52 protein-coding genes (1 of these 52 running past the window's edge) are annotated in these 57671 nt (G+C 39.8%); 32 read left to right on the plus strand and 20 right to left on the minus strand.

Going from position 1 to position 57671, the window contains the following annotated elements; all coding sequences use genetic code 11:
• Positions 1-94: 94 nt before the first annotated feature.
• From QRD02_RS12515 to QRD02_RS12530, 4 genes are all read left to right on the plus strand, one after another.
• Entirely contained in the window at positions 95-1096 is a 1002-nt protein-coding gene (locus QRD02_RS12515) for a PorP/SprF family type IX secretion system membrane protein (RefSeq protein WP_290255296.1), read from the plus strand.
• A gap of 407 nt (positions 1097-1503) precedes the next feature.
• Positions 1504-3699 (plus strand): tetratricopeptide repeat-containing sensor histidine kinase, encoded by a 2196-nt coding sequence (locus tag QRD02_RS12520; protein ID WP_290255297.1) that lies wholly within the window; start codon positions 1504-1506, stop codon positions 3697-3699.
• Between the two features lie 49 nt (positions 3700-3748).
• Positions 3749-4480, plus strand: a complete 732-nt coding sequence (locus tag QRD02_RS12525) for a LytR/AlgR family response regulator transcription factor (protein ID WP_290255298.1) — start codon at positions 3749-3751, stop codon at positions 4478-4480.
• 92 nt (positions 4481-4572) lie between these two features.
• On the plus strand, positions 4573-5085 hold the full coding sequence (locus tag QRD02_RS12530) for a gamma carbonic anhydrase family protein (protein ID WP_290255299.1): 513 nt from the start codon (positions 4573-4575) through the stop codon (positions 5083-5085).
• Position 5086: 1 nt separating this feature from the next.
• Here the strand turns inward: QRD02_RS12530 and murI are convergent, their stop codons facing one another.
• From murI to QRD02_RS12570, 8 genes are all read right to left on the minus strand, one after another.
• Positions 5087-5878: a glutamate racemase gene (murI, locus tag QRD02_RS12535; protein ID WP_290255349.1), complete on the minus strand. Its 792-nt coding sequence runs from the start codon at positions 5876-5878 to the stop codon at positions 5087-5089.
• An 88-nt stretch (positions 5879-5966) separates the two neighbouring features.
• Positions 5967-6476: an OmpH/Skp family outer membrane protein gene (locus QRD02_RS12540; protein ID WP_290255300.1), complete on the minus strand. Its 510-nt coding sequence runs from the start codon at positions 6474-6476 to the stop codon at positions 5967-5969.
• A gap of 66 nt (positions 6477-6542) precedes the next feature.
• Entirely contained in the window at positions 6543-7427 is an 885-nt protein-coding gene (locus tag QRD02_RS12545) for an OmpH/Skp family outer membrane protein (protein WP_290255301.1), read from the minus strand.
• Between the two features lie 42 nt (positions 7428-7469).
• The gene (gene bamA / locus QRD02_RS12550) at positions 7470-10070 is read right to left on the minus strand and encodes an outer membrane protein assembly factor BamA (RefSeq protein ID WP_290255302.1); all 2601 of its coding nucleotides are present in this window, start codon (positions 10068-10070) and stop codon (positions 7470-7472) included.
• Positions 10051-10785 carry an undecaprenyl pyrophosphate synthase gene (gene uppS / locus QRD02_RS12555; protein ID WP_435373041.1) on the minus strand — a complete coding sequence of 245 codons (735 nt, stop codon included), beginning with the start codon at positions 10783-10785 and terminating at the stop codon, positions 10051-10053. Before uppS ends, bamA begins: the two co-directional genes overlap by 20 nt.
• Positions 10786-10792: 7 nt before the next feature.
• Positions 10793-11485: a type IX secretion system protein PorG gene (gene porG / locus QRD02_RS12560; RefSeq protein WP_290255304.1), complete on the minus strand. Its 693-nt coding sequence runs from the start codon at positions 11483-11485 to the stop codon at positions 10793-10795.
• 99 nt (positions 11486-11584) lie between these two features.
• Positions 11585-12469, minus strand: coding sequence for an NAD kinase (locus QRD02_RS12565; protein WP_290255305.1), 885 nt, complete (start codon positions 12467-12469; stop codon positions 11585-11587).
• A 126-nt stretch (positions 12470-12595) separates the two neighbouring features.
• Positions 12596-13252: a CBS domain-containing protein gene (locus QRD02_RS12570; RefSeq protein ID WP_290255306.1), complete on the minus strand. Its 657-nt coding sequence runs from the start codon at positions 13250-13252 to the stop codon at positions 12596-12598.
• Between the two features lie 89 nt (positions 13253-13341).
• Between QRD02_RS12570 and QRD02_RS12575 the strand changes: the two genes are divergently transcribed.
• The 8 genes from QRD02_RS12575 (at position 13342) to clpX (ending at position 21674) form a co-directional block, all read left to right on the plus strand.
• Positions 13342-14058 (plus strand): pyridoxine 5'-phosphate synthase, encoded by a 717-nt coding sequence (locus QRD02_RS12575; protein ID WP_290255307.1) that lies wholly within the window; start codon positions 13342-13344, stop codon positions 14056-14058.
• Positions 14055-14828: an alpha/beta fold hydrolase gene (locus tag QRD02_RS12580; protein WP_290255308.1), complete on the plus strand. Its 774-nt coding sequence runs from the start codon at positions 14055-14057 to the stop codon at positions 14826-14828. Before QRD02_RS12575 ends, QRD02_RS12580 begins: the two co-directional genes overlap by 4 nt.
• Positions 14829-14999: 171 nt before the next feature.
• Positions 15000-16250, plus strand: a complete 1251-nt coding sequence (locus tag QRD02_RS12585; RefSeq protein WP_290255309.1) for an OmpP1/FadL family transporter — start codon at positions 15000-15002, stop codon at positions 16248-16250.
• A gap of 16 nt (positions 16251-16266) precedes the next feature.
• Positions 16267-17799: an SGNH/GDSL hydrolase family protein gene (locus QRD02_RS12590; RefSeq protein ID WP_290255310.1), complete on the plus strand. Its 1533-nt coding sequence runs from the start codon at positions 16267-16269 to the stop codon at positions 17797-17799.
• A gap of 84 nt (positions 17800-17883) precedes the next feature.
• On the plus strand, positions 17884-18228 hold the full coding sequence (locus QRD02_RS12595; RefSeq protein ID WP_290255311.1) for a phage holin family protein: 345 nt from the start codon (positions 17884-17886) through the stop codon (positions 18226-18228).
• A gap of 82 nt (positions 18229-18310) precedes the next feature.
• Positions 18311-19630: a trigger factor gene (tig, locus tag QRD02_RS12600; protein WP_290255312.1), complete on the plus strand. Its 1320-nt coding sequence runs from the start codon at positions 18311-18313 to the stop codon at positions 19628-19630.
• 112 nt (positions 19631-19742) lie between these two features.
• On the plus strand, positions 19743-20420 hold the full coding sequence (gene clpP, locus QRD02_RS12605) for an ATP-dependent Clp endopeptidase proteolytic subunit ClpP (RefSeq protein ID WP_290255313.1): 678 nt from the start codon (positions 19743-19745) through the stop codon (positions 20418-20420).
• Positions 20421-20441: 21 nt separating this feature from the next.
• Positions 20442-21674 carry an ATP-dependent Clp protease ATP-binding subunit ClpX gene (gene clpX / locus QRD02_RS12610; RefSeq protein WP_290255314.1) on the plus strand — a complete coding sequence of 411 codons (1233 nt, stop codon included), beginning with the start codon at positions 20442-20444 and terminating at the stop codon, positions 21672-21674.
• Between the two features lie 432 nt (positions 21675-22106).
• On the opposite strand, the gene QRD02_RS12615 is transcribed toward clpX, so the two are convergent.
• Positions 22107-23627, minus strand: coding sequence for a GH3 auxin-responsive promoter family protein (locus QRD02_RS12615; RefSeq protein WP_290255315.1), 1521 nt, complete (start codon positions 23625-23627; stop codon positions 22107-22109).
• 122 nt (positions 23628-23749) lie between these two features.
• Between QRD02_RS12615 and QRD02_RS12620 the strand changes: the two genes are divergently transcribed.
• The 9 genes from QRD02_RS12620 to QRD02_RS12660 all read left to right on the plus strand — a co-directional run bounded on the left by QRD02_RS12620 (position 23750) and on the right by QRD02_RS12660 (position 32874).
• Entirely contained in the window at positions 23750-24544 is a 795-nt protein-coding gene (locus tag QRD02_RS12620; protein WP_290255316.1) for a DUF2797 domain-containing protein, read from the plus strand.
• 14 nt (positions 24545-24558) lie between these two features.
• Positions 24559-25686, plus strand: a complete 1128-nt coding sequence (gene folK, locus QRD02_RS12625; RefSeq protein ID WP_290255350.1) for a 2-amino-4-hydroxy-6-hydroxymethyldihydropteridine diphosphokinase — start codon at positions 24559-24561, stop codon at positions 25684-25686.
• Positions 25687-25771: 85 nt separating this feature from the next.
• A complete protein-coding gene (locus tag QRD02_RS12630) occupies positions 25772-26701 on the plus strand; it encodes a pseudouridine synthase (RefSeq protein WP_290255317.1) in 930 nt (309 codons plus the stop codon).
• A 305-nt stretch (positions 26702-27006) separates the two neighbouring features.
• Positions 27007-28404: an arginine decarboxylase gene (locus QRD02_RS12635; RefSeq protein WP_290255318.1), complete on the plus strand. Its 1398-nt coding sequence runs from the start codon at positions 27007-27009 to the stop codon at positions 28402-28404.
• A complete protein-coding gene (gene speB / locus QRD02_RS12640; protein ID WP_290255319.1) occupies positions 28394-29347 on the plus strand; it encodes an agmatinase in 954 nt (317 codons plus the stop codon). Before QRD02_RS12635 ends, speB begins: the two co-directional genes overlap by 11 nt.
• Complete coding sequence (locus QRD02_RS12645) at positions 29337-30314, plus strand: deoxyhypusine synthase family protein (protein WP_290255320.1); 978 nt, start codon at positions 29337-29339, stop codon at positions 30312-30314. The genes speB and QRD02_RS12645 overlap by 11 nt, the downstream gene beginning before the upstream one ends.
• Positions 30315-30358: 44 nt before the next feature.
• Complete coding sequence (locus QRD02_RS12650; protein WP_290255321.1) at positions 30359-30871, plus strand: Xre family toxin-antitoxin system antitoxin; 513 nt, start codon at positions 30359-30361, stop codon at positions 30869-30871.
• Positions 30871-31329, plus strand: a complete 459-nt coding sequence (locus tag QRD02_RS12655; protein ID WP_290255322.1) for an RES family NAD+ phosphorylase — start codon at positions 30871-30873, stop codon at positions 31327-31329. Before QRD02_RS12650 ends, QRD02_RS12655 begins: the two co-directional genes overlap by 1 nt.
• A gap of 6 nt (positions 31330-31335) precedes the next feature.
• Positions 31336-32874, plus strand: a complete 1539-nt coding sequence (locus QRD02_RS12660) for a bifunctional GNAT family N-acetyltransferase/carbon-nitrogen hydrolase family protein (RefSeq protein WP_290255323.1) — start codon at positions 31336-31338, stop codon at positions 32872-32874.
• A gap of 24 nt (positions 32875-32898) precedes the next feature.
• Here the strand turns inward: QRD02_RS12660 and QRD02_RS12665 are convergent, their stop codons facing one another.
• Both QRD02_RS12665 and QRD02_RS12670 read right to left on the minus strand, forming a co-directional pair.
• Complete coding sequence (locus tag QRD02_RS12665) at positions 32899-34284, minus strand: MptA/MptB family glycosyltransferase (RefSeq protein ID WP_290255324.1); 1386 nt, start codon at positions 34282-34284, stop codon at positions 32899-32901.
• A 60-nt stretch (positions 34285-34344) separates the two neighbouring features.
• On the minus strand, positions 34345-35478 hold the full coding sequence (locus QRD02_RS12670; RefSeq protein ID WP_290255325.1) for a TolB family protein: 1134 nt from the start codon (positions 35476-35478) through the stop codon (positions 34345-34347).
• A gap of 31 nt (positions 35479-35509) precedes the next feature.
• Here QRD02_RS12670 and QRD02_RS12675 point away from each other — a divergent pair, with 31 nt between their 5' ends.
• Complete coding sequence (locus tag QRD02_RS12675; RefSeq protein WP_290255326.1) at positions 35510-36739, plus strand: M20/M25/M40 family metallo-hydrolase; 1230 nt, start codon at positions 35510-35512, stop codon at positions 36737-36739.
• A 344-nt stretch (positions 36740-37083) separates the two neighbouring features.
• Here QRD02_RS12675 and groL read toward each other — a convergent pair whose 3' ends face one another.
• From groL to miaB, 7 genes are all read right to left on the minus strand, one after another.
• Complete coding sequence (gene groL, locus QRD02_RS12680) at positions 37084-38721, minus strand: chaperonin GroEL (RefSeq protein WP_290255327.1); 1638 nt, start codon at positions 38719-38721, stop codon at positions 37084-37086.
• A 79-nt stretch (positions 38722-38800) separates the two neighbouring features.
• Positions 38801-39076, minus strand: a complete 276-nt coding sequence (locus QRD02_RS12685) for a co-chaperone GroES (protein WP_290255328.1) — start codon at positions 39074-39076, stop codon at positions 38801-38803.
• A 147-nt stretch (positions 39077-39223) separates the two neighbouring features.
• Positions 39224-39556, minus strand: a complete 333-nt coding sequence (secG, locus tag QRD02_RS12690; RefSeq protein ID WP_290255329.1) for a preprotein translocase subunit SecG — start codon at positions 39554-39556, stop codon at positions 39224-39226.
• On the minus strand, positions 39553-40455 hold the full coding sequence (locus QRD02_RS12695; protein ID WP_290255330.1) for a DUF8458 domain-containing protein: 903 nt from the start codon (positions 40453-40455) through the stop codon (positions 39553-39555). The genes secG and QRD02_RS12695 overlap by 4 nt, the downstream gene beginning before the upstream one ends.
• A 4-nt stretch (positions 40456-40459) precedes the next feature.
• Positions 40460-40972, minus strand: coding sequence for an LptE family protein (locus tag QRD02_RS12700; RefSeq protein ID WP_290255331.1), 513 nt, complete (start codon positions 40970-40972; stop codon positions 40460-40462).
• Between the two features lie 72 nt (positions 40973-41044).
• Positions 41045-42322: a sigma-54 interaction domain-containing protein gene (locus QRD02_RS12705; RefSeq protein ID WP_290255332.1), complete on the minus strand. Its 1278-nt coding sequence runs from the start codon at positions 42320-42322 to the stop codon at positions 41045-41047.
• Positions 42323-42440: 118 nt separating this feature from the next.
• Positions 42441-43880 (minus strand): tRNA (N6-isopentenyl adenosine(37)-C2)-methylthiotransferase MiaB, encoded by a 1440-nt coding sequence (miaB, locus tag QRD02_RS12710; RefSeq protein WP_290255333.1) that lies wholly within the window; start codon positions 43878-43880, stop codon positions 42441-42443.
• Between the two features lie 263 nt (positions 43881-44143).
• On the opposite strand from miaB, the gene topA reads away from it, so the two are divergent.
• The 7 genes from topA (at position 44144) to QRD02_RS12745 (ending at position 53681) form a co-directional block, all read left to right on the plus strand.
• Positions 44144-46660 carry a type I DNA topoisomerase gene (gene topA, locus QRD02_RS12715; protein ID WP_290255334.1) on the plus strand — a complete coding sequence of 839 codons (2517 nt, stop codon included), beginning with the start codon at positions 44144-44146 and terminating at the stop codon, positions 46658-46660.
• The gene (locus QRD02_RS12720) at positions 46660-47823 is read left to right on the plus strand and encodes a formimidoylglutamase (RefSeq protein ID WP_290255335.1); all 1164 of its coding nucleotides are present in this window, start codon (positions 46660-46662) and stop codon (positions 47821-47823) included. Before topA ends, QRD02_RS12720 begins: the two co-directional genes overlap by 1 nt.
• 113 nt (positions 47824-47936) lie before the next feature.
• Positions 47937-49310, plus strand: coding sequence for a T9SS ring complex lipoprotein PorK/GldK (porK, locus tag QRD02_RS12725; RefSeq protein ID WP_290255336.1), 1374 nt, complete (start codon positions 47937-47939; stop codon positions 49308-49310).
• Positions 49311-49381: 71 nt separating this feature from the next.
• Positions 49382-50032, plus strand: coding sequence for a type IX secretion system motor protein PorL/GldL (gene porL, locus QRD02_RS12730; RefSeq protein WP_290255337.1), 651 nt, complete (start codon positions 49382-49384; stop codon positions 50030-50032).
• Positions 50033-50076: 44 nt separating this feature from the next.
• The gene (porM, locus tag QRD02_RS12735; protein ID WP_290255338.1) at positions 50077-51630 is read left to right on the plus strand and encodes a type IX secretion system motor protein PorM/GldM; all 1554 of its coding nucleotides are present in this window, start codon (positions 50077-50079) and stop codon (positions 51628-51630) included.
• Between the two features lie 26 nt (positions 51631-51656).
• Positions 51657-52556 (plus strand): type IX secretion system ring subunit PorN/GldN, encoded by a 900-nt coding sequence (porN, locus tag QRD02_RS12740; RefSeq protein ID WP_290255339.1) that lies wholly within the window; start codon positions 51657-51659, stop codon positions 52554-52556.
• A 78-nt stretch (positions 52557-52634) separates the two neighbouring features.
• Positions 52635-53681, plus strand: a complete 1047-nt coding sequence (locus tag QRD02_RS12745) for an NAD(P)/FAD-dependent oxidoreductase (RefSeq protein ID WP_290255340.1) — start codon at positions 52635-52637, stop codon at positions 53679-53681.
• A gap of 14 nt (positions 53682-53695) precedes the next feature.
• Here the strand turns inward: QRD02_RS12745 and QRD02_RS12750 are convergent, their stop codons facing one another.
• The gene (locus tag QRD02_RS12750) at positions 53696-54079 is read right to left on the minus strand and encodes a DUF983 domain-containing protein (RefSeq protein WP_290255341.1); all 384 of its coding nucleotides are present in this window, start codon (positions 54077-54079) and stop codon (positions 53696-53698) included.
• 105 nt (positions 54080-54184) lie between these two features.
• On the opposite strand from QRD02_RS12750, the gene QRD02_RS12755 reads away from it, so the two are divergent.
• From QRD02_RS12755 to QRD02_RS12765, 3 genes are read left to right on the plus strand one after another with little or no spacing between them, the layout of a single operon-like run.
• Positions 54185-56095, plus strand: coding sequence for an ABC-F family ATP-binding cassette domain-containing protein (locus QRD02_RS12755; RefSeq protein WP_290255342.1), 1911 nt, complete (start codon positions 54185-54187; stop codon positions 56093-56095).
• Between the two features lie 30 nt (positions 56096-56125).
• A complete protein-coding gene (locus QRD02_RS12760) occupies positions 56126-56305 on the plus strand; it encodes a CPXCG motif-containing cysteine-rich protein (RefSeq protein WP_290255343.1) in 180 nt (59 codons plus the stop codon).
• Between the two features lie 50 nt (positions 56306-56355).
• Positions 56356-56709 (plus strand): SpoIIAA family protein, encoded by a 354-nt coding sequence (locus tag QRD02_RS12765; RefSeq protein WP_290255344.1) that lies wholly within the window; start codon positions 56356-56358, stop codon positions 56707-56709.
• A gap of 13 nt (positions 56710-56722) precedes the next feature.
• On the opposite strand, the gene QRD02_RS12770 is transcribed toward QRD02_RS12765, so the two are convergent.
• A protein-coding gene (locus QRD02_RS12770) for an AsmA family protein (protein WP_290255345.1) crosses the window boundary here: on the minus strand, positions 56723-57671 show its 3' portion. It continues 599 nt past the right edge of the window; the window shows 949 of its 1548 coding nt (coding positions 600-1548); the start codon falls outside the window, past its right edge — the gene reads right to left on this strand; it ends in the stop codon at positions 56723-56725.

Below are 57671 nucleotides of genomic sequence, written 5' to 3' on the forward strand. Positions count from 1 at the left end.
ATCCAGCGACTACTGGTTCCGCGTGGAGTATACCGAGGACGGGAACCCAAAGGAATTCAAAGGACATTTTACCCTAAAACGATAAACAAGTATTATGAACATAAAAAAAATCCCCCTTATCTTATTTTTCATCTCATCGCTTTTTAGTTATTCGCAAGATGGTATTCCCATATATTCCGAATATTTGGCTGATAATTTATATTTGCTACATCCCTCAATGGCTGGTGCGGCTACTCACAATCAACTAAGGTTAACGGCCAGGCAGCAGTGGTTCGACCAAGAGGATGCGCCTAACTTACAAACGTTGAGCTTTAATGCAAGATTAGGAGAACAGTCAGGGGTAGGAGCGATATTTTATAATGATAAAAACGGATATCATTCGCAAACCGGGGGATATGTAACATATGCCCATCATCTTATGTTTTCAAGGAGTGAGGCAGATCTGAATCAATTATCTTTCGGTTTAAGTGCGGGATTGACGCAGCAAAGATTGGACGAAACAAATTTTCCTTTGGATGATTATGATCCCGTTATTGCAGGAATAATTCAGAGTACTTCCTATTTTAATGTAGATGCGGGGCTATCCTATAATTTTCTGGATTTTTCAGCGCATTTTACTGTAAAGAATATCATATTTCAAAACAGGTCTATATATACGGAGGAATATGAATCCAATAACCAAAGAAAATATTTGCTTTCCGCAGCATATGCTATCGGAAAATATGGCGCCGATTGGAGTTATGAACCCTCATTTCTTTTTCAGTGGAGTGAAGGTACCGGCGAGCAAGCCATTGATGTAAATTTTAAGGCCTACAGAACGATGGACTTTGGACAATTATGGGGCGGATTGTCCTACAGAAGAGGTTTTGACGGGGCCGATTATTTGAACGGCGCTGAAGTTAAAGGACAAAAACCGCAATATTTTTCGCCGATTTTGGGTATTAACTATAAGAATTTTATGTTCGCCTATACCTATACCTATCAATCCGGAAACGTGAGGTTTGATGGCGGTTCCTATCACCAAATTACTTTGGGTTACGACTTTTTGGGCGGCAGACCGGAACCGTATGACTGTAACTGTCCAGCAATTAATTAATCATTCCTAATTAAAATATAAAGCCTGACTATTAATGTCAGGCTTTTTTATTTGGTCGGGACTTATTCCCATATATAATTCTAGTATTGGTCTGTTGTGGCGATTAATGATGAATCTACCCGGTTTTTGATTTCTGCTTTACCTGACGCGGTTATGGCGAAGGATAAAAGTAGTAATATGAATGGCAGCTTTTTCATATTTGTTGTTTTAAGTTAATCCTAACCAGTAAACTTAAATCGAACATTTCTCTATAAAAACCTTTGATTAGGCAGCAAGCAAAATGAATTAGTAAACGATTCCTTTCAGTGAGCAATGCAATCTTTTTCAGTTTTTCAAAACGCTATTTCAGAATAATGTATTTTTATTCGTTTCAACAAAGTGCGTAAGTTTACAGTTTTAAACTCATAATGAAAAAACTCGTTTTTCTTTTCTTGACTGTGGCATTTTTTTATGCCCCAACATGTTTTGCGCAATCAAAATCTTCCGTGGAAATTAAATCATTTCTGTTGAAGGGAGAAGTAAGGGATGGCCAAACAAACTTACCGATATCAAAGGTAAATGTGGAGATCTTGGGCGGGCAATACACCACAACCAATGGGCAGGGCAGATTTGTGGTTTCTGCAAAAATTGGTGATGAATTAGTTATAAAAAGTGATGATTTTGTAACGGTTTACCATACTGTTAAAAAGAATGATTTCATTACAATTAAGGTTGAAAATGCAAAAACGGCGACCGCTCCTATTCCTTCCAAAAGGTCGCTCGAGACGGGGCAAGGAGGTTTCAGGGTGTATTTGGATTCGGCTAAATTCTATCTTAAAAAAGACGCTCAGAAAAGCATTGAATATGTCACCAAGGCAATGGAACCAAAATCCGGCAAGACTATAACCAAAAAGGAAAACGCATTAGCCCTAGAAACTTTGGGCGATATCAATTTTTTTTGGGCGTTGCCGGATCTAGCGGTAGAAAATTATAAACAAAGTATTGAAAATGGGGCAGGCACAGACGTGACAATCAAATTGGCAAAGGCATTTTCGCAAAATAAGAATTATCAGGAAAGCCTTTCTACTTTTCAAAATCTGCTAAATGCAACTCTTTCGGCCAATCAAATGGCGGAAGTTTTCGAAGGTTTGGGCGATACATATAAAGCCATTGGAGAAGGCGTAAAAAGCGTTTTTAACTACCAAAAGGCGCTGGATATTGCCAAGGACAATAAAATAATCCCAAAAATTACAAATCTAAATTCCAAGATTGGCGAAACATATGCCCAAAGTGGCGCATTGAATGAAGCTGAGGAATATTTTGACAATTCCCTTAAACTTGCCAAAAAGGAAAACAAACAGCGCGCGGTTTCGGAAAAAAACAAAGTGGCCGATTTTTATAATCAAAATCGGGAATACGAGAAGGAAATCCAACTTCGTGAGGAAACATTAAAGGAGTTAAATTCCATGCAAACAGGCACAACCGTTGAGGATGAAGCGTTAACCCCGCAAAGGCAGAACTATAAAATTGCGAATGCTTTCGTGGCGCAGGAAAAGTATAAACAGGCAATCCCATACTTAGAAAAAAGTATTGCCGAGGCCGATAAAAAGGAAGATTTGATAGTTCAAAAAGATGCGGTTCGAAAGCTTTCCGAGATTTATCGGGATATTGGGGAGTTTGACAAGGCCACTGAAAGCTACCAACGCTATGTGGAAGTGGTGGACGAACTATATGTAAAAAAGGAGCAGGAAATAAGCCAGGCAGCGCGCTTTAGCAAGGAAATTACTGAAAAGCAAAACCGTATTGCCAGTTTGGAAAATGACCGAAAGCTGAAGGAAAGCCGGTATAAGTTGGCCTTCGAAAATCAGGAATTAGTTCAAACCAACAATCGCATCCAGAGATGGGTCATCATTTCATTGGCCGTTATCGTGTTGTTACTAATTTTTGCAGCTTATGCCCAATACAAAAATGTGAAACAACAAAAATTAGCAAATAATCTTTTGGCACTGAAATCGCTTCGGTCTCAAATGAATCCGCATTTTATTTTCAATGCATTGAATTCCGTGAATAGTTTTATTGCCGTGAATGATGAACGAACGGCCAACAAATATTTGACGGATTTTTCATTATTGATGCGTTCGGTATTGGAAAACAGCGAAGAGGATTTTATACCGTTACAGAAGGAAATTGAATTGTTGGAACTTTATGTGAAACTGGAACATTTCAGGTTTAAGGATAAATTCGACTATAAAATTTCGATTGACGAAAGCATCGCGTTGAACGAGTTCGTAATTCCGCCAATGTTACTTCAGCCTTATGTTGAAAATGCCGTTTGGCATGGACTTCGGTACAAAGATCAAAGGGGATTTTTGGAGATTAATTTTCAGCAAATTAATTCCGAAACCATAAAAATTTCTATTATTGACGATGGCATTGGCCGTTCAAAATCAAAAGAATTCAAGACCGAAAACCAGAAAAAGCAAAAATCGAAAGGAATGGGCAACACCGAAAAACGCATAGCCATTTTGAATGAAATGTATAAGGACAAAGTAGATGTAAATGTGGAAAACGTTTTCGAAAATAATGAAGGAACAAGAGTAGAATTAATTCTAAAAAAGGATTAATAATGACAAATTCAATTATTCACGAACTCACGACTTAACCATTACACTAATGAAATTAAACGCAATAATTGTAGAAGACGAAGAAACCAGCCGGGAAATCCTACGAAATTATTTGTCAAAATATTGTCCGAATATCGTGCTAAAAGGAGCAGCGGCAAATGTTGATGAAGCTTTGGTTTTAATTCGGAATAATGATTTGGACGTTGTTTTTCTGGATGTGGAAATGCCTTTTGGCAATGCTTTCGATTTATTGGACAAAGTGGGCGACAGGCAGTTTGAAACAATTTTTGTGACCGCCTACAGCCATTATGCCATTGACGCATTAAATGCACACGCATCCTATTATTTGTTGAAACCTATTTCCATTGATAAATTGATTGAAGCGGTGGATTATGTGCACGAAATTAAGCAGAAGGAAAACACACTTCAAAATTCCATATTAAAACCATTGCAAACGCAAGTGGCCGGAAAGATTACAATTCCGTTGCAAAATGGTTTCGAGGTTCTGCAGATGGAGGATATATTGTATTGCCAAGCAGATGACAATTATACGCAGATTCACCTAAAAGTGGGCAAGCGTTTGGTAAGCAAAACCCTAAAATATTTTGAGGATTCGCTTTCGGAGAATGGTTTTGCGCGCGTACATAAATCCTATTTAGTGAACGTAAATGAAATTACGGAGTACAAAAAGGGAAAGGGTGGGAGCGTAGTGCTTTCTAGCGGAAAGGAAATAATGGTAAGTCCTTCACGTAAAAAGGATTTGCTTGCTTATTTCGGTTAGAAATTGCACGATGCAAGTTGCAGGTTGCAAGTTTGTTTGAATACATCTTTAGCTTTATTTTTGAAATCTGAAACCTGAAACCTGAAACCTGAATGATAATTAAACCCGTAAACGGAAAACATCCACAAATTCCCGACGATTGTTTTATTGCAGAGAATGCCACAATAGTGGGCAATGTGGTTATGGGCAATGAATGTAGTGTGTGGTTCAATGCAGTTATTCGTGGCGATGTGCATTTCATTAAAATGGGAAATAGAGTGAACGTGCAGGACGGTGCTGTAATTCACGCCACTTATAAAACTTCGCCAACCACTATTGGAAATAATGTTTCTATTGGACACAATGCAATTGTTCACGGTTGCACCATTCACGATAACGTATTGATCGGTATGGGAAGCATTGTGATGGACGATTGTGTGGTGGAGAGCAACACTATAATAGCCGCCGGCGCCGTGGTTTCAAAGAATACGCGGGTAGAAAGTGGAAGTATTTATGCCGGTATTCCTGCCAGAAAACTGAAAGAGATAAGTCCCGAATTGACCAAAGGCGAAATTGAACGCATCGCGAATAATTATGTTTTTTATTCTTCTTGGTTTAAGGAGTGAATTAAAAATCTTCCTGCGCAATGCTAACAAATTTTGAATAATCCTTCAGCAACAATTGAAGGGTGTTGGTTGTTGCATTGGTAAAAAATTGAAGTTGTGGCGGGGTATTGTATTCCCTGAGTAAATTCAAACTTTGCAACACGGTTTTCGTTTGCCGTGCCACTGCTTCCCCAGAATCTATTATTTTAACATTCGGTGGGAGTATTTTCATTAACTGGGGAACAATGTACGGGTAATGGCTGCATCCCAAAACCAGATAATCTACATTGGCATCAATCATCGGTTTGGTGTGTTTTTTCAATAATGAAACCATTTCGGGACCATCCAGATTTCCAGCCTCAATTAGCTTCACCAAGCCTTCGCCAATAATTTCAACAACACTAATATCCTTAGTAAATTCCTTAGTAGTTCTGCTGAAAAGCGCACTGCTCAAAGTTCCTTTTGTGGCCAAAATCCCAATGCTTTTTGAGGCTGTTTGGAGCGCTGCTGGTTTAATTGCCGGCTCAATGCCTATTATTGGAATGTCATAATTTTCCCGAAGGGTGGCTATGGCATTGGTGGTTGCGGTATTGCAGGCGACTACAATAATTTTGGAGCCGAGTTCCAATAATTTCTCAGTGTTTTTTATGCTAAGGGCTGTAATTTCCTCCGCCGATCTATTTCCGTAAGGAGCATTTTTACTGTCGGCCAAATATATCGTGTTTTCGTATGGCAATAATTTATGGATTTCCTTCCAAATAGAGGAACCTCCGACGCCCGAGTCAAAAACACCTATGGGGTTATTTCTATCCATCGCGTAAAAATAGCCAAATACTTCAAATTGTGGCATAAAAAAACTGCCCGCTAAATAGGGGCAGTTTTAAACTATTTCATAAAAAGAATTACATTCCGAGGTCCTTTTTAACATCGGCCATAAGGTCTTTGCCATCCGCAAGAATAACACCGCTTCCAACGGTAGAGTCTAATACATATTGATATCCTTGGGCTTTGGCCACTTTTTGAATAGTGGATTGTGCTTTTTCAAGGATTGGTTTAAAAATGTCCGTTCTTTTTTTATCCAGATCCTGAAGAGCCTGTTGTCTGTAAGCTTGGATGTTGTCCTGCATACCTTGAACTTCTTGGAATCGTTTTTGGTTTTCCTCATCAGTTTTTGTAGTGGCCTCGGCATCATATTGCTTCATTTTGGTCTCCAGTTCCTTGGCCATTGCCTTGATTTCTGTATCATACGTTTTCTGCACTTTTTCCAATTGACTTTGCGCTGCCTTGTATTCCGGCATTGCTTCAATCAGCTCCTGTGCATTGATGTGTGCAATTTTTGATTGGGCGTTCACAAAACTTGTAGCTCCCACGAAAAGTGCAATTGCAACTAGTAACGTTTTCATTTTTTTCATTGTAAGTGTATTTAATTTAAGTGTTATTTTATTTGAAAGTATTGGTTATTAAAAGCGTTTATGAAATTATTGGCCATCGCCGTCGCCGCTGCCTTCATCCCCACCGTCTGCGGGTGTGTTTGTTCTATTTTGGCGGGCATTCATTATTGAATCTCTTCTTTGTTCTCTTTCTAGGATCAAACGTTGGCGGCGCTCTTCAAATTCGGCTTTTTTGACTGCTCTAATTGAATCGCGTTCTTTTTGCCGTTGAGCCATCATTTCTTCTCGTTCGGTTTTTTTGGCATCAACTATTTTTTCACGCTCCTCCTGTTTTTCTTGTATTGCTTTCTCTCTTTCTGTAACGGCCCCTTCTTCTTCCAAGGACAGTTTTTCGCGCTGCTCAATTTCGCGCTTTTCCTTTTTGTCCGCGGCCTGCACTCTTCTGCCGGCACGTTCAATACTCCGTAAGACTAAATCACTGATATCATTTCTTTTTGCGGCAAAAAGCATTACCACATCTGCAGATTTATCAAAGATGAAATCATACTTTTTGTTTTCGGCAATTTCCTGTACAATATTGAAAACTTGGTCTTGAATGGGTTGCACCAGTTGGCGGCGCTGAATCATCAAATCACCGGTCGGGCCAAAACGATCCTGCTGATATTTGAGCATTTCGTCTTCCTTAATTTTTATTTCCTCTTCTCGCTCATCAATTAATTCCTTGGTCAAAAGAACTCTTTCATTGGCAAGATTCAATTTCATTTGATCTATTTCCTTTTGTTTCTTCTCGATGTCCTGTTTCCAGCGCTGCACCTTTCCTTCCAATTGAATGGACGCTTCTTTATATTCGGGAACACTTTCCAAGATATATTCCATATCAATATATCCAATTCGGACGCCTCTTTGTGCTTCTGCCATGAAGGTGAAGCAAAAAAGGGCAAGTGTGAAAAAGAGGGTTTTTTTTGTCTTCATATTTATTTGGTTGTTGTTTAAGAAAATATCGTGCCAGTTTTTTTAAAATTGTTGCCCAATTATAAAGTGGGTTTGCCATCCATTTGGTTCCGTTCCGCCCAATACTGGGTCGAAACCGTATCCGAAATCAATTCCCAAAAGTCCAAATGCGGGCATAAATATACGCAATCCTGCGCCGGCGGAACGTTTTAGTTCAAAAGGATTATAATCCTTGAAACCATCAAAAGAGGCCCCACCTTCCGCAAAACCAAGTACATAGATGGATGCCATCTGTGCTAGGGTAACGGGATATCTAACCTCTAACGAAAATTTATTATAAATCGTATTTCCGTCTACACCGGATAATGATTGGTTAGGATACCCACGCAGTTGGATTACCTCGCGGCCGTCCAAACTATAGGCTCCAAGGCCATCCCCACCTAGAAAGAATCTTTCAAAAGGAGGTACGCCACGATCTTGATTGTATGCCCCAAGGAAACCGAATTCGGTATTGGTTCTCAATACTAATTTATCATATAGACGGGTGTACCAAGTACCTTTGAATTTAATTTTATAATATTCCAACCATTTGAATCGCTCTTGGTCAATTTGAGAAATTCTTTGGGTTGCATCCACATAATTGGGATCAGTAGGAGTTACAAGTTCTAGCTGTGCTCTTTCCTCCGATAAAGCTTTATAATCAACATTATTGAATGCAGAATAGGGCAGGGTCAATTTTGCTGTAACACTAAAATCTGAACCTTGTGTTGGATAAATAGGGTTGGTGGCAGTGTTATTTCTGCTTATTCCTATTGTATAGGCTAGGTTGTTTGAATATCCATCCCCGAAGGTGAACAAACCAGTGTTGTAGTTGTCCAAATTATAATGCTGAAAACTAACTGCATTTGATAGAACGAAATAATCGTCCGGCCATTTTACCTTTTTCGCCAACCCGATGGATCCTCCGGTTATGGTGAAACTTCTTGATTTATCCGCCTGTCTATTATTGTAATCATAATAATTTTGAATCGTATGTGAAAAGGAGGTAGATAACTGTACAGGTTTTTTACCGCCCAACCATGGCTCTGTCAATGATAGGCTATAGGTTTGATAATAGCTGCTGGCTTGTGCCCTAAGAGATAGTTTTTGCCCATCTCCCATTGGTAATGGCTTGTAAGATTCAAAGTTGAAAAGGTTACGGAGCGAAAAGTTGTTAAATGATAGTCCCAACGTTCCTACAAATCCGCCTCCTCCGTAGCCTCCCTGAAGCTCTATTTGGCTTGAGCCTTTTTCAACTACAGAATATTCCAAATCAACTAAACCATTGTTTTCGTCTACTTTTTTGAAGTTTGGCGACAATTGCTCCGGATCGAAAAATCCTAATTGGCCTAATTCTCGAATGGTTCTAATAACATCGCGTTTGCTGTATTTTTGACCTGGACGTGTGCGCAATTCCCTATAGATAACGTGGTCGTTGGTGCGGTCATTCCCTACTACGGTAACATGATCAAAATAGAACAGGTTGCGCTCCATAATCCTGATTTCAAAATCTATTGTGTCATTTCGAACTGCAACTTCTACAGGGTTTATTCGTGCGGCAAGATATCCGTTGTTCTGGTAAAGGTTGGTCATGTCCTCGGCATCGGGCGCGGATTCATCCATAATGCGCTCTTGCAATAGCACTCCGTTATATACGTCACCTTCTTTAATGCCTAGTACCTGCCGCAATTGGCCATCAGTGAACACACTATTGCCTATAAATTTTATTTCGCCGAAATAATATTTGTCGCCTTCTTCAAGTTTTATGTCCAAGGCCACATTCTTGTTGTCAATTTTTCTCAATGTATCGTCAAGGATACGTGCATCTCGATATCCATTGGCTTTGTATTTTTTAAGGATAGATTCTTTGTCTTCCTCAAAACCTTCCTCAATATATTTTGATCTTTTCCAAACGCGAACCAGATTTTTTCGTTTGGTCTTTTTCATGGCGCGGCGCAGTTTACCATCGGTGAATTGCTCATTGCCTTCAAAATTGATTTCCTTCACTTTAACGCGTTTCCCTTTATCTATGGAAATGATCATATTTCTTGAAACCTCTGCGCCTGTGGAATCCGTTACTGGGGGTGTGGCTATGGTTACTTGTGTGTTGTAAAAACCTTCTTTTTTATATTTATTGGTAATATAATTTTTTGTAGTGTTGATTAGGTTTTTGGTTATTTTAGTGCCGGGATTAAGCTCGTTATCTTTTATGATTTCTTTTTGCTTGGCTTTGCGAACACCTTTTCCGTTTATGGTTACCTCGTGGAGTTTGGGCAATTCAACTATGTACAGTTCTAAATCTACACTGTCACCCTCAACATTGGTAACGTAAAATGCAATATCGCTAAAAAGGCCCTGTTCCCAGAGCTTCTTGGTTACTTGGCTAAGTTTTTCGCCGGGAATATAAAGGCGGTCACCTTTTTTCAAACCCGTAAATGCGATTACTGTAAGTTCGTTAAAACTTTGTGCGCCTGAGACTGTTATATTGTTTAAGGTGTATTTTTTACCGCTATCAAGTTCTTTTTGCTGTGCCTGCAGTGTAAAAACGGAAAGTATTGTAAATAATAAAATACAATAAGATTTTCTATATATATGCAATAGGGGACTATTGATTAAGTTGTTCACTGGTTTTTCCAAATCTTCTTTCTCGGTTTTGATAATTTAAAATTGCTTCAAAAAGATGGGTTTTAGTATAATCCGGCCAAAGTGTTTCAGTAAAATACAGTTCGGCGTACGCTATTTGCCAAAGCAGAAAATTGCTGATGCGTTGCTCGCCACTGGTGCGGATCAATAAATCTACATCTGGTAAATTTTGCGTGTAAAGATGATTATTTATTACTGTTTCATCAATATCATGCGGCGAAATTAGGTTATTTTTAACTTTAAGACTAATCTCCTTAATTGTTTTTGTAATTTCTTCCCTGGAACCGTAGCTAAGGGCAAGCGTGAGGGTCATTCGCGCGTTATTCGAGGTTTTTTCTATAACGTCCAGCAATTCTTGTTGAGCCTTTTTTGGAAGGGCATCCAGATTGCCAATCGCATTGAGTTTTATGTTGTTGTTTTGGAGCGTTTTTATTTCTTTTTTAAGCGAAGAAACCAAAAGTTTCATCAACAATTGCACCTCCAGTTTTGGTCGATTCCAATTTTCCGTGGAAAAGGCGTAAAGCGTCAAAAATGGTATTCCAATTTCAGCGCTTCCTTCTACAATTTCTCTAACTGCTTTAGTGCCGTTCTCGTGACCCATTGAGCGAAAAAGACCTTTCTGTTTTGCCCAACGTCCGTTGCCGTCCATGATTATGGCCAGATGCTGTGGCAATTTGTCTTTGTCTATTTGCTCCATCTTCATTTTAAAAATTGCAATAACAAGGCTTTCTTCCGAAGGCAAAAGTAACGGTTATTCCAGTAAATACATACCAATCGTCATTATTTGTATTTCCAAATTTAAGCCCTTCCGCATCTGTAAGTCCCTTAACTGGGTTGCTTCCATCCAGGTCGTCGGTGAATGTATAGCGCGCGCCAATTTCAAAACCAACCATGGCATTTTGGCTTAGCGTTGCTTTATAGCCAATGACCATCGGTATTGCAATGCTTAATGCATTATCATATTCTGAAATAACATTATTCGCTTTTTTGCGCAGCGCGGTGTAACTGAAACCGGTAAGACCGGTATATAAATAAGGAGTTGATATGGATTTCTGTGCATGAACGTCAAAATCCCAAAAGGTATATTCCAGGCCAATGGAAAGTTCCTTCACAGTATTTTCAAATGAATAGCCTCGTTCTGATCTACGATTATTGGAGCTTTTGGAATCGTCACCTTTTATTTTTGCTACCATAACTGAACCTCTAAAAGAATGGCGTGCACTACGGTTCCACTTAAAAATTCCACCAACTGCGAGACTGTTTGGATTTATATATGTGGTGCTACCAACATCGCCAATGTAGTTGGCGCCACCTATCATTCCACCTATTTCGTAGGTTTGGGAATGCGCAAAAAACACAGTTGAGAGTACTAAAAATGCAGTAGCGAAAAACTTCATATACTTTAAAAGTTTGCAAATATAACAATAAACTTGGCTTGACATTAAGGCAAGCTGATTTGTCTTTGTTGATTAACAAGTTTTAAAACATTTTATTGTTTAGTTACGCTTGTCCTCGCCCCACAAAAGTTTTTTGCGAAGGGTTTTAATAAAGCTGTCATCGTGAAGCTGCAATAATTGGATGGTAAAGGGTGCTTTTTTGATTATGATTTTGGTTTCATTGTCCAAGGTGGCAATGCGGGAGTCCATTGAGAGCAAAAAAGTATTTTCCCTCCCTGAAACTTTTAATGTTAATACGGAAGAATCTGGCAACACCAATGGCCTGGCGTTAAGATTATGGGGCGCAATGGGGGTTAGCACAATGTTGTTGGCCTGCGGATCTATCACAGGTCCGCCGCAGCTCAAGGAATAGCCAGTGGAGCCGGTTGGGGTGGAAACAATCAATCCATCGGACCAATAGCTGGTTAAGTAATTGTTATTTACCAGCGTTTCAACCTTAATCATGGAGGTGGTGTTGCGCCGGTTTACGGCCACTTCGTTCAAAGCAAAATTTAATGGGTGTATTTCTTCGCTCTTTGGAAAGGTTTCCACCGTTAACAAACTTCTTTCTGATATTGAATATTCGCCATCCAAAATCTGGTTCAAGCTTTCGGTCATTTCTTCTTTTTGGATTGTAGCTAAAAAACCAAGCCTACCAGTATTTATGCCAACAATCGGAATGCCCAGATCCCTAACAAATGTTACTGCCTTCAAGATGGTTCCGTCGCCACCAATGCTGAAGAAAAGATCAAAGCTGGAATCCAATTCGGTAAAAGTGGAGAATTCTGAGAAGTTTTTAGTGATTTCCTGGTTTTGATTAATAATAGCCAGGAAATTTTCCTCAATAACAACCTCCGCTTCCTTTTTTTGGAGCGCATCCAAAAGTGTCTGAATATATATCTCAGAATTTTCATGATAAAATTGCCCGTAGATGCCTATTTTCATTTCATTTATTTGATGCTGTTGAAGCTATGGAAACTTTTATTTTTGACCATTGAACATTGAACATTGAACATTGAACATTGAACATTGAACATTGAACATTGAACATTGAACACTTAATACGGACCACTATATATTAAGGTATCTATCCAAATATTCGGACCGCTCCCTCAAGTCATCCATAAATTTATCCTCTTCGTGTTGGCTTATCACATTATATTTATAGCGTCTGAAAGTTTGAACAATGCTATTGAGTGAGGTATGGCCCACTTTTAAGGTTAGCTGAACCATATCATTTTCAATTTTTGAAATAAAAACACCAAAAATTCGCGTGCCGTTGGATTCCACAATTTGGCAAACCTCGCTGAAGGAATATTCCTGAATTCCTTTTTCAACCACAATAATGCCTCCCGTTTCATTCAAAAAAGGCGTATTGTTGAAGAAACTCATAATGTCGCCCAGCTCATAGTAGCCCAAATAATGGTTATCCTCTCCCAAAACCGGCATAAGATTGCTATTGTTCAATGCGAAAGCTTCCAAAATATCCAGCCAATTGGTGTCTTCCAGTACGTGAAATGGTTCCAGTGCATATTGAAAATCACTAAGCAACTTTTTGTTGTCAAAACAGTAAGCGTCATTTTCGGAAACGCATCCAATAAAATGGCCTTCCTTTTCTACCGGGATGTGCGAATACGTAAACTGGTTAAAAATCGATTGCACATCTTTTATTTTCGCCGAAACGTCAAACGGTTCAATATCGTTGATGATGTAGTTTGTGGTTTCCATCAGAAAAATGTTTTGATTGCAAATTACTTAAAATAAAGGTTCATTACCTTTCACAAGGTTTGTATTTTTGTTAATTCTAATACAAAGAAATGACAAAATTAAGCGTAAATATAAATAAGATAGCCACTTTGCGCAATGCGCGGGGCGGCAATATGCCGAACCTCTTAAAGGTTGCAAAGGACGTCCAGATTTTTGGGGCAGAGGGAATTACAATCCATCCCAGACCCGACGAGCGCCACATTCGGTATCAAGATGCGTACGATTTAAAGCCCATTGTAATTACCGAATACAACATTGAGGGAAACCCCATGGACGATTTTATAAAGATGGTTTTGCAAATAAAACCTGCCCAAGTTACGCTCGTTCCCGATGCCGTAGATGCAATAACTTCGAATGCTGGTTGGGATACGATAAAGCACACGGATTTTTTAAAAGAAATTATTGCGGAATTCAAAAGAAACAAAATCCGCACTTCAATTTTTGTTGATCCCAATTTAAAAATGATTGAAGGCGCCGCCGAAACAGGAACGGATAGGATTGAACTTTACACCGAAGAATTTGCCAAGCAATATTCCCTGGGGAATAAAGAAGCCATAAGACCTTATATAGAATGTGCGATACTTGCCCACAAATTGGGCTTGGGCATAAATGCAGGCCACGATTTATCCTTGGAAAACATAAAGTTTTTTAAGGAAAACATCCCGAATCTTTTAGAAGTTAGCATTGGCCACGCACTTATTTGCGAGGCGCTATATGACGGATTGGAAAAGGTGATTGGCGAATATTTGAAAAAACTTAAATCATGAAATTACACTCCCAAATTTTAGGCTCCGGTAAACCTTTCGTAATCCTCCACGGCTTCCTTGGAATGGGCGACAACTGGAAAACCCTTGGCACCCGTTGGGCGGAAGCTGGTTATGAAGTACATCTTTTGGATCAACGCAACCACGGCCGCAGTTTCCACAGCAATGAATTTTCTTATGATGTAATGGCTGAAGATTTGAAAAAATATTGCGAAGAGCACAAGCTTGAAAATATTATGCTGCTCGGCCATTCAATGGGCGGAAAAGTTGCCATGCAATTTGCGGTAAACTATCCCGAAATGGTTTCAAAATTAATTATTGCCGATATTGCCCCAAAGGCTTATCCGCCGCACCACCAGGATATTTTGAAGGCGCTTTCTATGCTTGACTTTTCTAAATTAAAATCCCGTGGGGAGGCCGAGGATCAACTTGCCGAATATATAAAGGATGAAGGCACGAGATTGTTTTTGCTTAAAAACCTGTATAGAAAATCCAAAAGTGAACTTGGCCTACGCGTAAACTTGGCAGTACTTTCCGAAAAAATTGAAAAAGTAGGGGAGACGCTACCCGAAAATGCCGTTTTCAAAGGAAATACGCTTTTCTTGGGCGGCGAAAACAGCGGCTACATTGAACCCTTGGATGAAGTTCCAATAAAAAAACATTTTCCAAAGGCGAAGATAAAAACGGTTTCAAAAGCTGGCCATTGGCTTCACGCACAAAATCCGGATGAATTTTATAAACTAGCTACAGATTTTCTAGTTGAAGACAGTTAAAATTCGGGAATATTTCCTTTTTTTCGGACTTTTAAAAATTTCAAAAAGAGCCCCGATTGTTGTAAAATTTTTATAATATTGTAAGAACATTTCCTATGCACGCATAGCAAATAAAAAAAGCTATAGTCAAACTTTTCGATCCTCAAAATTAACTCAAAAGACAAATTTATTATGAAGAAATTATTTTTACTTGCCGTTTTTGCACTCGCAAGCGCGGTTACTTATGCCGGTGGTTACCGTGTAAGCTTGCAGGGAAATAAATCCTTGGCAATGGGCCACACGGGGGTTGCCGTAATTAACAGCAGTGAACTCGTGTTTTTTAACCCGGCCGGATTAGTATATCTGGACGAAAAATTTAATGGTACATTGGGTGCGTTTGGTGTGTTTTCAAACATTGCCTATCAAGATTCCCAAACAGGTGCGAATGCAAGAACGGATAGTCCTGTCGGCACTCCTTTCTATGCGTATGCATCTTACAAGGCTACAGATTGGCTGGCTTTCGGTTTAGGTGTTTACACGCCTTATGGAAGTTCAGTGGAATATGAAGACGATTGGGCCGGTTCACATTTGGTAAACAACATTGACCTTCAAGCTATTTACGTTCAATCGACGGTTTCTTTTAAAATCAATGATAAATTAAGTTTTGGTGGCGGCCCTATTTATGTAACTGGTTCTGTAAACTTTAACAGAAACTTGAACCGTACTTTGACTGATCTTGAGGGAAATCGCGCCAACGTTACTATTGACGCTACTGGCGTTAGTAGCTGGGGGTGGGTGGCGAGCACCATGTTCAACCCAACCGATAAATTGCACATCGGGGCTACTTATCGCTCACAAATTATTCTTGACGCCGATGATGGCGACGCAACTTTTGAGAATATTCCGAACTCTCCACTAACACCTTTCCAAAATACTGGAATTTCAGCTTCCTTGCCTTTGCCAGCTGAAATGACTGTGGGAATGTCCTATGATTTCTGCGAAAATTGGACTTTTGCTTTTGACTATAACCGAACGTATTGGGATGTTTATGAATCTTTGGATATAAACTTCGTAAATGAGGATATTCCAGATTCAAAAAATGCCCGCAATTATAAAAATTCTTCCATCTATCGTTTTGGAATGCAGTATGATGCTACAAAAATGTTCACTTTAAGGGCAGGATACTATTTTGACGAATCTCCCGTGCAAGCTGGATATTTTGCGCCTGAAACACCTAGGAACGATAGCAATAACTTCACGGCCGGACTAACGGTAAATATTGGTGAGCATTTGCAGATTGACGCGTCTTTCCTTTATTCTCATTTCAAAGAGGTGGATGCTTCCTACAACTATTATTTCGAGAATGGTGTAGCTGTTCCTTTCAGTGGAACTTATAAAACCAACGCTTTTGTACCGGGCTTGGGATTGACTTATAAACTATAATTGAAAAACCTTAAAGATGAAAAATATATATAAATATACACTCGCAGTTTTGGCATTAAGCTTTATTAGCTGCGATCCAGAATTTGACAGCCCCGTAACCGAAGATGAATTTTACAGCAGCGGCTCTGCCGACTTTTCAAAATATGTTGCCGTTGGTAATTCCCTTACTGCAGGTTATGCTGATGGCGCATTGTACATTACGGGACAAAAAAATAGTTATCCAAACATTATGGCCCAGCAATTTGCATTTGCCGGAGGAGGTGAATTTAATCAACCTCTGATGAATGATAATCTTGGCGGACTGCTTTTAAACGGAAATCAAATTGCTGAAAATAGATTCATTTTAGCGGTGGACGCCAATGGAAATCCCGGCCCCGTTAGATTGGAGGGAAACCCGACTACTGATATTACAAATCATCTTCCCAGCACCTATAATAATATGGGTGTGCCGGGCGCCAAAAGTTTTCATCTCCTTGCCCCAGGATATGGTAATTTAGCTGGTGTGCCCATTGGAGCAGCCAATCCGTATTTTGCACGATTTGCCAGTAGCGAAAGTGCAACGGTTATTGGTGATGCGGTTGCACAAAACCCCACATTTTTTAGTCTTTGGATAGGAAATAATGATATCCTTGGTTATGCTACATCTGGGGGATCGGGAATTGACCAAACCGGAAATTTTGATCCCTCCACCTATGGCAGCAATGACATAACCGATCCAAACGTATTCGCTATGGTTTATAGCCAACAGGTGGACGCCCTCACCCAAAATGGTGCGAAGGGTGTTTTGATAAATATTCCAGAAGTAACTTCAATTCCATATTTTACTACTGTACCAACCAATGCCATTCCTTTGGACGCTGCAACCGCGGCCCAGTTGAATGCACAGTTCGCCGCGTATAATACGCAGATATTGCCTGGTTTGGCGGGAATGGGAGTAATTTCGCCCGAAGAAGCAGCCCTGAGAATGATTAACTTTTCCGCGGGCCAAAATTTCCCAATTATGACCGACGATGATCTGACCGATATTACCGCAATTCTTCAAGGTCCGCCATTTAGCCTTCCGGCTCCTTTGGCTGCATTGTTAGGGCAATTACGTCAAGTGAAATCTGATGATTTAATTGTTTTGACGGCTTCCTCTGAATTAGGAACAACTCCAGACCCGAGCAATCCTCAAGGTATTATTGGTGTAACCATTCCTTTAAGGGATGATTTGGTTTTGGCAACCACCGAACAGGCAAGGGTAAGTGCGGCAAGTACGGCATATAATGCAACCATCCAAGCGCTTGCAAGTGCAAAAGGCTTAGCGTTTGTTGATGCAAAAACCATTTTGGCAAGGCTGTCAAATGGTGGAATTCCTTATGATGGCGGACTGCTTACTTCACAATTCGTAACGGGGGGTGCGTTTTCATTGGATGGCGTTCACCCGACACCTCGAGGATATGCCTATATGGCAAATATGATGATATATGCAATAAATGACACTTACGACGCCACAATTCCCACTGTACACATTGGCAATTATCCCACAGTTACAATTTCTAATAATTAAGATTTCATAAAATAGTTTTATCGAAAAACCGTCTTTCTTTGAAGGCGGTTTTTTTATCTTTAAATCCAACTTAAATTCGCTCTAATGAAATTGCTGATAAAACTATTATTGACCGCCTTGGCGGTTGTAATTCTAGCTAAAATACTTCCCGGTGTAGCCGTCGAAGGTTACGGTTCCGCAATTATTGTAGCTATCGTTATCGCGTTGCTGCGACTATTGATCAAGCCCATTTTGGTGCTTTTGACCCTGCCAATTACCATCGTTACCTTCGGACTTTTTCTCTTGATTATTAATGCGATTATAATTTTAATGGCAGATTATTTCGTGGGGGGATTCGAGGTTTCTTCCATTTGGTGGGCACTTCTTTTCAGTTTGCTGCTGTCGCTGTTCCAGTCCATCCTTTTTTCACTTTTGAAGGAAGACAAATAATTCGCTGAACAACAGTTTGTAATTGTTTGTCCCGTTTTGCAAAAAACCGTACTTTTGCCTCCCGAAATTCAGAAGAGAACAAATGAACATTACAAAAAAAGACATTGATAAATTGAACGCTGTGCTTACAGTGGAAGTTTCTAAAGACGATTATTCCGGCAAGGTTGAAAAAGTGCTCAACGATTATCGCAAAAACGCCAATATTCCCGGTTTCCGTAAGGGCCATATTCCTATGGGAATGATAAAAAAACAATACGGAAAGGCCGTTTTGGTGGAAGAAGTAAACAAAATATTGCAGGATGCACTCCATAAATTTCTTACCGAAGAAAAACTTGATGTGCTGGGGAATCCACTCCCGAAGAACGAAGCAGAAATAAATTGGGATGCCGATGATTATTCGTTCGAATTTGAATTGGGCCTTGCGCCGGAATTCAATGTTGACGTAAAAGGCAACGAAGTACTTCAATATAAAATAGTGGCGGATGAGAAAATGCTTGAGAACCAAGTGAAAACCCTTCGCAAGCAATACGGAAAATTAATTTCCAAAACTGAAGTTGAAAAAGGCGATGAAATCACAGGAACCTTTACTTCTTCGGAAAAAGAAATTGAAAAGAAAACCACTCTTTCCACGGAAGAAATTGCCGGAAAAAAACAACTTGACACTTTAATTGGCGCAAAAGTTGGCGATACGGTAACGTTGCAAACCAAGGGAATGTTCGCCGATGACCACGACAACCAAAAATATTTGGGCGTTGCGCATGATGATGCACACGGCTTGGATATTGAGGTTTCCTTTAAGATTGATGAGGTGAACAAACGCGAAATGGCCGAATTGAACCAAGAATTGTTTGACAAATTATTCGGGGAAGGCGTAGTGACTTCCGAGGAAGAATTGAAAGCAAAAATAAAGGAAGATGCCGAAAAGCAATTCGAACAACAAAGCGACCAAAAGCTTTTGAACGATGTGGTGGATTCATTGATTGAAAACACAAATTTCGACCTTCCAAAGGAATTTTTGCAACGTTGGATTGCAATGAGCGGCGAAAAAAGACTTTCCGAAGAAGATGCAAAGGCAGAATACGAAAGAAGCGAAAAGGGCCTTCGCTATCAATTGATTGAAGGAAAACTTCGTGCGGAAAACAATCTGCAAGTTACTTTTGACGAGTTGAAAGATTATTCAAAAAATATGATAAAAGGGCAAATGGCGCAGTTCGGACAAACCAATCCATCCGAGGAGGAATTGGAATCCATTGCTGCACGCATTTTGTCAAACAAAGAAGAGGTGCAGCGATTGAGCGAGCAACTGAACACAAATAAATTGCTGAATTATTTTAAGGAAAACGCAAAACTGAAGACCAAAGAGGTTACCTATGACGAATTCATTAAGGAAGCCTACGCCTAATTCAGCGAAGAAATAGTTATCTTTAGGCGTTGAATTTTTCAATTTAACGCCTTTTGATTTTAAACCTTTTTCTATTCTGGAAGCAGAAAAATTATAATACGAACACACATTTATGAACTATAGTAACGAATTCAGAAATTTTGCCATAAAGGACCAAGGCATCAACGATATGTATTATGACAAAATCATAAGCAGTATGTATCCGGTGAGCCTGACCCCAAATATTATTGAAGAACGCCAAATGAACGCCGTGGCAATGGACGTTTTTTCGCGTTTGATGATGGACCGTATCATTTTCCTCGGCACCGGGATCAACGATCAAGTGGCCAACATCGTGCAGGCCCAATTACTATTTTTGGCAAGTACCGATGCCGCACGCGATATTCAAATATATATTAATTCTCCCGGCGGAAGCGTTTATGCGGGCTTGGGAATTTATGACACGATGCAATTTATAAAACCAGACGTTGCAACTATTTGTACCGGAATGGCAGCCTCCATGGCAGCGGTGCTTTTATGTGCCGGCGAAAAAGGAAAACGCAGCGGTTTGACGCATTCGCGCGTTATGATTCACCAACCTTTGGGTGGTGCGCAAGGCCAGGCAAGTGATATTGAAATAACCGCACGCGAGATTATTTCGTTAAAAGAAGAACTTTACAAAATAATAGCCAAACACACCGGCCAAACCTACGAAAAGGTTTATGATGACAGCGATCGCGATTATTGGATGAAAGCTGACAGGGCAATGGAATACGGAATGATTGATGAAATCCTGACCAGCAATAGATAAAAAATTTTCAGAAAAAAGATTATGTCGAAAGAAGATTTAGAATGTTCATTTTGCGGACGAAAGAAAGCTGAAACAAACTTGCTAATTGCAGGTTTGGACGCACACATTTGCGACCGTTGCATTGAACAGGCACACGGAATTGTGGTCGAGGAAGCGTTGCATTCCGGCAATACGGAATTGTCGAAGGATTTAATGCTGAAGAAACCGAAACTGATAAAAGCATTTTTGGATGAATATGTAATCGGGCAGGAATTTACCAAAAAAGTAATGTCCGTTGCGGTTTACAATCACTATAAAAGATTGCTGCAACCGAAAACCGATGACGATATTGAAATACAGAAAAGCAACATCATCATCGTTGGGCAAACCGGAACTGGAAAAACCTTGATTGCAAAAACGATTGCTCGAATGTTGAACGTGCCTTTGGCTATTGTTGACGCAACCGTTTTAACCGAAGCGGGTTACGTGGGCGAAGACGTTGAAAGTATTTTGACGCGTTTGTTGCAAGCTGCAGATTACAACCTCGAAAAGGCAGAAAACGGAATCGTTTTTATTGACGAAATCGATAAAATTGCCCGCAAAAGTGACAACCCTTCCATAACCCGCGATGTTAGTGGGGAAGGAGTTCAGCAAGCATTGCTGAAACTTTTGGAAGGAACAACCGTAAATGTTCCGCCAAAAGGAGGAAGAAAACATCCGGACCAAAAATTCATTGAAGTAAATACCGAAAATATTCTTTTCATCGCCGGTGGTGCTTTTGATGGCATTGAACGTCATATTTCAAAACGATTGAATATGCAAGCGGTTGGTTTTACCGCTTCGGTAAAGGAAAACCAAATGGAAAAGGATAATATGTTGCGGTATATTATCCCGAAGGATTTAAAGGATTTCGGGTTAATCCCCGAAATAATCGGTCGTCTTCCCGTGTTGACTTATATGAATCCGTTGGACAAAGAAACGCTTCGTGCAATACTTACCGAACCTAAAAACGCCATTATAAAACAGTATAAAAAACTGTTTGAAATGGATGGAATCGATTTCGTTATCACCGAAGAAGCCTTGGATTTTATAGTGGAGCAGGCCATTGAATATAAACTTGGTGCACGTGGTTTGCGCTCGCTTTGTGAGGCAGTGTTAACGGATGCTATGTATGAACTTCCGGGAACGGATGATAAAACCCTTCACGTAACGAAAGATTACGCCGAGGAAAAACTCAACAAATCAACACTTAAAAAATTGAAGGCCGTTTCTTAAAAATTTAAAATTTATTAAAGTAAAAACCCCGAGAGCATCGGGGTTTTTTTATTTTGATTAAAGAATTTTTATGGGCAGGCAAGCAATGTTTTATTCTTATTGTGAAGAATTTTGCTGTGCATTTGCTCTTTCTTGCTTTTTAAATTATAACCGGCCACTTCAGAATTGTTATTTATCGTCCCAGATGTGGCACAAGAGGTTAAGAAAACTGTGAAAAACAAAAAGCACGCTATATAAAAAAACTTTTTCATTTTGAAATATCAAGGATTTTGTTACGTCAAAAGTACTTTGGAATGAAAAAGCCCACAAAAGTTTTAGTTGAACCAACGTGTAAATTCGTTAAAATACACTTTCTGAAAAAAGCAGCCGATAAAGGGTGTGAAATGCCCGATTTCCGGCCCATTTCATAGAATGATTTTTTTAAAATTAGGTTCAATCGGTACGATTCAAACGCAAAAGTTCGTCCAAATAATCTCGGGTGTTTGAAAGGCGAGGCACTTTATGCTGGCCGCCGAGCTTGTTTTTTTCCTTTAACCAATCATAGAAAAGACGTTCGCGGGCGTGGTGAATTTTTGGGGCATTAAGCGTGGTATTATTGAATCGTTTGGCTTCATAATCGCTATTTACTTCCTGTAAAGCCGCATCTAAAAGTTGGGTGAAAGAATTTAAATCATCCGGCGGCGACTTAAATTCGATGATCCATTCATGTGCCCCTTTTTCTTTTCCGTTCATAAAAATTGGCCCTGCAGTGTAATCAACAATTTCGGAATTGGTAAGCTTAGAAACCTTTCGCAGCGCGGTTTCGGCATTTTCAATAATCAATTCTTCCCCAAAAACATTTATATGGTGTTTGGTACGGCCAGTAACTTTTATTCTATATGGATTTGTGGAGGTAAAACGTACGGTATCGCCAATTTTATAGCGCCATAGGCCCGAATTCGTTGTGATTACAACGGCATAATTTTTCCCTGCCTCAACCTCGCTCAATGGAATCACTTTTTCTTCCGAAGTGCCGTAGCGGTCCATAGGTATAAATTCATAAAAAATTCCATAATCCAGCATCAATAGCAATTCTTTGTTTTCATTCCTATCCTGAATTGCGAAAAAGCCTTCCGAAGCATTGTAGATTTCATAATACCGGAAATCACTTTTCGGTAATAATTTGTTGTACTGCTCAATGTATGGGTCGAAATTTACGCCACCGTGAAAATATACTTCCAGATTTGGCCAAACTTCAAAAAGATTTCTTTTGCCCGTTGTTTCCATCACATTGTTCAGCAAAACCAACATCCATGAAGGTACACCGGCCAGGCTCGTTACATTTTCCCTAATGGTTTCATTTGCAATTGCCTGCATTTTGGTTTCCCAATCGCCCATTAGTGAAACCTCATTGCTTGGGGTACTACTATATTCTGCCCAAAACGGCATATTGTCAATTAAAATGGCTGACAGATCCCCGAAAACGGTACCATTTTCCTGATACAATTGTTTGCTTCCGCCAAGACGTAGGCTCTTGCCAACAAATAATTGGGAATGGGGATTATTATTGAGGTACATGCACAGCAAATCCTTACTGGCAGCGTAATGGCAATCTTCAAGTGAGTCCGTGGTTACGGGTATAAACTTACTTTTTGCATTAGTAGTTCCACTGGACTTCGCAAACCATTTAATGGGGGAAGGCCAGAAAATGTTGGCTTCTCCTTTGCGGGCGCGTTCTATATTGGGCTCATTTTCCTCGTAAGTGGTTACAGGAATGCGTGCGGCAAATTCGCTATAGGTTTTGATATTTGCAAAATCATATTGCCGACCAACCTCGGTGTTTTTTGCCTTTTGGAGTAAATGGAATAGCAGTTCTTCCTGTACTTCAATGGGGTACTTTAAAAACAGGTCAATTTGATGGAACCTTTTTTTTAAAAACCAAGAAGCAATGGAATTCACAATGGGGATTGGCATGTTTTTCTGCTATCTTTATGCTATAAAAATAACAATTTTATAATTACGATTTCCGTTTTTATAAAAGGGATCAATTCGTAATAAATTCTGAAAAAGTGTTGCGCATAAATAATTTCAAATAAATGATTTACGAAGGAATGCTCACAAAAATGTTGACGGAGAACGGTTCGCCTATACAATATTATCTTGTTTTCGACAACGATTTTTTAAGTATGAACCAACTATTGGACAAAAAAATCTCCATCAATTTTCTGCGTTATCAGTGCTTACATTGCAGTCTTCAAAAGAAAATATATAGACAGGGTTATTGTTACAATTGTTTTTTTTTAATTCCACAGGCGGCAGATTGGATTATAAATCCGGAATTGAGCAAGGCACATTTGGGGATTGAAGTTCGGGAGCTGGCTTATGAAATAGGCGTTCAACTTCAACCACACGTGGTTTATCTGGCCAACAGCAGTAGTGTGAAAGTTGGCGTTACCCGAAAAAGCCAAATCCCCACGCGATGGATAGATCAAGGGGCACATGAGGCCATAGAAATTGTAGAGGTTCCCAATCGGTATCTTGCGGGCATTACCGAAGTTGCGCTAAAAAGCCATGTGAGCGACAAAACTAACTGGCGCGCAATGCTGAAAAATGATATAAAGGATGAAAACTTGGCGGAATGGCGCAATCAATTGCAGCGCTTCATACCCGAGGAGGCGCGAGAATATTTTTTAGAGCATAATTTGGAGACGAATCTCCAATTCCCAGTTTTAAAATACCCTTCAAGCCCAAAATCGCTGAATCTTATAAAATCTCCTTATTATGAAGGAATTTTAAAAGGAATAAAAGGTCAATATCTTATTTTTGACGATGACACCGTTTTCAACGTTCGAGGAAATGAAGGGTGCGTCATTTCTATAGCCGTAAATTAAAAAAAAGGAATTCCATCAAACCAATATCAAATTTATACTTGTCCTTAGGAAGCAATATGGGCAACCGATTTGACAATCTGCAAACCGCGGTTGACAGTTTGTTTGAAAAGGTTGGTGCCATCATAAAAATTTCATCAGTTTATGAAAGTCCGGCAATGGGTTTTAATGGCGATCCCTTCTTCAATTGCGCAGTATGGATGCAAACGGAACTCGCACCTTCAAAAATTCTACAGCTTGTTTTAGAAATCGAAAAAAATATGGGTCGCGAGCGAAGCGCCGCAAAAACATATGCTTCCCGACCTATTGACATTGATGTAATTTTCATCGATTCAATAATATTGGAAACAGAAAAGCTAACCGTTCCGCATCCGCAGTTGGAAAAAAGGAACTTTGTTTTGCAGCCTTTAGTAGAAATCCATGCAACATTAGTCCATCCAATTTCGAAAAAAAATATTAATACGCTTTTGGCCCAGACCGAAGATGAAAGCACCCTAACCAAACAATCTAAATGGTTGACCAACCCTATGCGCGAGTATAACATTTCCCAATATAGTTATATTGCCATTGAAGGAAATATCGGCGCGGGAAAAACTAGTCTTGCTACAAAAATTGCAAATGATTTTAATGCGAAACTGATTCTGGAAAGGTTTAAGGATAACCCGTTCCTTCCCAAGTTTTATGATGATGCCGCACGTTATGCCTTTCCTTTGGAAATGTCATTTTTGGCAGATCGCTATCAGCAATTATTGGATGACATTTCGCAACCGGACCTTTTTACGCACAGTGTTATTGCGGATTATGACATAAGCAAATCATTGATTTTCGCAGGAATCACATTGCCCGAAGAAGAATATGCACTTTACAGAAAGCTTTTTCAGGTAATGCATAAAGATCTGCCAAAACCGGATGTTTATATATATCTATACCAAAATACGGAGCGTTTGCTGGAAAATATTAAAAAGCGAGGCCGAAGATACGAACAAAGCATTCAGGCGGAATATCTTCAAAAACTGAATTCCGGTTATCTGGAATTTATTAAGAACCAGCATTCCGAAAACATTAAAATAATTGATATTTCAGACCTGGATTTTCTTAAGAAGAGAAGCGATTATTTAACCATTTTGAATAAAATAGTTTCTTGAGAAGTTTGATTTTATTCTTTGAGAACAGAAAACGTTGTACCATAACTACCTACTTTATTTCATTACCTTTGCTCAAAAATAGCTGATGAGCACTCAAGATAATTTTGACCAAGGAAGAAGTTCGAACAAGCCAGGGAAAAATGCGCGCAAGAAAAGTATGGCTCGCGGAAATGCCCCACTAAAATCCGAACCTTCGAAGAAGGCCACCGGAAGGCAACAGGATCCAGCAAAACCGAAATTGAAATTTGACAAAAACGGGAAAGAAATCGGTCGCCGGGAAAAACCGGTAAAAGAAGTGAAAAAGAGCAATCCGGAAGATGGGGTTCGTTTAAATAAATACATTGCCAACAGTGGCGTTTGCTCGAGAAGGGAAGCAGATACTTACATCGCGACAGGCTTGATAACCGTAAATGGAAAAATCATCAACGAGATGGGTTATAAAGTCAAATTGACTGATGACGTTCGCTTTGACGGTCGCCGGCTGAACCCTGAACCAAACACCTATATTTTGCTGAACAAACCTAAAGGTTTCGCCACAACAGACAGCAATGCCAAGGGAATGACGGTTATGGATTTAGTTGCCAATGCCACTACGGCAAAAATAAAACCCTTTGGCCGTTTGGGAAGGAATGCCACAGGATTGCTGCTTTTTACGAATGATGATGAATTTGTGCAAAAATTCACAAAAAAGGGAATTACCCGATTATTTCACATTGAACTAGACAAAAACCTAAAGTCCGAACATCTTAAAAAAATAAAGGAAGGTTTCACTGTTGAAGGAAAAGAGATAACCGTGGAGGAAATAAGTTATGTGGACAATTCCCCTAAAAGTGAAATAGGTTTAAAAATTAAGCATACCGGAAACAGTATTATTCGCACCATTTTTGAACATTTGGGATATGATGTGGTTCGGGTGGATTGTGTAACCTTGGGTCCCTTGACCAAAAAGGATTTACCGCGCGGGCGCTGGCGTGCGCTAACTGAAAAAGAGCTCAATCTTTTCAGTATGATATAAGTTAAAGTGAAAAATCCAGTGATATTGGTAATTATTGGAAATTTTTTGGCACTTTTGTATTGAAAACAAATATGACATACATTAAAATGGTTGGTTTTTGAAAAATTCAAAAGCAAATATTCTAAATGAACAACGCATTTTTACTTCAGCGCATCGCTCCGTTGCCGCCTATGGGCAAAAGTTCAACCATAAACTTTAGGCCTATTCACATTTAATCGTCGAGTTAATTTTTTGTTATACTCCCTTTTTTTCAGGGATTGGGCAACAGGATTATTTAATTTACATCTTTCAACGAAAACACGAGAATGAACACCAAATACATAGATTTAATTAATCAGACCTATTACTTTCCACAGGAAGAATTTCAATTGGGCGATAATGGATTGGAATTTCATGGAGTAGATTTAATGGCGTTGGTAGAACAATACGGCGCGCCACTCAAATTTACTTACCTGCCAAAAATTTCAGAAAACATTAATCTCGCTAAAAAGTGGTTTGCCGAAGCAATTGAAAAAAACAATTACAAGGGCAGCTATAATTATTGCTACTGCACGAAAAGCTCGCATTTCAAACACGTTTTGGATGAGGCCATGAAGAATGACATACATATAGAAACATCTTCTGCCTTTGATATTGATATTGTTGAAAGGTTAAAAAAAACAGGCAAGGTTTCCGATAAAACCTATGTAATCTGTAACGGTTTTAAGCGCGAACGCTATATTGAAAATATTGCGCGACTGATAAATGACGGGCATGAAAACTGTATTCCTATAATAGATAATTACGAAGAAATAGAACTGCTCTCAGATAGTATCGAGAATCATTTCAACGTAGGCATTCGGATCGCTTCGGAAGAAGAGCCAAAATTCGAATTTTACACCTCGAGATTGGGAATTGGCTATAAAAACATAATTCCTTTTTATGAAGAGCAGATTAAAAACAACGAACGTGTAGATTTAAAAATGCTGCATTTCTTCATAAACACCGGCATTCGCGATACGGCATATTATTGGAACGAATTGGTGAAATGTTTAAAAGTATATGTACGCTTAAAAAAAATATGTCCGTCATTGGATAGTCTAAATATTGGCGGTGGTTTTCCCATCAAAAATTCTTTGGCGTTTGAGTATGATTATCAATATATGGTCAATGAAATATTGAACCAAATAAACATTACCTGCGCCGAGGCGGAGGTGCCGGTGCCAAACATTTTTACTGAATTTGGAAGCTTCACCGTTGGCGAAAGTGGTGGCGCCATTTATGAAATTCTTTATCAAAAACAACAGAACGACCGTGAAAAGTGGAATATGATAAATTCCTCCTTTATTACAACCTTGCCGGATACTTGGGCTATTAGCAAAAGGTTTATCATGTTAGCCATTAATCGATGGAATGATGAATATGAAAGAGTGCTTTTGGGAGGATTGACCTGTGATAGTGATGATTATTATAATAGCGAACAAAATATGGCAGCCATCTATCTGCCCAAGTTTCGAAAGGACAAACCGTTGTATATTGGATTCTTCAATACGGGGGCATACCAGGAAACTATTGGTGGTTTTGGAGGTCTGCAGCACTGTTTAATTCCATCACCCAAACATATATTGATTGACCGAGATAAAAACAATACCATAAAAACCAAACTATTTTCAGAACAACAAACAAGTGAGCAATTGCTAAACATTTTAGGTTATGAGCATTAAGACGTACGCCGGAATCCCGCAAAAATATGCGGCCCTTGAAACATCAAAAATTGTATTGATCCCCGTTCCTTACGATGGAACGAGCACCTGGCAAAAAGGGGCCGACAAAGGACCCGAGGCATTTTTGGACGCATCGGAAAATATGGAACTCTATGACATTGAAACCCAAACAGAGGTTTACAAACAAGGAGTATTTCTCGCTGACGCAATAACAGAGAAATCTTCGCCGGAAGCAGTTGTTTCCGAAGTTCACAAAGTCACGAAGGATTATATAAAGCGTAATAAATTCGTGACTCTTTTTGGTGGCGAGCACAGTATTTCCATTGGTAGCATTCGCGCATTTAATGAGTGTTTTGATAACTTAACCGTGTTGCATATAGACGCCCACGCAGATTTGCGAAAGGATTTTCACGGCTCTACCTGTAATCATGCCTGTGCCGTCTATGAAGCCAGCCAAACAACAAATCTGGTACAAGTTGGCATACGTAGCATGGATATTGCCGAAACCCGCGTAATGGATGAGGAAAAGGTATTTTTCGCGCACGATATGGCCAAGGACGAATACTGGATGGACAAAGTTATCGAGGCATTGGGCGACAATGTTTTTATCACCTTTGATTTGGATGCATTGGACCCATCCATTTTGCCATCAACTGGAACGCCAGAGCCGGGGGGACTTTTTTGGTATGAAACCCTCGATTTCCTAAAGCAAGTATTCGACGAGAAAAACGTGGTGGGCTTTGATATTGTTGAGCTTTGCCCGAATAAAGATGAAAGGGCATCAGATTTTGTTGCTGCAAAATTATATTATAAAATGCTTACCTATAAATTTGCGGGCACCGACGAAGATGACGAATACGAGAGCAATTTCAACCTTTCCGCCCCACTTGAAGGCGGCAAAAAATCAAATTCAAAATTAAACACAGAAGAAGATGAGTACTAGCAAAGGATCCATTTCCCAATTTATTGAAAAATATTATTTACACTTTAACGCCGCCGCATTGGTAGATGCCGCCAAAGGTTATGAAGCACAATTGAACAAAGGTTCAAAAATGCTCGTTTCCCTTGCCGGTGCTATGAGTACTGCAGAATTGGGAAAGATTTTTGCCGAAATGATCCGTCAAGATAAAGTTCAAATTATTTCATGTACGGGCGCAAACCTTGAAGAAGATATTATGAATTTAGTGGCCCATAGCCATTACGAACGTGTACCGAACTATCGCGATTTAACGCCACAAGACGAATGGGATTTGCTTGAAAGAGGAATGAATCGTGTGACAGATACCTGTATTCCAGAGGAAGAAGCCTTCCGAAGAATACAAAAACACATCGTAAAACTTTGGAAAGACGCAGAAGCAAAAGGCGAACGCTACCTTCCGCATGAATATATGTATAAATTGCTGTTAAGCGGGGTCATGGAAGAACACTACGAAATTGATTTAAAGGATTCGTGGATGTACGCTGCCGCGGAAAAAAATCTGCCAATAATTTGCCCCGGATGGGAAGACAGTACCATGGGCAATATCTTCGCCAGCTATGTATTAAAAGGCGAATTGAAGGCTTCTACCATGAAAAGCGGAATTGAATATATGACTTTTTTAGCGGATTGGTACACTGAAAATTCCAAGAATGGAATCGGCTTTTTCCAAATTGGGGGAGGTATTGCAGGCGATTTTCCCATTTGCGTAGTGCCCATGCTTTATCAAGACATGGAACGCCCCGAAACTCCATTTTGGAGCTATTTCTGCCAAATTAGTGATTCAACTACAAGTTTCGGAAGTTATTCCGGAGCGGTTCCAAATGAGAAAATTACCTGGGGAAAACTGGATATAGATACGCCAAAATTCATCATCGAAAGTGATGCCACAATCGTCGCGCCCCTAATTTTCGCATATCTGCTCGATATGTAGAAAAATAGGAAAAAATTTGGCTTCTATAGACAAATGTCTTAAATTTGAAGACATTTTTATATGAAGTTATGAGTTATGAAGAACAAAATTTTGCCCTCGGTGAAGTCAACGAATCTTTAAGCATTTACATCAAAGATATTGAAAGCATATCCAAAGGGTTTTCGTTTTCAGAATTTTTCGATGATAAAATGTTGATCATCAAAGCTATTCGCCGAGGTTTGCCGTATAAAATTTTTGATCAAATTAAAAAATTCACTCCGTTTTCAGATATAGATTGGGCCGAATATTTAGACCTTTCCCAAAAAACGCTTCAGCGTTATCGCGATGAGAACAACTTTTATTTTAAGCCCATCCATTCCGAAAAAATAATTGAGTTGGCCGAGGTAACTAATTTTGGTATTTCAGTTTTTGGTTCGTCCGAGAAATTTTACCGCTGGATCAATGCTTCCTCATTTGCTTTGGGCGGTTTGAAACCTGCGGAACTATTAAAAAATTCCTATGGAAAGGAATTGGTAATGGCAGAGTTAGGCCGTATTGAGCACGGTATTTTTGCATAATGCGGGTCTTTAGGCTGTCGCGGAAAATATATGCCGATGATTTAAGCGGTAAAGGAGCTGCTAAATTTGGGAACCGGTGGAATTCAAAAGGAATGGAAATGGTATACAGCGCGCAAAGCAGGGCGCTGGCAATGGCAGAGGTTCTCGTTCACTTATCCCTTGAGGATTTGCCGGAAGATTATATGATGGTGGAATTAAATTTTCCTGACACTTTAGAAATTGAGGAATTATTGTTGAAGGAACTCAAAGCCGACTGGAATGTCCATCCGCCAAAATCATTCACACGCAAAATTGGCGATGTATTTATTGATAATAAACGGGCTTGTGTGTTAAAAGTTCCTTCGGCCGTGGTGAAAGGGGACTTCAATTATTTAATTAACCCAAATCATTCCGAAATCAAAAAAATTAAAGTCGTGGAAATTGTTGAATTTCCTTTTGACAGGCGCATGTTTAAATAAAATATAATGGAACACCAAAAGATTGAAAATATAGAACTTAAATTTTTGACGCTGAAAAATTACGAGGCGTTAAAGGAAGCTACCATTCAATCATATGGAGGTCTGCCGAATAGCTATTGGAAAATAAATGAAATTGGAAATTTAATTGATATTTTTCCCGAAGGCCAAGTAGTTATAATGGCCGATGGCGAAATTGCCGGTTGCGCCCTTTCCATTATTGTAGATTTTGATGAGATAGAGGATCAGCATACGTATAAAGATATTACCGACGATCCCACATTCAGCATTCACGACCCCGAGGGCGACGTGCTCTACGGAATTGATGTTTTCATCCGCCCCGATTTCCGTGGGCTTCGTTTGGGAAGAAGACTGTATGATTACAGAAAGGAACTCTGTGAAAATCTCAATTTGAAAAGTATCATCTTTGGTGGAAGAATGCCAAATTACCATTTGCACGCCGATAAAATCTCACCCAAACAATACATTGAAAAAGTAAAGCGCAAACAAATTGACGACCCCGTTTTAAACTTTCAAATATCAAATGATTTTCATCCGGTGCGAGTGTTAAAGGGTTATTTGGAAGGTGATAAAGCTTCCGGCGAGTTTGCGGTTTTGATGGAATGGGACAATATTTATTATACCAAACCCATCAAAAAACCCAAGCCTTCGGCAGTGAAAAGTGTAGTTCGCCTCGGGCTGATTCAATGGCAGATGCGCAGTTATAAAGGGATGGAGGACTTGATGCATCAAGCGGAATATTTTGTGGATAGCGTCGCCGGCTATCGCTGTGATTTTGCGATGTTTCCCGAATTTTTCAATGCCCCGCTAATGGCGGAATATAACCATATGAGTGAGCCGGACGCAATTCGTGAATTGGCGAAGCACACAAAGGAAATTACGGAAAAAATGTCCCAACTTTCCATTTCGTATAATATCAACATAATTACTGGAAGTATGCCCGAAATGGTACGCGGTAAACTTTATAACGTTGGGTATCTGTGCCGTCGCGACGGAAGTGTAGAGCGCTATGAAAAGTTGCACGTAACCCCCGACGAAGCAAAAGTTTGGGGAATGGTGAACGGTAATTCGCTAAAAACTTTTGATACCGACTGTGGAAAAATAGGTGTTTTAATTTGTTACGATTCCGAATTTCCAGAGCTTTCCCGTTTGCTTTCGGATGAGGGAATGGACATACTTTTTGTGCCTTTTTTAACCGATACCCAAAATGGCTATTCCCGCGTACGTCTTTGTTCCCAAGCCCGAGCGGTGGAAAATGAGTGCTATGTTGCCATTGCCGGTAGCGTAGGCAATTTGCCAAAAGTACATAACATGGATATTCAATATGCACAAAGCGCTGTGTTTACGCCCTGCGACTTTTCTTTTCCCAGCAATGGAATAAAAGCGGAAGCAACCCCAAATACCGAAATGATTTTAGTTGCCGATGTCGATATTGACCTTTTAAGAGAATTACACACCTTTGGGGCAGTTCGAAATTTAAAGGATAGAAGAAAGGATTTTTACAGATTGGAACGGGTGAAAAAATAGGAATAATTCCGCAGATTTATAATCTTACCAACCTGCAAGGTTCAAAAACCTTGTAGGTTTTATTTTTTGGTTGAAGACTATTTCCCAAATCGCAAACCCAATAACCAAAGTATATTCCAAAGCCACCAGCCAAAGATTTTCATCAAAACCATCTTTTCCATAGGCTGAATAACTGAGCATCACAACAAAACTCCACACAATCGGGAATTTATATTTTGTGAAAACCGATAGCAAAAGCGGCGTGGCCGCATACCACGGATGAACAGTTGTTGAAAGCAAGAAATAAAATGAAATGGCGAAAAGCATCGCATTAAGCAATTGCTGTGGTGTATTATTTTTTCTGAGGAAAGCAATTCCCATCACGAAAAGAAAAACTAAAACAGGAAGAATTTTCCCGACAGATTCAATAATATTCCACCCAACAATTTGAAATCCGATCCACCGAATTACATAATAAACACTCGCATTAAACTCAAAATTCTGAAACCAAAGTGCGATGGTTGAAGAAAAGTGCTGTATAAATTCCGAAGAAAGAAAAGGTAGAAAAATGATTAAGACAGTTAATCCAATAATACTATAGAAACTAAGTAATTTTTGAAACGGGACCTCACAGGTTTTTAAAACCTGTGAGGACTTATCTGTTTTCGAAAACCATTTCAAAAATATTGGCAAAAACAAAAACGGGATCAATTTCACCGAAACTGATATTCCAATCAATACCGCCGCCCAAAACCATTTTCCGTTAAAAACTAAATACAACGCCCAAACAAAAAAGAAAAGCATCACGCCTTCAAAATGTAGGTTTCCCGTGAGTTCAATAATTATAAACGGATTCAGAAAAAACCAAAAAATATTTTTAATTGGAAGATTCAATTTTTCCAATATTTTCTTTCCAAAATAGAGAATTCCAACGTCTGCCATAATAATCAGCATGCGTAAAACAATCACCGAACCCAAAATACTTTTCCCAGCAAACAATGCCGCAACCGCAAAAAACAACTGATTAATTGGGGGATAATTGCTGAAATGACTGGCATTGAGCGCGCCCATTCCTTCAATCAAAATCTTGGATTGTTCCACTGCATTCGGAGAAAAGTTGGGCGTAAACAGATACGGGCTAATGCCTTGCAACATCAATCGTCCATCCCACAAAAACCGATAAAAATCCTGGGAAAGATTGGGGATGGCGGCAATAAATATGAATCGAAACAAAATTCCAAAGCCCGCCAAAAACCAAAAATTCAATTTAAATTTTTCAATAAGAAGATAGGCTATAAAAAAAAGTGAAGCGTAAAGCGAAATGAGTTTTATAAAATCACTCCGCTCTAAATCATACCCAAAACTGATATAAAATGCGATGGAAAGTATTGCAAAAAGAAGCGGAATTTTATATAGTTTAATGAAAATCAAAACAACTATTCAAAAATTAAATCAAAAATCTACAATCTTCAATCAAAAATCTTCAATCGTTTAATCTTGCCATTCGGCAATGAACAAATTGGTGTCACGTCCGCCGCCATTATTCCGATTTGATGAGAAAGCCAATTTTTTTCCATCATTTGAGAACACCGGAAAGGCATCAAAACCTTCACTAAAGGTCACCCTTTCCAGATTTTTTCCGTCAATATCAATTAAATACAGATTGAAAGGAAATCCTCGTTCCGCCTCAAAATTGCTTGAAAACAGAATTTTTTCCCCGGAAGGGTGGAAGAAGGGCGCCCAATTGGCATTTCCCAAATGCGTCAATTGCCGAAGTTCGCTTCCGTCCGCATTGCAAATAAAAAGTTCCATTTCTGTGGGTTGCACCAAACCTTGGGCGAGCAACTCTTTATATTCCTTTATGGCTGCTTCCGTTTTTGGTCGGGAAGCACGGAAAATAAGTTTACTGCCGTCGGGTGAAAAGAATGCCCCACCGTCGTATCCCAATTCATCTGTAATCTGCTTTACGTTTTCCCCGTCAAGGTCCATGGTGTAAAGTTCCAAATCGCCACTGCGGATTGAGGTGAAAACTATTTTATCACCCTTTGGCGAAACGGTTGCCTCGGCATCGTAGCCTGGCTCATTCGTTAACTGTGCAGTGATATTTCCCTCCAAATCAGCAACGAAAATATCAAAACTGTCATAAACGGGCCAAACGTATTTTCCCTCTTTTTTCAACGGAACTTCGGGGCAGTTTTCGTCTTTTAAATGGGTGCTTCCGTACACGATATGCTTTCCGTCCGGTAGAAAATAACTGCAAGTTGTTCGGCCCTTTCCGGTGCTAATCATTGGCGGTTGCTTGTCCATAAAAGTTTCGTCGGCATTCATTAAAAACATTTGATCGCAGTTGACGCCCCAATTTTTATTGTTGCTTTGGAAGATGAGTTTGCTGTCGTCAAAACTCCAATACGCTTCGGCGTTATCGCCTCCAAAAGTAACTTGGCGGATGTTTTTGAAATGTTTTTCTTCGGGATAAATTAAGGTATCGTTTGTTTGCGGATCGAGAAATGCGGTCGTCGTTTTTTCAATTTGGTCTCCGAGCGGAGCCGAGGAGTCGTCTTTTTTCACTTCATTTTTACAACTTGCAAATAGGATGATAATAATGGCCGTATAGATTATTTTCATTTTTAATGTACTTTTGAACAAAAGTAACGATATGCGTACAATTTTACTGCTATTTCTGGCAATGCTTGTTTTTTCATGTAAAGAAACAAAGGTTGAAACGGTAACAATGAAGGAAGATGTTTCCGTTTTGGCAAACGATAGTTTAAAAGGAAGAAAAACCGGTTCGGCTGGCGAAAGAAAAGCTGCCGATTATATTGCGAAACGTTTTGCGTCTATTGGTTTGAAGCCGAAAGGAACCGATGGATTTTTTCAGAAATTTTCTTTTAAGGCCAGTAAAAATCCGCATCAGGAAGCAGAATTTACTTCAGAGAAAAACGACAGCACCGAAACTGCGGAAAATGTAATCGCATATCTTGATAATAATGCTGAAAACACGGTAGTAATCGGCGCACATTACGACCATTTGGGAATGGGGGGCGAAGGTTCCCTGTATCGCGAAGGCGATGCGATACACAATGGCGCCGACGATAATGCGAGCGGGGTGGCGATGTTGCTTCATTTGGCCGATTCACTTCAAAAGAAGGAGTCGCCGAAGAAAAATAACTACCTCTTTATTGCTTTTTCGGGGGAAGAAGAAGGGTTGCTGGGTTCAAATTATTTCGTAAAGAATCCCACTATTGATACCAAAAAAGTAAGCTATATGCTGAATATGGATATGGTGGGGAGACTAAATTCTGAAAAGACTTTGGCGGTTTATGGCGTGGGAACATCCCCAATTTTGAAACAAACTGTAAATGCAAATGCAGGAGAACTAAACATAGTAGAAAACGAAAGCGGCGTTGGCCCGAGCGATCACACTTCCTTTTATTTGGCTGATATTCCGGTGTTGCATTTTTTCACGGGGCAGCACGAAGATTACCACAAACCGAGCGACGATACCGAAAAGGTGAATTTTGAAGGTATGGAATTGGTTTCAAATTATATTTTCAGCATCATTAAGGATTTGGATAACCAACCAAAACTTCCTTTCCGAAAAACAAAAAATGAAAGCGAAGTGGTTCCGGATTTTAAAGTGACTTTAGGGGTTGTGCCCGATTATCTTTTCAGCGGAAAGGGAATGCGAATTGATGGCATCAGTGAAGACCGTCCTGCACAAAAGGCGGGCCTTCAAAAAGGGGATATAGTTGTGAAAATGGGCGAACACGAAGTTACCGATATGATGAGCTATATGAAGAGTCTTTCAAAATTCGAAAAGGGACAAAGTGCAAAAGTAACTATTGATAGAAATGGGGAATTGAAAGAGGTTGAGGTAACATTTTAAAAAATTCTCTTCAATAGAATTCATGAAAATGAAATTAACCACTTTGCAATATATTACCCTAATTGCATTTATTGCTTTTGCTATATATGAACTTTATCTGTATTACTCGGATAGTTTGGATAACGCTTCGGGGAATAATATCCGTATAGATTTGATTCTATTTCCTGCAATTCTTTTCATATTATTGGTTATATCCATAATTCAGTTTTTAACCCGGAAGTAAGTCTTTGGCTTGGATATAATCGGGGTGGCATCACATCACAATTTTCAGCAACGCTATTAAATAAAAAAACCTAACCGATCCGGAAGATCTGTTAGGTTTTTAACTATTAATCAATTTCGAATTACATCATTCCGGGCATTCCGCCGCCCATGCCGCCTGGCATTCCGCCACCGGCATTTTCTTCTTTAATGTCTACTAAAGCACATTCGGTAGTAAGAATCATTCCCGCAACCGAAGCGGCATTTTCAAGTGCAATTCGGGTTACTTTTTTAGGATCGATAATTCCGGCTTTTAGCATATCAACGTATGTATCAGATTTGGCATCATAACCATAGTTTTTCTTGCCTTCCAAAACTTTATTGATCACCACGGAACCTTCGCCACCGGCGTTTTCAACAATAGTGCGAAGCGGAGATTCAATTGCCTTAGCTACGATATTTATACCGGTTGCTTCATCCAGCGTCTCGGTAGTAAGTTTTTTAAGTACTTCAATGGCGCGCACCAAAGCTACACCACCACCGGCAACAATACCTTCTTCCACAGCCGCGCGGGTTGCGTGAAGGGCATCATCAACTCTGTCTTTCTTCTCTTTCATTTCCACTTCCGAAGCGGCGCCAACGTAAAGAACGGCAACACCTCCGGCCAATTTGGCCAAACGCTCCTGCAGTTTTTCTTTGTCATAATCGCTAGTTGTGGTTTCTATCTGAGCCTTTATTTGGTTTACACGGCCCTTAATTTCATCTTTTTTACCGGCACCGTTTACGATAGTTGTATTGTCCTTATCAATGGTAACTGTTTCGGCGGAACCAAGCATTTCAATAGTGGCATTTTCCAAAGTGAAACCTCGCTCTTCAGCAATCACGGTTCCTCCGGTCAACACTGCGATGTCTTCTAACATTGCTTTTCTTCTGTCACCAAAACCTGGCGCTTTTACAGCCGCAATTTTCAACGAACCGCGAAGTTTGTTAACCACCAAAGTAGCCAAAGCTTCGCCATCCACATCTTCTGCAATAATCAATAAAGATTTGCCTTGCTGCGCCACTGGCTCAAGCACGGGCATTAAATCTTTCATTGATGAAATTTTCTTGTCGTAAAGCAATACCATTGGGTTTTCCAACTCGGTTTGCATTTTTTCAGTATCAGTTACGAAATACGGAGAAAGGTAACCGCGGTCGAATTGCATGCCTTCAACAACGTCAACGTAGGTTTCAGTTCCTTTGGCTTCTTCAACAGTGATAACACCTTCTTTGCCAACTTTTCCGAAAGCCTTGGCAATCAAATTACCAATTACATCGTCGTTATTTGCGGAAATGGAAGCAACTTGCTTTATCATTTCGGAAGAATTTCCGACTTTGGTTGTTTGCTTTTCAAGGTTTTCAACAATAGCTTCAACCGCTTTGTCGATTCCGCGTTTCAGATCCATAGGGTTTGCACCGGCGGCAACGTTTTTTAAACCTTCTTTTACGATTGCTTGCGCAAGAACTGTCGCAGTTGTTGTACCATCACCGGCAAGGTCGTTGGTTTTTGAAGCAACTTCCTTTACCATCTGAGCACCCATATTTTCAAGTGGGTCCTGCAGTTCAATTTCTTTTGCAACGGTAACACCATCCTTTGTAACCTGTGGTGCTCCGAAGGATTTGCTGATAATTACGTTACGTCCCTTAGGACCTAAGGTTACTTTAACTGCGTTCGCCAATGCATCAACGCCGCGCTTAATACTGTCGCGGGCATCTACATCAAATTTTATATCTTTTGCCATTTTTTTAATTGCTTTAAGCTTTAAGCTGTATGCTATAAGCTGTGGTTAAACTATAATTTAAGTGGAATTTTTTGAAAAATTAGATGATGGCTAAAATATCATCCTCGCGCATGATGAGGTAGTCTTTACCATCAAACTTTAGTTCGCTGCCGGAGTATTTTCCGTAAAGAACGGTATCGCCAACTTTTACGGTCATTTTGTGGTCTTCTCTACCTTTTCCAACGGCAACTACTTTGCCTTGTTGTGGTTTTTCTTTTGCAGAATCGGGAATGTAAATTCCGGACGCAGTTTTAGTTTCGGCCTCTTGTGGCTGTACCAAAACGCGATCGGCAAGTGGTTGAATTTTTAATGCCATTTCAATTTATTTTTTAGTTGTTAAACTTAGGTTTAAAATCTTTGTTTGCTAATTGGCAGAAATTGTGCCACTGCCCTTAAACTGACATATTACAAAATAAAAATGCCAGCTTGTCAGAGCTGGCATTTAAAATATTGTGTATAAATATTAGTTAGTTGTATCGGTTGCCGCTGGTGCGGGAGTTTGGGTAGTCGGAACCGCGGGAACCGCGCTTTCGTCAAAAGTTTTAGACTGTAAGCTACTGCCTCCCATAATAAATACGTTGGAGAATAAAATTAGTGCCAACATAATGGTTGCTAGCGTCCACGTACTTTTATCCAAGAAGTCTCCTGTTTTTTGAACGCCGCCAATCTGTGCGCCACCCCCTCCGCCAAATGACGAAGAAAGTCCGCCACCTTTTGGGTTTTGAACCATTATAACTACGACCAGTAAAAAGGCCACTATCATTATTAAAACTAAAAATATTGTAAACGTACTCATTGTTGTTCTGTGTTAATCAGTTTTTCTATTGCCCGAATTTGGTCTGCAAAGAAACCACTTTTTTCGGGATTTTTCAAAATTAAAATTTTATATGCCTGAATTGCTTTTTTGTAGTTCTTTTGTTGCAGATACACTTTCGCCAAAGTCTCTGTCATCAGTGAATCTGTGGATTGCGGGAATGATTTGGATGTAATTATTTTTTCTTCCTTTACTTCTTTCTTTGCAATTTCGACCGGTGTAATTTTAGGTTTTTCCTGAATAAATTTATCAATTAGCTGAAATTTTCGGTCTTTTTCATCACTATCGGACTCAGGTTTTTCTACTTCTTCTGAAAATTTTGCGGAACGTTCAATGGGCTTTGCCTTTGTCAATTTCAGCCATTCCGCAAAGGAATGGGTGTCGCTTTTCGTGAATTCCAATGGCTTATCCGGGTGCAGGATTTCCTTTGGCTTTTCCACTTTTTCGGAAGCCAGATTTTGAACGGATTCAACCTTTCTTTGAAAAAGTTCCGGATTTAAAATATTCTCAGCTTTTTGTCTTTCGGCTTTTAATTGCCTATCCAGCTCAATACTTATCTGTTCTGAAATGTTTTCTGAAATTACCTTTATTTCCTCCACCGAAGCATCATGCTGCAGGATGGTTTGCGAAATTTCATTCTGAATAAATTTATCCGAAGTGATATATTCAAAAAGAATATCGCGATCCGTAGTGTGGGCGGCGGCCAACTTTAAAGCGTCATTGTAGAGAAAGCTTTCCTGATTTTTCAACCCTTTAAGTTGAAGCGCACGTGCACTTTGGAAATAAGGATATTTTTTTATGACCAATTGCAACGCATCTAAATCTTCCGAAGTTATCTTCTGCGGATTGGCGAGTAAATATGTAAAGTTGGAAAGATTCAAAATACTACCAATTTGCGAGCGATTTGTTAAAAATATCTTGGGTAATGCGCTCAAAAATAAAATCCACAGCGGCGTCAAGTTTTGAGCCTGTTAACTGTGTTGCGCCAGGATAATCATAATAAAAACTGAAGGGCTGCTCAAAATCCTTCAAAGGGTCTTTAGTGTTAAAAAAGCGTACGTTGATGCTTATGGTTAGCCTATTCTGGGCAGCTGTACTGTTGGCTGTTGCGGTAATGGGTGCAATATAATATTGTGTTATTTCTCCTTCATAAACCAAATCGCCATTATTGTTTACCAAGTCCAGACTGGTTTGGTTCAGCAACAAATCCTGCAATTTTTGGGTAAAATCGCGTGCAATTCCGGGTTCCACAATAGGGGCATTGTTTTGAAAATAATTAACCTGAACCGTTCTTGTGGTGTTATAATTGATATCTGCGCCAGTAAAAGAATACGGTCCGCAGCCCTGCAACTGAATTGCAATAGTTATCAAAAATATAAATGAAAAAAACTTTATCATTTGCTTAAATTACGTTTAAATCCTAATCCATAAATACCAAATTCGAAGTTCCGAAATGAATTACCCCTAAACTTATAAATCGTACTGCTTTATTTTCCTGTAAAGAGTTCTTTCGGAAATTCCCAGCTCATCAGCCGCATCCTTACGTTTACCGTTGTATTTTTCTAAGGATTTTTTAATGAGTTCCAATTCTTTTTGCTGAAGCGACAGATTTTCCTCTTCTTCAATTTCCTCGGCATATTCATATTTGGCCTTTCGCTGGTCGGTGGTGTGCTCGGGAATGCTAAAAACCTCCACATTGCTTTCCGATCCATTGTTGCCATCTTCAATTATTGATGCCAAAGCTTCCTCCGTCTCACTTTCATCGGAATAAATTTTATTGATAAGCGATGACTGTTCTTCCTTTACTTTCGCGTTATTGCCGGTTTTCATAAGCTCCAACGTAAGTTTTTTAAGATCGTTTACATCTCGCTTCATATCAAAAAGCACTTTGTAAAGAATCTCGCGTTCGCTACTGAAATCGCTCTCGGCTTTTTTAGCATTCACAATTGCCGGAAGATTGCCGCCCATATCCGGTAAATAATGTTTCAACGTTTCATAGGAAATATCACGATTTTGTTCCAAAACCGAAATCTGTTCTGCGACATTTCTCAACTGACGTACATTGCCGCTCCAGCGGTATTGCAAAAGCAAATCTGTGGCTTGATCCGTTAATCGGATGGTGGGCATTTTGTATTTCTGGGCAAAATCTGCTGCGAATTTCCGGAAGAGCAAATGTATATCTTCTTGTCTTTCGCGAAGTGGGGGAAGGTTGATTTCTACAGTGCTTAAGCGATAATAAAGGTCCTCACGGAATTTCCCTTTTTCAATGGCATCAACCATTTTTACGTTTGTTGCCGCTACAATGCGAACATCGGTTTTTTGGGCTACGGAAGAACCTACTTTTAAAAATTCGCCATTTTCCAAAACACGAAGTAATCGAACTTGGGTTGGAAGAGGCAATTCACCCACTTCATCCAAGAAAATAGTGCCGCCATCGGCTACTTCAAAATAACCACTTCGGGTTGCGGTCGCGCCCGTAAAAGAACCTTTTTCGTGACCGAAAAGTTCGCTGTCAATAGTTCCCTCGGGAATTGCGCCACAGTTTACGGCAATATATTTTCCGTGTTTCCGGTGGGAAAGCGAATGGATTATTTTTGGAATACTCTCTTTTCCCACGCCACTTTCGCCCGTAACCAATACCGAAATATCCGTAGGTGCAACCTGTATTGCTTTTTCCACGGCGCGGTTCAGTTTTGGGTCGTTGCCAATTATTCCGAAACGTTGTTTTGTTGCTTGTATGCTTTCCATAAGCCCCCTAACCCCCAAAGGGGGAATTCGTGTGAGTTAAAGAAATAGAAATTATAATAATCACTTTCATTTTTAAAGTTTTTTGATTTTTTTCTCAGCCCAGTCCCCCCTTTGTGGGTTAGGGGGCTGTTCCCACCGCCTCACCAATCAAGGTAGCAGTAGTACAATCGGTTATTTTCACTTTTACGAAATCGCCTGCTTTATAGTTTTCCTTCGGAAAAACGGCAACGTTGTTGTGTTCCGTTCTTCCGCTCCATTCGTCTTTATTTTTTTTCGATTCTTTTTCAATTAAAACTATGACAGTTTTCCCTAAAAATTCCGCAGTGCGAATGGCACTGTGTTTTTGTTGAAGATCAACAATTTCAGTCAATCTTCGGCTTTTCGTTTCTTCCGGCACATCGTCTTCATATTTTCTGGCAGCCATTGTTCCAGGCCTTTCCGAATATTTATACATATAGCCAAATTCATACTTCACATATTCCATTAAGCTCATCGTTTCTTTGTGGTCATCCTCAGTTTCCGTGGGAAAACCAATAATCATGTCCTGCGAAATGGAACAACCGGGAATAATTTCCCAAATTCTGTCAATCAACTTCATATATTCCTCGCGGGTGTGCTGGCGGTTCATTTTCTTTAAAATACGAGTACTTCCACTTTGTACGGGAAGATGGATGTGGTTGCAGATATTTTCGTGTTTTGCCACAATGTGCAACACTTCCTCGTGCATATCCTGCGGATTGCTGGTTGAAAAGCGAATGCGCATTTTTGGATGGGCCGTTGCAACCAAATCTAGCAATTGCGCAAAATCAGTTGCGGTAGCCTGTTGCATTTCCGAAGCGTTTTTGAAACCTTTTTTCAGTCCGCCGCCGTACCATAAATAACTGTCCACATTTTGACCGAGCAGCGTTATTTCTTTGTAACCTCTTTCGGCCAAATCATCTACTTCGCGCAAAATACTCTGCGGATCACGGCTGCGTTCGCGGCCTCGGGTAAAAGGTACAACACAAAATGTGCACATGTTATCGCAGCCGCGGGTAATGCTCACGAAAGCCGTAATTCCATTGCCGCCCAAACGAACTGGTGAAATATCGCCATACGTTTCTTCTTTTGAAAGAATAACGTTCACGGCATCGCGGCCCTCTTCAACTTCTTTCAGCAAATTCGGAATGTCTTTATACGCATCTGGCCCAACTACCAAATCGACAATTTTTTCTTCTTCGAGAAATTTTTCTTTCAAACGTTCCGCCATACAACCCAAAACCCCAACTTTCATTTTTGGGTTTACTCGCTTTACCGCATTGTATTTTTCCAGACGTTTTCTTACGGTTTGTTCAGCTTTATCGCGAATGGAACAGGTGTTCACTAAAACCAAATCGGCTTCTTCCAACAAATTCGTAGTATTATAACCTTGGTCCGCAAGAATGGAAGCCACTATTTCACTATCGCTGAAATTCATGGCGCAGCCGTAACTTTCAATATAAAGCTTTCGTGAATTACCTTCAATTGCCTCCAGCGTTAATGTGGTACCTTGCGTATTTTCGTCAATTATCTTTCCCATAAAAAATCAAGCCTCAATGCAAATTTGTTATCCTAAACATTGAACCGGCAAAGATACAATTATTTGTTTTCGCTGTCAAAGTGTCAGATTTCTTTTTGGAAATATATTTCGGTATCATATAATTCATTCTGAATTCGAGATTAATTTTTTAAAAACATTCGTGTATTTCGGTTTGGAAGGAGTGCCACATTTTTCAAATTTCACACCCGTAATCATTCGTATTAAAAAATTCATATACTTTTGTACGCATAACAATTATGTATATGGCAAAAAATTTAGTGATAGTGGAGTCCCCGGCAAAAGCAAAAACCATTGAAAAATTTCTTGGGAAAGAATTCAAGGTTTCCTCCAGTTTTGGACACATTGCAGATCTTCCGTCCAAGGAATTGGGCGTGGACGTGGAAGGGGATTTTACACCTAAATATATAGTGAGCAGCGATAAAAAGAAATTAGTAGCTGAATTGAAAAGTCTTTCCAAAAATGCAGATATGGTTTGGTTGGCGAGTGATGAGGATCGAGAGGGGGAGGCTATTGCTTGGCACTTGGCCGAAGAATTAAAGCTAGACAAAAACAAAACGAAGCGAATTGTTTTTCACGAGATTACAAAAACGGCTATTTTAAAAGCTATTGACAATCCGCGGCAGATAGATTATAATTTAGTAAATGCGCAGCAAGCGCGCCGTGTTCTGGACCGTTTGGTGGGTTATGAACTCTCTCCCGTTCTTTGGAAAAAAGTGAAAGGCGGACTTTCCGCAGGCCGCGTACAATCCGTAGCCGTGCGATTGATTGTGGAACGCGAGCGCGAAATTGAAGCGTTTACCGCAGTGGGTTCTTACCGAATTGATGCGGAATTTACAACCCTGGATGGCAGTAAATTCAAGGCGAAACTTCCAAAGAATTTTGATACGGAAGAGGAAGCGCGCGAGTTCCTTCGAAGAAATGTGGGCGCCAATTATAAGATTTCAGATTTAACTAAAAAGCCTGCCAGTAAAAGTCCGGCGGCGCCTTTTACTACTTCAACATTACAACAGGAAGCTGCTCGGAAGCTATATTTTTCAGTGGGAAAAACAATGACAATTGCGCAGCGTTTGTACGAGGCGGGATTAATAACCTATATGCGTACCGACAGCGTAAATTTGAGCAACGATGCAAAAAATGCGGCTCAAAAGGAAATCATTTCTTCCTATGGAAACAAATACAGCAAACCTCGCGATTACAAGGGAAAAAGTAAGGGAGCTCAGGAAGCGCATGAGGCCATTCGCCCCACGGACATGGCAATGCACACAATAACCGGCGACCACGACCAAGCGCGTTTGTATGATTTAATTTGGAAAAGAACATTGGCTTCCCAAATGAGCGATGCCCAATTGGAACGCACCAATGTGAAAATTGATGTTATTTCCAAGGAAAAGGTTACAGAAAATTTCACCGCAAATGGGGAAATGATAAAGTTTGACGGATTCTTAAAAGTGTATCTTGAAGGAACCGATTTTGAGGAAGAAGAACAGGAGGGAATGTTGCCGAATATGAAAAATGGTGACGCGCTTCAAAATAACTATATCACCGCCACCGAACGTTTTACCCGTCCGCCGTACCGATATACGGAAGCGTCATTGGTAAAACAATTGGAAGAATTGGGGATTGGCCGCCCTTCCACATATGCGCCGACTATTTCTACAATTATAAGTAGAAATTATGTTGAGAAGGGAACCGTTGATGGTGTGCAGCGAAAGTATCTTCAGCTTACACTTCAAAAGGAAAATATTAAGGATAAAACCTTGACCGAAACCGTTGGCTCCGACAAAGGAAAATTGGTTCCAACGGATATTGGAATGATTGTGAATGACTTTTTGGTTGAGCATTTCGAAAATATAATGGATTACAATTTCACCGCAAAAGTGGAACAGGATTTTGACGACATTGCCGAAGGAAAAGAAGAATGGACGAAGATGATGAAGGATTTCTACGGAAAATTCCACCCACGCGTTGAACATGTAGAGGAAAATGCGGAACGCGAAAGTGGTGAACGTATTCTAGGCGAAGATCCCGAAACCGGAAAAACTGTTTTGGTGCGCCTCGGAAAGTACGGTCCCATGGCACAAATTGGTGCTCCCGAGGATGAAGAGAAAAAATTTGCCAGCCTGCGTCCAGACCAACAACTGCATTTGGTTACCTTTGAAGAAGTGATGGATCTTTTCAAGCTTCCAAAGACTTTGGGGGTTTTTGAGAACGAAGAAGTGGAGGTTAACAACGGGCGTTTCGGTCCGTATGTTCGCTTCGGAAAAACCTTTATTTCGCTACCAAAGGGAATGGATCCATTGGAAGTCGATATGGCTTTCGCAAAGGAATTGATCGAGGAAAAGAAAAAAGCCGATGCCCCTATATATATGTATGAGGATTTGCCCGTTCAAAAAGGTGTAGGCCGGTTTGGGCCATTTATAAAATGGAACAATATGTTCATCAACGTGAACAAAAAGTATGATTTCGACAATCTTTCAAAAGAAGATGTAAAAGAACTTATCGAAGACAAAAAGCAAAAGGAAATCGATAAATTGGTAAATGAATGGCCCGAGGAAAAGATACGGATCGAGAAAGCGCGTTGGGGACGTTTCAATTTAATAAAAGGCAAAACAAAGGTTGAATTGCCCAAAGGTACCGAAGCCGATAAAATGACTTTGGATGAGGCAAAAGATTTGCTCGAAAAGAAAAGTCCGAAGAAAAAAACTACTGCCAAAAAGAAAGCAACAACCAAGAAAAAAGCCACAGCCAAGAAAAAATAATGATAGAATTTTTATCGCCAGTTTCGAAAAAAGTATTGGCACACCGGGAAATCCTACCTCCCGGAACCTTGGGAAAACAGATTGAAGTCCATTCTAAAAAAGGAGAATTGCCAAATTTAAAAAACGTAAAATTTGCGCTTCTCGGAATAAAGGAGAATCGCGCCGACGTAAATTTTATGGGTGGAGAAATTTCCTTTGATGCTTACAGAAAAGCATTTTATTCTCTTTATCCCGGCAATTGGAACTATGAAATAATGGATTTGGGCGATATTGAAAAAGGAAATTCTGCCGATGACACGCGTTTTGCCGCTAAGGAAGTTATAGCTGCGCTTCTTAAAAAAAACATAACCCCACTAATTTTAGGTGGCAGCCAGGATTTGGCCTATTCGCAATATCGGGCCTATGATGGCATTGGAGAAATGGTAAATGTGGTTAATATTGACAATCGGTTTGACCTCGGAAATGCGGAATTGCCAATTTCGAACAAATCATATATTGGAAAAATGGTTGTGGATAAGCCCTATAATCTTTTTAATTATAGTGTTTTAGGATACCAGTCCTATTTCAATGCGCCGCAGGAAATAGCTTTGATGGATAAACTTTTTTTTGACGCATATCGATTGGGTGAAATTGCCGCCGATATTTCCATTGTAGAACCAATAATGCGAGATGCTGATTTAGTGACCTTGGATGTTGCCGCAATAAAAAATACGGAATTAAGTTATAAAAACAGCGAAAGCCCCAATGGTTTTGATGGTCGTGAAATTTGTGCCATCGCCCGATATGCGGGAATTAGCAATAAAGTAAAATCTTTCGGCGTTTACGAACTTAGCGATTCCCTCGAAAGTAAAAGTGGCGCAATGCTCGTGGCGCAGATATTTTGGTATTTTGTGGAAGGTTTTAATTTTAGAGTGGAAGATGAGGATTTTGACAATGAAAAATTCTTCACAACCTATAAAGTTCCTATTGAAGATGAAGTTTTGGAATTTAAAAAGAGCACAAAAACAGAACGATGGTGGATTCTTTTGCCATTTATTTCAAATGTTAATAATAAATTAAAAAGACGAACGTTATTACCTTGCACTTATGGCGAATATTTGGGTGCATGCAATCAGGAAATTCCTGAAAGGTGGTTGAAAGCCCGCCACAAAAATGAAGTATAATCAAACAAGCTTAGTAAAAATGGGGTTCAATGGTTTTTCAAAAAAAAATTGTTTTTTTGAAATTTTATAAATAGGTTTACGCCCTTGAATCTCGAAATTTAACCTAAATACCTATGAAGAAGTTTATTGCATTCACTGCGATCGTTGCCTTTTTGTTCAGTTGTAACTCCGGAGACAGAGGCGAGCTGGTTGGGGCAAAAGGTAAAAAATGGTATCCTCAAAAACCTTTCGGAATGACGCTTGTCCCAGGTGGATCCTTCATTATGGGTAAAAGCGATGACGATTTTGTGGCTGTTAATGATGCGCCTACAAAAACCGTTACCGTCCGATCTTTCTATATGGACGAAACCGAAATAACCAATTCTGAGTATCGCCAATTTGTTAATTGGGTTCGCGATTCTACGGTTAGACTGCGTTTGGCAATAATGGCAGATGAGGTTGGCGCAACCCCAGGTGATGGTGGCATTGGTGAATTTGCATTCGTGGACCAAGAGAACGAGGAGATGACCCCCTATCAACAATATATGTACGATAACTATTTTGGGATGGGTGAGGATTATTATGCAGGCCGAAAATTAAATGACCAAGTAGATTTAATTTGGGACACTTCCGAATATCCAGATGAATACTATTCTGAGGTGATGGACACTATGTACATTCCAACTGAAGAAGCCTATAATGGACAGCGAACCATTGATGTCAGCAAATTAAATTTTCAGTACACCTACATGGATATTGAATCTGCAGCACGGGACAAAAGTAAGAGGCGTAAGGATTTCATTAAAAAAGAAGAAGTGAATATCTATCCTGATACCACCGTTTGGATAAAAGACTTTAACTATTCCTATAACGAGCCGATGCACAACGATTATTTCTGGCACCAGGCTTACGGTGACTATCCTGTAGTGGGTGTTACTTGGAAACAGGCAAAAGCTTTTTGCGCGTGGAGGACCTTGTATAAGAATGCATATCAGAAATCAAGAAAACAAAATCATGTCAATTCCTTTCGACTTCCCGGAGAGGCCGAATGGGAATATGCTGCCCGCGGCGGTCTAGAATCGGCTACCTATCCATGGGGAGGACCATATGCAAAAAATGACCGTGGATGCTTTATGGCAAACTTTAAGCCCTTGCGTGGTGATTACGCGGCAGATCAAGCATTGTACACCGTTGAGGCTAAATCTTATGAGCCCAATGATTTTAACCTCTATAATATGGCCGGAAATGTTTCGGAGTGGGTGGCTTCTTCCTATGATCCCGCTTCTTACGATTACACTTCCACTATGAACCCAAATGTGAACGATCCAAACAATATGCGGAAGGTTGTACGCGGCGGTTCTTGGAAGGATGTTGCTTATTTTCTTCAAGTAAGCACACGTGACTACGAATATGCGGATTCAGCGCGCAGCTATATCGGCTTTAGAACTGTTCAGGATTATATGGGTACTGACGTTGTTCTAAACCAAAACTTCGGCGATGCCCGTTAAAAAAAATAACCAAATCTCAATCTCAAATATTTAACCTTAACTAAAAACACCTCAATTAAAATTTATTAATTATGGCACAATCAAGATCATCTAAAAAACTATTTAACATGGCCTACGGCCTAGGGGCATCCATTGTAATTTTAGGAGCTCTATTCAAAATTCTTCACTGGGAGCTAGGTCCATTAAACGGAGGTATCCTTTTGGCAGTAGGACTTATAACGGAAGCAATTATCTTCGCTATTTCGGCTTTTGAGCCCGTTGATGATGATTTGGACTGGTCGCTGGTTTATCCAGAACTGGCCGGTGGTGCCTCAACAAACAGAAAGGCCGTAAAGGAGCCAGAAGATGCACAAGGACTTTTGTCAAAAAAATTGGACGAAATGCTAAAGGATGCGCGTATTGATGCAGAGCTAATGAACAGCCTTTCCACTAGTATTCGTTCTTTTGAAGGCGCAACTAAAAGTATGGCCCCTACTGCTGAAGCAATGAACTCTACCAAAAAATACAGCGAAGAAATGGCACTTGCTGCTGCACAAATGGACTCGTTAAATAGTCTGTATAAAGTGCAGATAGAGTCAACAAGCCGACAGGCAGAAGCAAACCAGCAAGTGGCTGAAAATGCCGAACAACTAAAACAGCAAATGCAGCATTTGGCTACAAACCTTTCTTCATTGAACGGAGTTTATGGCGGCATGCTTTCTGCAATGAACAATAGAAACTAAGATAGGTTTTCACCTTAATTATTAATCTTTAAAAAAGAATAAAAATGGCAGGAGGAAAACTATCCCCAAGGCAGAAGATGATTAACCTAATGTATCTGGTTTTCATCGCAATGCTTGCATTAAATATGTCCAAAGAGGTGCTATCCGCCTTTGGACTCCTAAATGAAAAAATAGCCGTAGCTAATGATGCTACCGTACAACGTAATACGGCCTTTTTGGCAAGTTTGGAAACAAAGGCTGCTGAACAGCCCGAACAATACAGTGCAGTATTGGCTAAGGCAAACCAAATAAAGGAAATCGCAACAGAATTTGATAATTATCTAAGTACCTTAAAGTCGGATATGATGGCAACCGTAAAGGATCCCACCGACTATGAAGTAATGGATAAGCCAGATTATTTAAATAACCTTTTCTTCCGTGGTGATAATTATAAGCCTGAAGGACAAGAATTCCTTGATAAATTAAACGACTATAGATCTTCTATGTTGGAAGTTTTGGGCAATGATTATCCAGATATCAAATCTTTCATTGAATCAAACTTCTCTACGGCGAAAGTTAAAAACAGAGATGGGAACGAGGTGGCTTGGTTAAATTATAATTTTGAAGGCTTCCCAATGATAGCCTCCTTAACGAAAATTACCCAAATGCAGGCTGATGTTAAAACGGTAAATAGCGAACTGCTTTCCAAATTTCTAGCTGGACAGCAAGCGGCGGCATTATCATTTACGCAGTACAACACACTTTTGGAAACTTCAAAGTCTGCATACTATGCAGGCGAGGCATTTGACGGGGGCATCGTTTTAGGACGCAAGGATCCGAATACAAAGCCGAACCGAGTGGAACTTACCTTGGATGGCCGACCATTAACTGAGGATCAGTATGCCATCGAGAACGGAAAGGTGATGCTGAAAATGAGCGCTGGCGCACCCGGTGACCATAAAATTGAAGGAAACCTCATCTTTATCGAAAATGGCAAAGAGACCGAAATTCCAGTAAATCTTGGTTTTTCCACCATTTCAAAACCAAATTCTGCGGTAATAGCGGCAGATAAGATGAATGTGGTTTACCGAGGCGTTGATAACCCAATGACTGTTTCCATTCCTGGAATTCCTGACAATAAAGTAAACGCCTCCGCACCAGGACTTTCAAAAGTTTCTGGCAGTAAATACGTAATGCGTCCCGGAGCTGGAAGAACTGTTACCATCACCGCAAGCGGAACATTGCCCGATGGTACTGGAGTGAGAACTCCTGCGGAATTCCGTATAAAGGATATTCCACCACCAGTGGGAGCCATCCGTGGCGAAACAGGAATTGTACGTATGGAACGTGGCGGTCTTGAAATATCTACGGTATCGGCGGTTTTACAGGATTTTGACTTCGAACTTAACATTAACGTAACAGGCTTTAGTTTTAAAGTTTCAGGCCAGCCAACGGTAAAGGTGAATGGAACTAAGTTGGATGCTGCGGCCAAAGGCGCATTAAGAAGAGCGCAACGTGGTGATGCCGTTCAAATATTTGATATCCAAGCTAAACTTGCTGGTAACTCAGGTTATATGTTGAAAAAGATTTCACCTGTAATTATAGAATTGACGAATTAATTTTTGAGTATAAAAACCCTATCGGTATGAATTTGAAAAATGTTGTTTTATGTGTTTTTGGCCTAGGAATGGCTGCCAGTGCAACGGCACAGGTAAATATTCTTAACGCTAAAACTCCTGAGGATATAGGCAAAAAAACCGAAGCACAAATTGCTTATGACAACGATACGCCACTTCCATATGGCTATACGGATGAGCGGGATGTGCTTTGGTCCAAAACCACTTGGGAAATCATTGATCTGGATGAAAGGGTTAACTTCCCATTATATTATCCTATTGATACTAATAACATTGGTGCGGATCGTCGCTCTCTTTATGACGTTTTGGTAAGGAATATAAAAAACGGGAAAATTCAGGACGTTTACGTTGATTCCTACTTTACCGAAAAACGCACACTTCAAGATATAGAAGCCTCCTTGGTTTATAGCGATACAACCGATTTGGGAATAGAGCAATACAATGCCGAAGGTGTTGTAGATCCTCAATACGTTCGTCGTTTCTCATTAAACTCCGGCGATATTGAAGAGTGGCATATTCGAGGATATTGGTATTTGGACAAACGTCAAGGCGAACTGAAATACCGATTGTTGGGAATCTGTCCCGTTGCAAACGAGGCGCGTTCAAAAGCCTTTCCCGATGATAATATCGATTCTAAGGTAGAGCTGTTTTGGGTTTGGTTCCCCGGCGCCCGTGAAGTTTTGCACGAGGCAAAAGCGTTTAACCGCAAGAATACCTCACAACCGATATCATACGACCATTTATTGAATTCCCGCCGTTTCCATGCCGTAATTTATAAGGAGGACAACGTACAGGGCGATCGTGACGTGAAGGAATACATTAACGACAACGCGTTGATGCAATTGTTGGAGTCCGATAGAATTAAAGAGCAAATTCGAAATATTGAAATTGATTTGTGGAATTATTAATATAATAGTAAAGCCATAATTGAAGAAAGCCCTTCAGATTTCCTTTTTGGATGCTGAAGGGTTTTTTAGTAGAATAAAATGAAGCTACAAAAGGACTATATTATAGTTGGCCTAGGCATTGCCGGTATCACGATGTGCGAGCAGTTGCAAAAGCATGGTAAAAGTTTTGTGTTGATTGATAGTGGTGTGCCTGGATCCACCGCGAACTCCGGAGGTGTTTTCAACCCAACTGTTCTCAAACGCTTTACGGCGGCTTGGAATGCAGCTTCCTTTTTTCCAACTGCGATAGATTTTTACACTTTGCTTTCTGAAAAAATGCAGCTTGAATTTTTTATCCAAACTCCTATATTTAGAGTTTTCAAAAGTGTGGAGGAACAGAACAATTGGTCCGTCGCAAGCGATAAAAGGGAATTGCAACAATTTCTTTCTTCTGAATTTTTTAAGAATAAAAACCCTTGTATCATAGCTCCGGTTGGATTTGGTAAGGTTTTGGGAACTGCCAGAATTCTGCCCGAGATATTACTGTCGGCATACCGAGATTGTTTGTTTAAGGGAGAAAATTTGTTGTCGGAGGATTTTGATTATGGCCATTTGCAACATTTTGATGACAGAGTGGATTACAAACATATTTCAGCTAAGCAAATCATTTTTGCGGAAGGAGCGAAAGTAGTTGACAATCCCTTCTTCCCCAAACACACAATCATTGGCAATAAAGGTGAATATATAATTATTAAAGCGCCGGATTTAAAAGTTGAAGCACTTTTAAAAGGTCCTGTTTATATAATTCCCCTCGGAAACGAGCAATACAAAGTGGGCGCGACCTACAGTCGGGATGACTTTAGCCCCAACACTTCGCGCGCCGCAAAGGAAGAAATTCTATCCAAGCTGAAATCTTTTATAAATTGCGACTTCGAAGTTATTGGGCAAGATTCCGGAATACGTCCCACAACTAAGGACCATCGGCCTTTATTGGGAAAAAGGGAGGGAAATAAGAATATAATCTTTTTCAACGGTCTTGGGTCCCGGGGCTTTTTAATGGCACCGTTGCTATCGAAAATCCTTTATGAGGCGATTGAAAACAACGTTCCAATTCCTTTAGAAATGAACATACAACGTATGTTATGATTCCAGGGGCCTATTCATTTCGCTTTCTTTTTATCATAATCCACAAAAAAGTTGATCCAAATGTTTCTTGAAATCCTTACGATAAAAGGGAACAAAACAGCCAAACTTATTATGATTACAAGAAAAGTATAATCCCTGTCCAGCCCGATAAAGAAAAACGAAATAATAAATGCAGCAACAGCAATTGTAACCCCCACGCCATAACTAACGTACATGGCCCCAAAAAAGAAGGAGGGTTCAATCTTAAATTTTTTGCCACAATGGCTGCAGGTATCGTGCATTTTCATGATTTTGGAAATCTTGTACGGATTTTGCTCCAAATACATTTCACCCTCGTGGCACACCGGACATTTACCGGTAAAAATACTGTAAAGCTTAGATCCTTTGAGGAATTGCATTATCTGCTTTTTTAACATTGCAAAAATAAGCATCTTTGCAAAAAATTTCTGGGTTTTTATCCTTTAAAAACAAAAGGGATTAATCCAGAATTGTACACTTACACAATGGTCAATATCCACAATTTATCGGTTTCCTTTCAAGGGGACTATTTGTTCGAAAAGATAACCTTTCAGCTAAAACCGGGCGATCGGGTAGGCCTGGTGGGCAAGAATGGTGCGGGCAAATCAACCTTGTTGAAGATAATTGCCGGAGAACAGGAATACGATAGCGGCCAAATTGCTACGGACAAGGAGATTTCCATTGGTTTTCTGAAACAGGATATTGATTTCGAAAAAGGACGGACCGTTTTGGAAGAATCCTATGAAGCTTTCACCGAAATCAAAATATTTGAAAAGAAGCTTGCGGAAATAAACACACAACTCGCCGAAAGAACCGATTATGAAAGTGATGGCTATCATCAACTAATGGTCGATTTGAATGAAGTACAGCATCAATATGAAATTCACGGCGGCTATAACTATCAAGGCGAAACGGAAAGAATTTTACAGGGTCTGGGATTTCAAAGGGAAGATTTCAACAAACTCACCGAAACATTTTCCGGTGGGTGGCGAATGCGTATAGAGCTTGCGAAGTTATTGCTTCAGAATAACGATATTTTGTTGCTGGATGAGCCCACAAACCATTTAGATATAGAGTCCATTCTTTGGCTCGAGGAATTTTTGAAGAGCTATGCAGGCGCCGTGGTGATAGTTTCCCACGATAAAATGTTTTTGGATAACGTAACCAACCGTACCATCGAAATTTCCCTTGGCAAAATATATGATTTCAACAAACCCTACTCGCAATATTTGGTGCTTCGGAACGAACTGCGGGAACAGCAATTGGCTTCGCAAAAAAATCAGCAAAAGCAGATTGAACAAACCGAAAAACTTATAGATAAATTCCGCGCCAAGGCCAGCAAGGCAACCATGGCACAGTCACTAATAAAAAAATTAGATAAGATTGACCGCATAGAGGTTGATGAAGATGACAATAGTGTCATGACGTTACGGTTTCCTGTTTCCATTACGCCTGGAAAAGTGGTTATTGAAGCCGAAAACATTTCAAAAAGCTATGGCTCTAAAAATGTACTGCAAGGCGTTGACCTGATGGTGGATCGCGACAGCAAGATTGCATTTGTTGGGCAAAATGGGCAAGGTAAATCTACTTTGGCGAAAATAATAGTGGGCGAAATTGAACACGAGGGAAAATTGGCGTTGGGTCATAATGTGCAGATTGGATATTTTGCGCAAAACCAAGCGGATTATCTGGACGGAAGTAAAACGGTACTCGACACTATGATTGATGCTGCCAATGAAAAGAATAGGAGCCGCGTACGGGATATTTTAGGTTCTTTTCTTTTTCGGGGTGATGAAGTTGAAAAATATGTACGGGTATTGAGCGGTGGCGAAAGAAACCGATTGGCATTGGCAAAATTACTTTTACAGCCTTTTAATGTTCTGGTGATGGATGAACCCACAAACCATTTGGACATAAAATCAAAAAATGTTTTAAAAGATGCCCTTAAAAATTTCGGAGGGACACTGCTTTTGGTGTCGCACGACCGTGATTTTTTGCAGGGACTTACAAACAAAGTTTACGAATTTAAGGATCATCACATTAAAGAATATCTGGGTGACGTGAATTATTTCCTGGAACAACGAAATCTTGAAAACTTGCGCGAAGCTGAAAAGCGGACCATAGTTTCGGAAGTGAAAGAAAAACGCTCCGCCGGGGAGGAATATGAAATTCAAAAAAGGCTAAAATCGGCAAAAAACAAACTTAGCAACGTTGAAGCTTCCATCGCTTCCCTGGAAAAGGAAATTGCCACCATTGATACGGACTTGCTAATAAATTATGAGGAAACCATTGCCAAGCCTCACTTTTTTGACGCCTATCAAGAAAAGAAGAAAAAACTAAAACAATTAATGGTAGAATGGGAAATGCTTCAGGAAACCGTGGAGGCGCTATCATAAACTTTTTCTTCCAAACTAAATATTAATAACGTGTTTGAACACTTTTTTCAATGCCCTCATTGCTGGGAAGAAATATCGATGCTACTGGACCCATCAGTGAGTAATCAAAAATATATTGAGGATTGCGAAATTTGTTGCAATCCAATTGAGCTTACCATATCATTCCATTCTCAGGAATTGGTGGGCTTTTCAGTAAATGATATTGATTAAATAGAATTATTTTTCTAACTTTATGAACCAAAACCAAAATAAAATCCCCGATGCTCTCCACTTTTAACCTTGCCGACAACATTATTGGATTTATAGTTGATGGCTCCTATGATGAACGCGCTGTTGAAAGTATCCAAACGCAGGTAATTGAGAAATTAGAACTTTTCGATAAACTGAGCCTTTACATTGAAGACACTGAAAATGCAGATATTTCCATTAAATCAGTTATGAAGAATGTCCCTTTCAAGCTCAAAACAGGAAATCGTTTCCAAAAGGTTGCCGTGGTCACGGACCGAAAATGGTTGCAGGTAGTGAGTAATTTTGAAAAGTTATTTTTCAGTGCCGAAATCAGAATTTTCTCAGGCCATCAACGTTTGGATGCCATCCAATGGATTAGTCATTAGTAATCCAATACTTTTAAATCATAATTTTAAGCAGTGCACTTTTTACACTGATCCATAAAAAGTTAAAAACCGATTTGGTTTTGTCGCGGGTAGCTTCGGCCGTGCCTTCCTTAAAATTTTCGCCAACTTTTTTACTGTCCTTGGGAACAAAGATGTCCGTTAACACGGAGAGGAATTCATTCTTCTTTTTTCCATCTTTTTGAAGCACCGTAATTTTAAAATCGGAATAGCTAATTTTCATATCCGTTGTCGAGGTTTCATTATTCCCGTCAATGGTGAAATAGGTTTTATTCGTATTTCCTTGTAATTTCACTTTTAAGTTCGGTTCGGTAAAACTGTTCATTTTGGCAGCTGCAAGCGGACCTACTTCTGTCCGGAACAGAAATTGATCCTCCGGATTTTGCACATCAAATTGCCAATCAACCGAAAATGGAGTATTTTCCATAAAATCGGCCTTTACTTTTATGCTCGTTCTTTCCGATCCGCTATATGTATTGCTTACGTTGGAAACCGCTGCCGTCAAATTTTTAAAATTAATGGAGCCTCCCATATTTTCCTCTTTCACCCTTTCTTCGTAAATAACGTTGGCATTGTCAATAGTCAATGAATCCAAAGTAAGATCAAACGGAAGATCGCGCAACATTTTGCTATATAGCGGTTTAATTTTGGGGTCATCCGCTACCAACTTATCTCTATATATTTCCAGCGATGGAGAATTAAGCGCAATGTGTTTGCTCTTCGCGAAAAATTTATTTTGAAGAAATCCGAAATCGAAATCTTGAATTTTTAATGTCTTCAATGAAAGATCAAAATGATCCCGTTCTTGCAAAATTACCTTGGAGAGTTCTCTCCGGGAATATTTTGTTTTGAGCAGCACATTTGTGAATACGGCATCCTTATCTTCAATTGAAAAATTTTCAACTGTTAAATTCTCATAAGGACTTACTTTTACAAAAACAGTA

Origin of the sequence: Aequorivita aurantiaca (assembly GCF_030410135.1) — a bacterium.
Taxonomy (GTDB): Bacteria; Bacteroidota; Bacteroidia; order Flavobacteriales; family Flavobacteriaceae; genus Aequorivita; species Aequorivita aurantiaca.

What these genes read in the sequence shown, in the direction of transcription:
- QRD02_RS12515 (WP_290255296.1), top strand. Translation starts at nt 95, where the DNA reads ATGAACATAAAAAAAATCCCCCTTATCTTATTTTTCATCTCATCGCTT.
- QRD02_RS12520 (WP_290255297.1), top strand. Translation starts at nt 1,504, where the DNA reads ATGAAAAAACTCGTTTTTCTTTTCTTGACTGTGGCATTTTTTTATGCC.
- QRD02_RS12525 (WP_290255298.1), top strand. Translation starts at nt 3,749, where the DNA reads ATGAAATTAAACGCAATAATTGTAGAAGACGAAGAAACCAGCCGGGAA.
- QRD02_RS12530 (WP_290255299.1), top strand. Translation starts at nt 4,573, where the DNA reads ATGATAATTAAACCCGTAAACGGAAAACATCCACAAATTCCCGACGAT.
- murI (WP_290255349.1), bottom strand. Translation starts at nt 5,878, where the DNA reads ATGGATAGAAATAACCCCATAGGTGTTTTTGACTCGGGCGTCGGAGGT.
- QRD02_RS12540 (WP_290255300.1), bottom strand. Translation starts at nt 6,476, where the DNA reads ATGAAAAAAATGAAAACGTTACTAGTTGCAATTGCACTTTTCGTGGGA.
- QRD02_RS12545 (WP_290255301.1), bottom strand. Translation starts at nt 7,427, where the DNA reads ATGAAGACAAAAAAAACCCTCTTTTTCACACTTGCCCTTTTTTGCTTC.
- uppS (WP_435373041.1), bottom strand. Translation starts at nt 10,785, where the DNA reads ATGGAGCAAATAGACAAAGACAAATTGCCACAGCATCTGGCCATAATC.
- porG (WP_290255304.1), bottom strand. Translation starts at nt 11,485, where the DNA reads ATGAAGTTTTTCGCTACTGCATTTTTAGTACTCTCAACTGTGTTTTTT.
- QRD02_RS12565 (WP_290255305.1), bottom strand. Translation starts at nt 12,469, where the DNA reads ATGAAAATAGGCATCTACGGGCAATTTTATCATGAAAATTCTGAGATA.
- QRD02_RS12570 (WP_290255306.1), bottom strand. Translation starts at nt 13,252, where the DNA reads ATGGAAACCACAAACTACATCATCAACGATATTGAACCGTTTGACGTT.
- QRD02_RS12575 (WP_290255307.1), top strand. Translation starts at nt 13,342, where the DNA reads ATGACAAAATTAAGCGTAAATATAAATAAGATAGCCACTTTGCGCAAT.
- QRD02_RS12580 (WP_290255308.1), top strand. Translation starts at nt 14,055, where the DNA reads ATGAAATTACACTCCCAAATTTTAGGCTCCGGTAAACCTTTCGTAATC.
- QRD02_RS12585 (WP_290255309.1), top strand. Translation starts at nt 15,000, where the DNA reads ATGAAGAAATTATTTTTACTTGCCGTTTTTGCACTCGCAAGCGCGGTT.
- QRD02_RS12590 (WP_290255310.1), top strand. Translation starts at nt 16,267, where the DNA reads ATGAAAAATATATATAAATATACACTCGCAGTTTTGGCATTAAGCTTT.
- QRD02_RS12595 (WP_290255311.1), top strand. Translation starts at nt 17,884, where the DNA reads ATGAAATTGCTGATAAAACTATTATTGACCGCCTTGGCGGTTGTAATT.
- tig (WP_290255312.1), top strand. Translation starts at nt 18,311, where the DNA reads ATGAACATTACAAAAAAAGACATTGATAAATTGAACGCTGTGCTTACA.
- clpP (WP_290255313.1), top strand. Translation starts at nt 19,743, where the DNA reads ATGAACTATAGTAACGAATTCAGAAATTTTGCCATAAAGGACCAAGGC.
- clpX (WP_290255314.1), top strand. Translation starts at nt 20,442, where the DNA reads ATGTCGAAAGAAGATTTAGAATGTTCATTTTGCGGACGAAAGAAAGCT.
- QRD02_RS12615 (WP_290255315.1), bottom strand. Translation starts at nt 23,627, where the DNA reads ATGCCAATCCCCATTGTGAATTCCATTGCTTCTTGGTTTTTAAAAAAA.
- QRD02_RS12620 (WP_290255316.1), top strand. Translation starts at nt 23,750, where the DNA reads ATGATTTACGAAGGAATGCTCACAAAAATGTTGACGGAGAACGGTTCG.
- QRD02_RS12630 (WP_290255317.1), top strand. Translation starts at nt 25,772, where the DNA reads ATGAGCACTCAAGATAATTTTGACCAAGGAAGAAGTTCGAACAAGCCA.
- QRD02_RS12635 (WP_290255318.1), top strand. Translation starts at nt 27,007, where the DNA reads ATGAACACCAAATACATAGATTTAATTAATCAGACCTATTACTTTCCA.
- speB (WP_290255319.1), top strand. Translation starts at nt 28,394, where the DNA reads ATGAGCATTAAGACGTACGCCGGAATCCCGCAAAAATATGCGGCCCTT.
- QRD02_RS12645 (WP_290255320.1), top strand. Translation starts at nt 29,337, where the DNA reads ATGAGTACTAGCAAAGGATCCATTTCCCAATTTATTGAAAAATATTAT.
- QRD02_RS12655 (WP_290255322.1), top strand. Translation starts at nt 30,871, where the DNA reads ATGCGGGTCTTTAGGCTGTCGCGGAAAATATATGCCGATGATTTAAGC.
- QRD02_RS12660 (WP_290255323.1), top strand. Translation starts at nt 31,336, where the DNA reads ATGGAACACCAAAAGATTGAAAATATAGAACTTAAATTTTTGACGCTG.
- QRD02_RS12670 (WP_290255325.1), bottom strand. Translation starts at nt 35,478, where the DNA reads ATGAAAATAATCTATACGGCCATTATTATCATCCTATTTGCAAGTTGT.
- QRD02_RS12675 (WP_290255326.1), top strand. Translation starts at nt 35,510, where the DNA reads ATGCGTACAATTTTACTGCTATTTCTGGCAATGCTTGTTTTTTCATGT.
- groL (WP_290255327.1), bottom strand. Translation starts at nt 38,721, where the DNA reads ATGGCAAAAGATATAAAATTTGATGTAGATGCCCGCGACAGTATTAAG.
- QRD02_RS12685 (WP_290255328.1), bottom strand. Translation starts at nt 39,076, where the DNA reads ATGGCATTAAAAATTCAACCACTTGCCGATCGCGTTTTGGTACAGCCA.
- secG (WP_290255329.1), bottom strand. Translation starts at nt 39,556, where the DNA reads ATGAGTACGTTTACAATATTTTTAGTTTTAATAATGATAGTGGCCTTT.
- QRD02_RS12700 (WP_290255331.1), bottom strand. Translation starts at nt 40,972, where the DNA reads ATGATAAAGTTTTTTTCATTTATATTTTTGATAACTATTGCAATTCAG.
- QRD02_RS12705 (WP_290255332.1), bottom strand. Translation starts at nt 42,322, where the DNA reads ATGGAAAGCATACAAGCAACAAAACAACGTTTCGGAATAATTGGCAAC.
- miaB (WP_290255333.1), bottom strand. Translation starts at nt 43,880, where the DNA reads ATGGGAAAGATAATTGACGAAAATACGCAAGGTACCACATTAACGCTG.
- topA (WP_290255334.1), top strand. Translation starts at nt 44,144, where the DNA reads ATGGCAAAAAATTTAGTGATAGTGGAGTCCCCGGCAAAAGCAAAAACC.
- QRD02_RS12720 (WP_290255335.1), top strand. Translation starts at nt 46,660, where the DNA reads ATGATAGAATTTTTATCGCCAGTTTCGAAAAAAGTATTGGCACACCGG.
- porK (WP_290255336.1), top strand. Translation starts at nt 47,937, where the DNA reads ATGAAGAAGTTTATTGCATTCACTGCGATCGTTGCCTTTTTGTTCAGT.
- porL (WP_290255337.1), top strand. Translation starts at nt 49,382, where the DNA reads ATGGCACAATCAAGATCATCTAAAAAACTATTTAACATGGCCTACGGC.
- porM (WP_290255338.1), top strand. Translation starts at nt 50,077, where the DNA reads ATGGCAGGAGGAAAACTATCCCCAAGGCAGAAGATGATTAACCTAATG.
- porN (WP_290255339.1), top strand. Translation starts at nt 51,657, where the DNA reads ATGAATTTGAAAAATGTTGTTTTATGTGTTTTTGGCCTAGGAATGGCT.
- QRD02_RS12745 (WP_290255340.1), top strand. Translation starts at nt 52,635, where the DNA reads ATGAAGCTACAAAAGGACTATATTATAGTTGGCCTAGGCATTGCCGGT.
- QRD02_RS12750 (WP_290255341.1), bottom strand. Translation starts at nt 54,079, where the DNA reads ATGCAATTCCTCAAAGGATCTAAGCTTTACAGTATTTTTACCGGTAAA.
- QRD02_RS12755 (WP_290255342.1), top strand. Translation starts at nt 54,185, where the DNA reads ATGGTCAATATCCACAATTTATCGGTTTCCTTTCAAGGGGACTATTTG.
- QRD02_RS12765 (WP_290255344.1), top strand. Translation starts at nt 56,356, where the DNA reads ATGCTCTCCACTTTTAACCTTGCCGACAACATTATTGGATTTATAGTT.